Genomic DNA, 41,793 nt, shown 5'->3' with positions numbered 1-41,793 from the left:
CCGCCGCTCCACCCGCCCGCCCGCCGTCCGTGGCATGGCGCGACGCCGGGGCCCGGCGGCGGGGCCGGGCCGCCGCCGGCACCGCCTACGCGGATTCCCCCTCCGTCACACCTCGGGGACGTCACCCGTATCGGCGTCCAGGTCGTCGACGTCCACCCAGCCGAGGGCTCCGTCCGTCACCTGGGGGGCCAGCCAGCCCTCGATCGGCTGCCCGGTGACCAGCGCGTCGGCGACCGTCCTGAGCAGGGCATAGTACGAGGTCCAGTCCGGCCCGGTCGCGAACGTGCCGCCGTTCTCGGCGAACGTGCCCGCGACGTCCCTGCGTACGGAGTCGACCAGCAGGTACTCACCGTTCCCGTCGTCCCCGACGGGGATCATCCGCCCGCTCCACCACTCGACGCGCGGATCGGGGGTGTAGTCGACGCCCTCCTGGCGGCACAGCGCGCGCCAGGTGTCGCGGATCTCCTTCACGCCGTACATGCCGTACAGGTAGAGCCGCAGGCTTCCGACGTCGGGAATGACGCGGGAGCCGTTGTGGCGCAGGAGCGAGGCGCGCAGGTCGTCGGGGAACCGCACGCCCATCTGCGCCTCGGCGACGGCGATCGTCCCCCGTCTGGCGGGCGGGCGCAGTGTGCGGAACGTCTCGGGCGCGTTGGCCCTGAGCCACTTCTCGATGCGCCGCCACTGCCGGTTCACCGCGCGGGTCACCCCGGGCCGGACCGGCCGGATCACGGGCCTGCCCACCGTGGGCGCGCACGCCCGGTCCGGCACGGGTGTCGGCCCCGCGACCTCGGGCTCCGGCTCCCCGGTGGCGGATGTCACGGAGCCGGCGCCGCCGTCGCGGCAGGCGCCCTCGCAACCGGAGGGCGCCGGGCAGCCGTCCGCGAGGCAGGGGCCGCTGTCCGGGGTCCGCACGTCCGTTGAGGTCAACACGCCTTCGTCGAAGGTCGTGGCCTCGACGTAGCGGGCCCCCAGCGCGAGCAGGCAGACGGCCAGGGCGGCGGCCGACAGGCGGTGCAGCCGCCGACGGGTTCGCTCGTCGAGCCTGCGCACATCGGCGAGCGGCCCCTCCCCCGGCTGCCCGCCCGCTCGGGCGAACGCTTCGAGCCGCCCGGCCGCGCGTGAGCGGCGGCCGAGGAGACGCCCGACCTCCTCGGGCGTCGGCCGTCCCAAGATCGGCTCGGGAGGGAAGGGCGCGACAACTCCGGAGCCCTCGCCCCGGCGGCCCGTTTTCCGCCGGTCCCGGCCGGGGCCCGACGCACCACCCGGAGCACCGCCCGCGGCCTCGCCGGGGACGCCTCCGGGGATGCGGCCGGGGACGCCGCCCGCCGGGCGCTCGGAGAAGGCGCCGGAGGCACGGCCTGACGCATGGCGTGGGACACGGCCGGAGGCCCGGTCCTCGCGGCGCCGGAGCAGGACGATGACGCCGCCGACGACGCTCGCGGCCACCACGGCCGCGAGCGCGAGCCGTACCAGACGAGAAGGGATCAACCGCCGCACCGGGGCACACTACCGCCAATCCGCCGCACGCCTGGTCCGATCCCCGGCGGCGGGCCCGCGTCCCGCTCCCGGCTCCTGCGCGGCTTCCCGGGCTGTACGGGCCGGTCATGGCACTATGGCGACCGGCGTCGCGCCGGGAACGGCCGCGGGCGAGAGCCGTACCGGTCGCTGGGGGGCGGCGAGACGATGGCGAAGACGGGGCGGGGATGAGGACCAGCAGGCGGGGATTCTGGGGCGTGGCCGCGGGACTCGCGGCGGCGGCGGCGGGCGCGGGCGGAGGAGCGCAGGCCGCCACCCGGCGGGGCACGGCGCGTGCGCTCGGAGCGGGCGACGATCCGCACGCCGGCTCGGCGCACGGCGCCTCCGGACACATCCCCGCGCCGGATCACACGCCACACTCCCCGGGGCCCGGCGGCTCCCCTCCCGCGGCGCCGGTGAACACCGGCGGGGCCGGGGCGGCCGAGGGGATCACCGCGAAACTCACGCCGTTCGTGGACGCGCTGTGCGTCCCGCCGGTGATCCGGCCGGACGGCGAGCGGCTGACCATAGAGATGCGCTCGGTGGACCGGCGGCTGCACGCGCAGCTCCCGCCGACGCGGTTGTGGACCTACGGCGGCCACTTCCCCGGCCCGACGATCGAGGTGCGGCGCGGGCAGCGGCTCGAGGTGGCCTGGCGGAACGCCGTCGAGGACGAGCGGGTGCCGGTCACCGCGGTGGAGATCTACGCGCCCGTGGGGGTCCAGCCCAACCCGTACGTCGTGCCGGGGCTGAGCGGGGGGACGCCGCGGGCGGACGTGGCGGCGATCCCGCCGTGGCTGGTCGTGCACCTGCACGGCGCGGTCACCGGGGCGGGCCAGGACGGATGGTCGGAGAACGGGCAGTTCCCCGGCGAGACGCAGATCGTGGAGTATCTGAACGACCAGCCGGCGTCGACCCTGTGGTACCACGACCACTCGATGCACGTCTCGACGTGGACGCTGTTCGCGGGCCTGATCGGCATGTACCTCATCAGGGACGACGAGGAGGACCGCCTGGGGCTGCCGGGCGGCGACCGCGAGATCCCCCTGGTCATCACCGACCGCAACTTCGAGGTGGACGCCGACGGCCTGCTCACCGGCCGGCTGCTGCACAAGGTGACCTACGCGGAGGCCGGCCCGCCGTACATCACGGCCGGGTTCCGCGGGCCGTACACGCTGGTGAACGGCACGATCTGGCCCTACCTGGACGTGGAGCCGGCGTGGTACCGGTTCCGGCTGCTCAACGCCTGCAACACCCGCACCTACCACATGATGATCATCGACGAGGGGACCGGGCGACCGGTGAAGGGGGCGATGCGGCAGATCGGGTCGGACGCCGGGCTCCTGCCCGCGCCCGTGCCCGTGGACTCGCCGCTCATCCTGTCCCCCGGGGAGCGGGCCGACATCCTGGTCGACTTCTCCGGATGCGGCGGGCGGCGGCTGCGGCTGGTGAACGTTCTCGACGACAACCCGCCCGCCCCACCGATCTCGCGGGAGTCGGCTCCGGGGGTGCCCACGCCCGGCCTGCCGTACCCGGAGATGATGCAGTTCAGGGTGGCGGCCGAGGGGGTGGCCGATCCGTTCACCCCTCCCCCGGTGCTCTCGTCCACCTTCACCCGCCTGACGTACGGCGCGCTCCCCGCGGACCGCCACCACCGGATCGTCGCGACGAAGGTGCTCGGCGGGCGGCATTCCGAGATGTGGGAGATGGAGGAGGTGGACGCGGCGTCGGTGAAGGTCCCGTCGGACGGGGTGGTGCAGCTCCGGGGGCCGGACGGCGGGTTGCGGACCTTCCGCCGGATCTCCCGCAACCCGGACGACACCGTGAACTTCTACGGCGAGCTGGGCAAGTGCGAGCAGTGGACGTTCATCAACGTCGCCACGGCGCTGCACCCGATGCACATCCACCTGATGCGCTTCCAGATCCTGTCGCGGGACGTCTACGACGTCAGCGGGTTCGACATGAAGCTCTGCGGCACCACCCGTCCCATCGAGTTCAAGGAGGCGGGCGTGGTCGAGGAGGGCGAGAAGGGCTGGAAGGACGTGGTCCGGCTCGGCGACGCGGAGGTCGTGGAGATCGCCGGCACGTTCGAGGGCGGCACCGGGCGGTACGCCTACCACTGCCACCTCCTGGAGCACCAGGATGTGGGGATGATGCGGCCGATCATCGTCTTCCCGCCCGGGATCGCCGCGCTGCGGCTGGCGCACCAGCACCCCGCCTGATTCGACGAGTTGTCCTACTGTTCCCCGTATGGAATTCCGCCATCTCGGCCGCAGCGGTCTCATGGTCAGTGAGATCAGCTACGGCAACTGGATCACCCACGGTTCCCAGGTCGAGGAGGACGCCGCGCACGCGTGCGTGCGCGCGGCCCTCGACGAGGGGATCACGACCTTCGACACCGCGGACGTCTACGCGGGCACGAGAGCCGAGGAGGTGCTCGGCCGCGCCCTGAAGGGGGTGCGCCGGGAGTCGCTGGAGATCTTCACCAAGGTCTACTGGCCGACCGGGCCCGGCCGCAACGACCGCGGCCTGTCGCGCAAGCACATCATGGAGTCGGTCAACGGATCGCTGCGGCGGCTCGGCACCGACTACGTGGACCTCTACCAGGCGCACCGGTTCGACGTCGAGACGCCGCTGGAGGAGACCCTCCGGGCCTTCGACGACCTGGTACGGCAGGGCAAGGTGCTCTACGTCGGCGTCAGCGAGTGGAGCGCCGACCAGATCGCCCGCGCCCTGAAGATCGCCGACGAGATGGGCTTCGACCGCATCGTGTCCAACCAGCCGCAGTACTCGATGTTGTGGCGGGTGATCGAGGCCGAGGTGGTGCCGCTGAGCGAGCGCGAGGGGCTCGGCCAGATCGTGTGGTCGCCGATCGCGCAGGGCGTGCTGACCGGCAAGTACCTGCCCGGGCAGCCGCCGCCCGCCGGGTCGCGGGCCACCGACGAGGCGGGGTCGGGGTTCATCGACCGGATGCTGCGCGACGACGTGCTGCGCCGGGTGCAGGAGCTGCGGCCGGTCGCGGCCGACCACGGGCTGACGATGGCCCAGCTCGCCGTGGCGTGGGTGCTGCAGAACCCGAACGTGTCGTCGGCCATCGTGGGCGCCAGCCGTCCCGAGCAGATCCGCGACAACGTCAAGGCGTCGGGGGTCAAGCTCGACGGCGACACGATGCGCAGGATCGACGAGATCCTCGACCCGGTGGTCGAGCGCGACCCGGGCAAGACGGTGAGCCCGACGAGCCGGCCGTAGTCGGGGGCGCTGATCGGGCGGCGGCGCGGCGCGGGGTCCCCGCCGGTAGGGGATCCCGCGCCGTGCCGCCTGGTCAGAAGCGGTCCCGACCGGTGAGCCGTCCGGGAAACCGCCTGGTCAGAAGCGGTCCCGGCCGGAGAGCCGTCATGGAAACCGCCTGGTCAGAAGCGGTCCCAGTCGTTGTCGGCCGCGCGCCACACGTCGATGTTGCGCGGGTCGGCGACCATGCGGCGCGGCCGGTGCGTCTCGTGCTCCTCCGGGGTGAAGACCCGGTGGCCGTCGCACAGCTCGTACCTCGGACCGTGCTTGGGCTCGAACATGTAGAACGCGATCGACGTCGACGCGGAGTGGTTGACCAGGTCGGAGGCGATCGGCACCTTCTTGTACAGCGCCCGCGCCCGGCCCCGCATCACATGGTCGAAGCTCTTCATCATGAAGCACAGGTGGGCGACGAAGTACTCCTTGTTCCGCTGCAGCGCGAGGCTGTGGTGGAACCGGTCCTCCGAGCGGAGGAACGCCGAGATGTCGCCGACGTAGTCCGAGACCTGGAACCCGAGGACCTCGGTGTAGAACCGCAGGCACTCGTCGTACTTGTCGGTGGCGAGGAAGGGGTGCACCAGCTTGAGCGGGCGCAGCTCGATCGTCGGCGGCTCCGCGTACTCCTGGAACTCGGTGAACAGCTCGACGATCAGGCCGTTCGGGTCGCGTACGGCGAAGCCGTCCTGGCACAGGCCCTTCATCCGGTCCTGGAGCGGCAGCACCTCCAGGCCGGCGGCGCTCACCCGGTCGCGCAGGTCGGCGAGCAGCTCGGCGGACTCGACGCTGTAGCCGACGGCGACGGTGTGCGACGCCGGGAGGCTCGGGTCGGCGATCAGCTCGACGCAGTGGTGTTCGATGTCGGCGCGGAGGTACGCGTACTCGTCGGTGTGCCGCTCCAGCTGGAGGCCGACGTGGTAGCGCAGGAACTCGATGGTCTCGGCCATGTCCGGGACCAGGATCCTCGCGTACTCCATGCTGTGGGGCCCCCTGCGGCGGGCGCCGTCAGTCGTCATGGTGGTTCCTCATCGGTTCGTGGTCGTAGGGAGTGCGCACGTCAGTACGCGAAGGTGACGATCGCCTGCCGGTCGATCACCGGGCGCCAGCGCTCCCGCACGAACTCCTCGTGCGAGTCGCTGCCGAGGTAGTCGAGGAGGTCGCGCTCGGAGTCGAACTCGACGACGAACCCGTGCGTCATGGTGGTGTCGCGGGTGCTGATGTTGCGCCCGCTGGCCCAGTTGCGCATCGTGGGGTACTTCGCCGGGAAGGTGTCCAGCTCCGCGAGGACGGCGGCGACGGTCTCCTCCGGGACGTCGTCGCGGAACCGGAACACCAGCGTGTGCCTGATCACGGTCGCCGCCTCAGAGGATGAAGCTCAGCCGGGCGCCCGGGGCCATGGTCTCCATGGTCGGGATCGATCTGCGGAGCCGGAACCTGAGCCCCTCGTCGTCGACGAGCAGGACGTGCTCGTAGCGGCCGACGTACGTGAACTCCTGGTTGTCCCGGTAGCGGTGGATGATGAAGTTGGCGGCGACCCAGGCCGTCTCGTCCCCCTGCTCCAGGATGATCACGTTGGAGATCATCCGATGGGTGCGGGAGTGCGGGTTCTCGGCGTGCGCCTTCCGGCTCTTGAGCCGCTTCACCCTGGCCTTGAGCAGGCCGTAGTCGTCGCACATGAAGGCGCCGGCCGAGGAGCTGTCCCACCCGTTCCAGTCGGTGGTGGTGACCTCCATGCGGCCGCCCTCCTCGAAGAGGGTCAGCCACTCGTCCAGGCGCCACTCGTCGAGCAGCAGCGCCTCCCGGTAGAGGAAGTCCTCCGCTTCCGCCCTGGTCACTGTGCGGCGGCCCATGGTGCTCTCCTTACGCTGGTCCATGCTCTCCACCCGTTCCGGCCGCTCAGGCGCCCGGGGCCGTGTCGAGGGCGGTGTCGAGGGCCGTGTCGAGGGCCGGGGCGCCTTCGACGCGGCGCGACCACTGCCGCCAGAAGCTGCGCATCGCGCCCTCGTCGATGGAGCGGCCCTGGTTGCCCTGCTTCTCGTTGGCCATGCCGCGCGACATGTCGCTCCAGTCGTAGGCCGGGTCGGCCGAGCCCGCGGTGGCCTCGATGCCGCGCTGCACCGCCTCGTACGCCTCGATGTCGTCGGGCGTGGCGAGCCCTCCGGGCCCGACGAAGCTGACCATCGTCTTGATGCGCAGCGCCCGGACCTCGTCCGGCTCGCCGGTCTCGACGAACTGCCAGGCCCGCACGTCCGTACGGCCGGCCTCGACCGGCTCGATCTGCCGGATGGTCAGCGCCTCCAGGTCGAAGAGCAGCAGGTTGGGGAACACGAACAGGATCCGGCTGGCGTCGGCGACCTCGGTGGCGAGTTCCTTGCCGAGCCGCTCCTCCATCTCCTGCCGCTTGGCGGCCGTGCGCTCCTTCTCCGCCTCGCCGAAGCGCGGCTCCCACACCATGCCGATGCGGCCGTTGTGCCCGGTCAGGATGAGCAGGCCGTGGCCGTCGCCGAGGTCGTAGGCGTACTGGTCGTCGTCGGTGACGGCGAAGCCGGTCTCGCGCAGGTAGCCCACGAAGGTGTTGTGGGTGGGGGCGAAGTGGTAGCCGTCCATGGCGTTCTCGACGGCGAGCTTCCAGTTGCCCTTGACCGAGTAGAGCTGGACGCCGGGGACGGTCTGCATGCCCTGCGGGCCGATCTTGGCGGTGAGCGACATGTAGTGCGCGGCCTCGCCGAGGTGGGTCAGCAGGTCCGGCACTCTGGGGTCGAAGGAGATGAAGACGAAGCCCTCGTGGCTGTCCACGCGCGGGACGGAGCGCAGCCGGTGCCGCTCCTTGAAGCCGGGAACGTCGGCGTACGCCTCGTCGCCGGGCAGCGCGGCCAGCTCACCTGAGTTGCTGAACGCCCAGGCGTGGTAGAAGCACTGGAAGAACTTGGTGTTGCCCTCGCTGTGCCGGCACAGGATCGTGCCCCGGTGCGTGCAGGCGTTGAAGAACACCTGGACCTTCCCGGAGGAGTCGCGGCAGAAGATGAGCGGCCGGCCGCCGAGTGTCCTGGACTTGAAGTCGCCCGGGTTCGGGATCTCGGTCTCGTGCCCCAGGTACAGCCAGGTGTGGCCCCAGATCCGGGACATCTCCTTCTGGAACACGGCGGGCGACCGGTAGGCCGACCTGTGCACCTTGAACGTCAACGCGTCCCAGTCCTCGTGAACCAGGGAGCGGTTGGGCGTTCCACCGGGGTCTGTGTGTGTCAACTGCGTCATCGCCGCGGTCTGGCCCTTCTTGCGATTTGAGCGAGAATTCGAGATACCGTCTCGCAATGTGATGCTGGCCCGGTGCCTCCCGGAATGTCAAGGGGCTCCTGCTCATCCCGGTCCGCGCCTTACACGGCGTAAGCCGGGCAGCGGGCAGTTCGACGCAGATGCCCAGCTCCACATCGACCAGCGGCGTCCGTCCGGCGGGGCCCTCCGCGTCGGCGGGTCGGCGTCCGCGGACGCGCCGCGCCGGTCTCCGGGCACGCTCACGCCGCGGGCCGTGCCCGGGAGGGTGACCGGGGTTCGTCGTCGCGGGAGCGCGGGCACGCTCGCGCGGCCCGCCGTCCCGGCGCGCGGAAGCCGGTACGGCGGGGCCGCCTCCGGAGGTCAGGGGCCGTCCGGCAGCCAGACGGCGTCGCGGAAGTCCGCGCGCGGGGGCGCGAAGACGTCCACGTTGACGCACGGGCCCTCGATGGGCTCGATGTAGTGCTCGGCCCCCTTGGGCACCAGCAACATCGATCCCGGGCCGAGCTCGTGGCCGACGCCGTCCACGTAGTACGTGCAGCGCCCCTGGTGGATGAGCACGAGCTGGTCGAAGTCGTCGTGGCGGTGCGGGTTGAGCGTCATCCCGACCTCCAGCTCGTGCCAGGCGAGCATGACCTCGTCGGTGGAGTACACCTTGCGCCGCACGCCGGGACGGATCTCGGTCGCGGGGATGTCGTCCCAGTTCACGGCGACGCCGTGCAGGTGCTGGCTGAACATCGTCGTTCCTTTCTCGGCCTCCCTCACGAGGCCCCGGGGTCCGGACCGGGCAGTTCGCGCGCGAGGGCGGCCGTCGCGCGCAGCGCGGATCCGAGGAACTGCAGGTCGGATCCGGCGATGACGTACGCGGCCGAGCCGAGCCCGGCCGCGTCGACCAGGGCGGCCTCCGGCCGGGCCACCCAGCCTCCGAAGGACGTGCCCGCCGCGCGGGCCGCCTCGGCGATCTCGGCGACCCGCGCCCCGAGCGCCGCGTGCCCGGGGGTGCTCGCGAGGCCGAGGCTGACCGCGAGGTCGGTGGTGCCGACGAAGGCGACGTCGAGGCCGCGTACGACGTCCGCGAGCGGGTCGCGGGTCGCGGCGGTCTCGATCTGCCCGACGAGCAGCGGGGGGTCGCGCTCCTCCGCGGCCAGGTACGCGGCCAGGTCGGCCGCGCCGAAGCCCGCCGCCGGGTGCGCCAGGCTGACGCTGCGTTCCCCGGCCGGCGCGTAGCGGGTGGCCGCGACCAGGGCCGCGGTCTCGGCGGCGCGGGTCAGCATCGAGAGCTGCACGCCGGCGGCCCCGCTCTCCAACACGCGGTTGACCCACGCCGGGTCCACCGACGGCACCCGGACCAGGGCGGGCAGGCCCGTCGCGGCGGCGTGCCGTACCAGCGCGAGGACGGTCTCGTCCGGGAGCGCCGAGTGCTCGCCGTCCACGACGACGAAGTCGAACCCGGCCTGGCGGGCCAGGTCCACGCAGTCGGCCGTCGGCAGCTTGACGAACGTGCCGGTGACGCGGCGCCCGGCGGCGAGCGCGGCCCGCAGCCGCCGCCGGGCCTCCGTCACGGGGGTCTCCCAGGTCACCGGGAGCCGGCCGGGTCGGCGGCGAGTCCCCGCCACGGGGTCGGCTCGACCTTGCGGCCCTTGTGCAGGATGAGGACGGGTTCGAGCCGGGGCGCGACGATCGAGTTGCCGGCCGCGTCGGGCAGCACCGTCTCCTCGGTCTCGGCGAGCACCGTGACGTGGGCGGGACCGCCCTCGACGAGAGTGCCGTACCCCTCGGCGTCGAGGCCGAGGACGCGGGCCGGGGCGATCGTCATGCGCGGCGCGATCTCGTCCATCGGCATGCCGAGCGCGTGGAGCTTGGCCGCGCTCGTGACCAGGTCGAACACCGGTCCGCGCCAGTTGCGCCCGCTGGTGTCGGAGGTGAGCAGGTCCGGCAGGAAGCCCTCGGCGATCGCCCGCCTGGCCACCTCGAAGCTGAGGTTGCTCTTGCCGTGCGCACTGTCGAACAGCACGCCCCGCGCCCTGGCCTCCTGTACGGCGGGGATCACCGTGCCGTCGGCGAGGATGCCGTGCGGCTTGCCGGTGTAGCAGTGGGCGACGATGTCGCCGGGGCGGAGCATCGGCAGCACGTCGGGCAGCGGCTCCTCCGTCTCGCCGATGTGGACCATGAGGGGCAGGCCCGCCTCGTCGGCGAGTTCGAGCGACGCCTTGAGCAGGGACCGCCAGGCCGGGCCGACGACGTCCTCCGACAGCCGGATCTTGAAGCCGCGGACCACGCCCGGGTTGTCGCGGGCCACGGCCAGCGCGTCCTCGGGGACCAGCGTCGCGGGGTTCAGCAGCTCTCCGAACCGGAAGTCGATCAGGCCGAGCACCGAGACGTTGAGGAAGTTCACCAGCCGCATCTCGGCCCGGCCGACCACGTAGGCGTCGAAGGCCGCGAACGTGGACGCGCCGACCGTGCCCGCGTCGGCGGCGGCCACCACTCCCCTGCGCAGGTGGGCCTCGTCCGGCGGCGCCCCCACTTTCGACACGTTCTCGAAGATGTGGGTGTGCCCCTCGACCAGGCCGGGGAGCACCCAGCGGCCGGAGCAGTCCACGACCTCCCTGGCGCGTTCTCTCGCGCCCGGGTCGAGGGACGGGGTGATCCGCGCGACCCGGTCGCCCGAGATCGCCACGTCCGCGATCGCGGACGTCCCGGCCTCGGTGTCGAAGACGGTGCCGTTCGTCAGGACGAGATCGTAGGAAACATCTGTCTCGGTCATCGAATCTCCTTCAGCGGGGAGACCCCGGCCTCGGGGCGCGGGGGCGGGCGCGGCGGGGCGCCGCACGGTGGAAGCGGAGTGGACGCGGACGATTGGGCGACCCCGGCGGGTCTCCGGCGGTGCGGCCGGACGGCTGGACGGCCGGGCGGAACGTCGTGGGCCGGGGCCTGCTCCCCGGGGAGCCGCCTCCCCGGGGCAGGCTCTCCGGGGAGGCGGGCGGGCGGCCGGGGAGCGGTTCGGAAGCGGGCGCGGTCAGGAACGGCCGGCGAGCGCCCGGTACCGCGTGCGCAGCGGCAGCACCCCCGGCACGGTGATCTCCACCTCGTCGCCCGCGTCCAGGAAGACCCCGCGGTCCTGTCCCGTGCCGGCGGGGGTGCCGGTCAGCACCACGTCTCCGGGTTCGAGCGCGGCGAAGCGGGAGATCCGCGAGATCAGGTCGGGCACCGGGAAGATCAGCTCGGCGGTGCTGGAGTCCTGGTGGACGACGCCGTTGACCGTGGCGCGCACGGCGACGGCGTCGGGGTCGGGCACCCCGGCCAGTTCGAGGACCGAGGCCCCGAGCGCGCCGAATCCGGGGAAGCTCTTGGCCAGGGACGGGGTCCCGGTCGCGACCATGACGTCGCGGGCGGTCATGTCGTTCGCGGCGGTGACGGCGGCGAGGTGCTCCCACACCCGCTCCGGCCGTACGCGTGACATGCGGCGGCCGACCACGAAGGCGACCTCGGCCTCGTAGTCGATCTGGCCGGACCGGTCCTGGGGCAGCTCCACCTCCGCGCCGGGCGCGGAGACGGCGGACAGGGCGCGCAGGAAGAGGATCGGCTCGTCCGGCACCGGCCGGCCGGTCAGCTCGGCCTTGGAGTGGTAGTTCAGCCCGACGCCCCAGATCGCCCGTGTACGGGCCAGCGGCGCCAGGAGGTCGAGGTCGGCCAGGGGGACCCGGTCCAGCTCGCGCGCGCCCCGCGCCGGCGCGAAGCCCTCGCCCTCGGCGAGCAGCTCGGCGACGTCGCCGTACGGCAGGTCGAGGAGGACGGCGGCGTCGCCGTCGACGCGGGCGAGCCCGCCGGGGGTGGCCACCAGGTTGAGCGCGGTCATCGGGCGGCCGCCGCCGTCCGGGGGGCCGCCGTCCGGGGGGCGGCCGCGCCCTCGTCGCCGTACACCCCGGAGAGGGGGACGGTGATCAGGGCCGCGGGGGCGCCCACGCGTCGCGTTCGCATGCAGGCTCCTTGGTTCCCGTTCGCCGCCCGCGCCCGCCGCCGCCGGAGGGCTGAGCCGTCCGGCGGTACGGGCGTGGGCGGCCGGGAGGGGGGTTGGAGGGATACGCACGAACGTAAGAGGAAAATTCGGCCCATGTCAATATGCGAAACAATATCTCGTATTACGTCACATCATCGGCGTCCCCGTGCGGGCGGACGGACGCGGGGGACACCGCACGCTGGGCGACGCGGCGTACACGCGGGCACGCGGGAACCCGCCCGGCCCTCGATCCGAAGGCGCGCACCGGTCGCGGGCCCGCGATGGCGGGCGTTGTCGGCGCACAGGGGCCGGGGACGAGGGCCGGGTGCGGCGCGCCCGCGGCGGGGGGGAAGGCGCGGGAAGGACGCCGGGGGCGGGACGGCGGAAGACGCGGACGACGGCTGGAGGGCTGGGCGGCGGGGTCAGACGGTCGCGGCGTGACGGCGGCGGAGGCCCGTGGCGAGGTCAGGCGGTCACCGCGTGACGGCGGCGGAGGCCCGTGGCGGGGTCAGGCGGGGGTGGCGGCGGTGCCGCCGAGCTCGGCGGACAGCCGGCCCGAGGCGGCGCGCAGCGCGTCGGTCACCCGCCGCTCGGTCTCGCCGGCGAGCGCGGCGACCGTGCTCACCACGGCCATCGACGCCACGATCTGGTCGCCTTCGAAGATCGGCGCGGCGATCACCCGCACGCCGTGGTCGGCGGGCGAGTTGACCGCGATCCCGGACTCCCGCACCTGCTCGATCAGCCCGCGCAGCTCCGGTGTGGCGCGCAGCCTGCGCGCCAGCCCGGGGACCTCCCCCACCGGCAGGTACGCGCAGAAGACCCGGCCCTGCGCCGAGCGCAGCAGGTCGAGGGTGGAGCCGGTGCGCACGCTCAGCCGGATGTCGCCGTCGGTGTTGTCGACGCAGCGTACGACCACGGGGCTCTCGCCGTTCCAGACGCTGAGCACGGCGGTCTGGTTGGTCTCGCGGACCAGCAGGTCGAGGTGCGGCCCGGCCGCGGCGGCGATGGGCAGCCCGGCGCGGGCGGCCGCCTCCAGGGCGAGCACCTCGGGCCCCAGGGTGTAGGTCGCCTGCCTGGCGTCGTAACGGAGCAGGTTGGCCGCCCGCAGCGCCCGCGTGTAGCGGTGCGCGGTGGGCTTGCTGGTGCCGAGGCGGGCGGTGATCTCGCTCAGGCTGAGCCGGGGGCGCTCGACGGTGAACGCGCTCAGGATCAGCGCCGCGCGGCGCACCGTCTGGATCGCGGGGGTCTCGTCCGCGGAGGGAGCCGCACCGGACTGGTCCGCGTCGTCGCGCTGCCCCGGCATCCCGTCTCCTCCGTCGAGTACCCCTTATGTCGGTTGGGACTCTATCCAGGGACACGCCGGAGCGCATACGACTTGGCGTTCAAGCCGGGATTCAACGCGGCATTTCACGCCGCGTCCGACGAATGCCCGGGAACCGTGCCGAAAGCCGGGTTGACGAGGGGCGCCAGGTTGTTGACCGCCGCGGCGGCCTCCCCGAAGCCGACGGAGATCAGCCGGACCTTGCCGTCGTAGTCGCTGATGTCCCCGGCGGCGAACACCCGGTCCAGGTTCGTCCGCATCGAACGGTCGACGAGGACGTGCCGCCTGCGCAGGTCGAGGCCCCACTTCTGCATCGGGCCGAGATCGGCGATGAAGCCGAGGGCGGCCACCACGGTCTGGGCGGGCAGGGTGATCATGTCGCCGCCGCGGACCCGTTCGACGGTCACCTCGGCGATCCGGCCGTCACCGGCGACGCCGGCCACCTCGTACGGCGTCAGCACGCGTACGGACGACGAGCGGAGCCGGGCGACGCTCTGCTCGTGGGCGCGGAACGCGTCCCGGCGGTGCACCAGCGTGAGCGAGCGGGCGATCGGCTCCAGGGCGAGCGCCCAGTCGAGGGCGGAGTCGCCGCCGCCGACCACCACCACGTCCTGCCCGGCCAGCTCGTCCAGCCTGCGGACGAAGTAGCGCAGGCCGCGCCCGAGGTACTCGCCGCCCACGGGGAGCTCCCTGGGGGTGAACGTGCCGATGCCCCCGGTGAGGAGCAGGGCCTTGGCCCGCACCAGGGTGCCCGCGTCGGTGACCACCTCGACCGACTCGGGGTCGTGGCGCAGTTCCACGGCGCTCTCCCCGAGCAGGTAGAGCGGATCGGCCTGGCTCGCCTGGGCGACCAGGGCGTCGACCAGCGTCTGCCCCTTGACCGCCGGATATCCGGCGATGTCGAAGATGTCCTTCTCCGGGTACAGCGCGGCCACCTGCCCGCCGGGCTCGGGCAGCGAGTCGATCACCGCGACGGACATGCCGCGGAACCCGGCGTAGTAGGCGCCGTACAGCCCGGAGGGGCCGGCGCCGACGATGACCAGGTCCACCTCGTGGACCGGGCCCGGCGCTCCCGTCTCCTCCGGAGCCTCCGGCACACCGGCGGTCACGACCGGCCTCCGGAGACGGCCGGGTGGTCGGCCCCGGCCCGGCCGACCTTCCGCGCGCCACCGGGCGAGCCGAGGTCGGCGAAGAACTCGGTGTTGATCCGGGCGAACCCGGCCAGGTCCGGCGGCAGGTCCTCGCTGTGGTAGATCGACGTCACCGGGCAGACCGGCTCGCACCGGCCGCAGTCCACGCACTCGTCCGGATGGATGTACATCATCCGGTCTCCCTCGTAGATGCAGTCGACCGGGCACTCCTCGACGCACGATCTGTCCTGAACGTCCACGCACGCGTCGGTCACGACGTAGGCCATCAGTCCTCCTGGGATGGGCGCCCGCGCGGGAACGGGGGGACGCGCGAGCCGTTGGCCGGGGCCCGCCGCCAGAGGGGGCGGGCAGGGGGCGGCGGGAGCCGCGGGCATCCGGTCGGCCTGCGGGATCGACCTCACCGCCGACGTGAGGGAACAGTAGGTTCCGGCCGAGAGCATTGTCAAGATGCGAGATGCCATCTTGAATGGAGTTAACATCAGTGCGATGAGGGGCGCCGGCCCCGATCGCGGAGCCCGAGCGGAGATCTGGAGAGCCCGTGACGACCGACCCCCTGGAACGCCTGCGGATCGCCGCGTACGGCGCGATCGACGGCGACCGGATCGTGGAGGCGGTGCGGCTGCTCGCGGCGGGCCCGAGCCCGCGCGGAGCCGAGCGCGCCACCGCCGCCCGGCTCCTGGAGTGGGCCCGCCCGCTGTGGCCCACGATCTCCTGGCGCCGCGACGAGATCGGGGCCGCCGGGGCCAACCTCGTCGCCACCTCGCACATCCCGGCCCGGCACCCCCTCGACCAGCTCGACCAGCACGACCAGCACGGACAGGACGGCCGGGCGTCCGGCGCGTCCGGGCGACGCGACGCCCACGCGCGGCGCCTGAGCGCGGCGGACGCGGGGGAGCTGCTCCTGTACTCCCACCTGGACACCTCGCTGCCCGGCGACCCGGAGCGGGACCGGTGGGCGACGGGGATCGCGACTCCGCCCGCTCCTCTGACGGTGGACCGGGAGGCGGGCACGCTCGCCGGGTTCGGCCTCGGCGTCGCGCGCGGCCCCGCGGCCGCCGCGCTCGCCGGGTACACGGCGGCCGTGACGGCGCTCCGGGACGCGGGCCTCCCCCACCGGGTCACGCTGCTGCTGGCCGGCGGCGGCACGCACGCCTCCCCGTTCGCCGCGACGCCGGAGTCCGACGCGCCCGTGGGCGTCGAGGAGCACCTCCGCGCGGGCCCGCGCCCGCGTGCGGCCGTCGTCGCCAAGTGCGGCCCGCCCGGGATCCTGCACGAGGAGCCCGGGGCGGCGTTCGTCCGGGTCCGGCTCGGCACGGCGTACCGGCCGGTGCTCGCCAGGGACGCCGCGCCGCCGGCCGGGGGGCTCATCGCCCACCTCGGCGAGGTGTTCGGCCTCCTGGAGCGGTGGCGGGAGCGGCACGTCGCCGCCCGCGCCGGGACCGGGGGCCAGATCGCGGCCGAGGCCGGGATCGGCGCTGTGCGCGGCGGCATGGCGGCCAAGCCGGACCTGCTGCCCGGCGTCGTCGAGCTGCATCTTTACCTGGTCACCGTGCCGGGGGACGACGTCGCGGGCATCGCGGACGACATCCGGACGGCCCTCGAAACCGGGCTGCGCGGCGGCCCGCTGGAGGACTGCGCGCTGTCGGTCGAGGCGCGGGAGGCCCATCCCGCCGGCGTCACGCCGCCGGACGCGGCCGTGGTGCGGCACGCCGCCGCCGCCTGGACGCGCGAGCACGGGGCCGCGCCTCCGCCGGTGACCGGGTGGAAGGGGTCGACCGACGGCGTGGTGCTGCGCGGCCACGGCGTCCCCACGGTCCGGGTCGGCCCCGCCGTACGGGCGGACCCGGCCGACCCCCGGAGAGATGTCCTCGATCTGGACACTCTGCTGAGATTCGCCCGGATTTATAGCGTCATCGTCTTGCGCCATGCCCTTTACGGCGAATCAGCCATCGAAGCGTCTCACTCCTGAGAAGATCGTCATCGCCGGACAGCTCCGTCCATGCCCGGGAATGCGTTTCGTGCCCCACGACGACGTCTCGGCACTCGGAACGCGAGCGTGCCCCGGGCCACCGCCCCGACACGAAGGAAGAACAATGGGTGACGAGACCACGCCCGCCCCTCCCGGTGCGGGGGCCGAGCGGGCTGCCCCGGCGATCCAGACCGTCCAGCGCGCCGCGCTGATCCTCAGCGCGTTCACGGTCAGCCGTCCCCAGCTCAGCCTCAACGAGCTGACCGCCAGCCTGGGCACCAGCAAGGCGACCGCGCACCGGTACACGAAGGCGCTGCGCGAGAGCAACCTGCTGCGCTACGACGAGCGTGAGGCGCTGTACTCGCTGGGCCCGCAGATCCTGACGTTGTCGGCCGCGGCGCGGGCCGGGATGCCGGTCATCGGCATCGCCGGGCCGTACATGCAGCGCCTGGTGCGCGAGATCGACGAGACCGTGGTGCTGAGCGTCTGGGACGGCGACAGCGCGGTCGTGGTGCGGGTGGACGACAACACCGACCGCATCATCCGGGTCAGCGTCCGCACCGGCACCCGGCTGTCGCGCACCGAGTCGGCACAGGGGCGGGTCTTCTGCGCGTTCCTGCCGGAGGGCGAGGTGCCGGGGTTGGCCGCGGAACTGGAGGCGTCCCCCGAGCTGCGCCGCGAGCTGGAGCGGATCCGCGAGGAGATGATCTCCGCCAACACCCCGTCCGTGAACGGCGTGCGCACCATCGCCGCGCCGGTCTTCCGGGACCGGATCCCGATCGCGACGATGGCGGTCGTGGCGACCACGGACTCGGTGCCGCCGGGCAGCGGCTCCCCCGCCGCCGAGGCGCTCAAGCGCGTCACCGCCCAGATCACCGCCGAGCTGGGCAGGGAGGGCCACCTCCCGGACGGCGCGGCCTGACGGAGGCCCGCGCCGCCGGACGGGAGGCCGCGGCCTCCGCGCCCGGGCCCTCGCCTGTTCGACGCCGCTCCCCCGCCGTGCTTCGGCGGCGAGACGTCCGCCGCCTACCGGCGAGGACCCCGGCCTGGAAGGATCGTCCGGCCTCCGGCCGTCACAGGTCCAGCACGAGCTTCGGCGAGGCCGATCGGCCGACGCAGATCATCATGGTGCGGCCGGACTCCCGCTCCTCGGGCGTGAGCAGCGAGTCCCGGTGCTCGGGGGTTCCGGCGAGCACCCGCGTCTCGCAGGCGCCGCAGTACCCCTTCTCGCAGTCGTAGGAGAGGCCGGGGACGGCCTCGCGCACCGCCTCGATGAGGCGCTGGTCCTCCCTGACCCGCACCGTGCGGCCGCTGCGCGCGAGATGGACGTCGAAGGCGGTGTTGCCCGCCGGGTCGAACGCCACCTCCAGGTCGTCGCCCGCGGCGAACCGCTCGATGTGCAGCCGGTCGCCGAGGCCGCGGCGGGCGCAGGCCCGCTCGACCGCCTCGATCATCCCGGCCGGGCCGCAGCAGTAGATCGCGGTGCCCGGCCCGGCCGAGGCGAGGATCGCGTCGAGGTCGGGCAGCCCGCACTCGTCCTGGGGCAGCAGCGTGACGCGCTCCCCCGCGTGCTCGGCCAGCTCGTCCCCGAACGCCATCGACGCGCGGGACCTGCCGCCGTAGACCGCGCGCAGGGCCGCCCCGTCGCGGGCGGCGGCCCGGACCATGGCGAGGATCGGGGTGACCCCGATGCCCCCGGCGAGGAACAGGTAGTCCTCCGCCGGCACGAGCGGGAAGTGGTTGCGCGGCCACTTCACGGTGAGGGTCGCCCCGGCCCGGGCCAGGTCGTGCAGCTCGGCCGAGCCGCCGCGCCCGCCGTCCTCGCGGAGGACGGCCACCCGGTACGACGCGCGGTCGCCCGGGTCGCCGCACAGGGAGTACTGGCGGATGCGGCCCGAGGGGAGCCGGAACTCCAGGTGCGCGCCGGGCGCCCAGACGGGCAGCTCCGCGCCGTCCGCGGCGGCCATCGTCAACGCCAGCACGCCGTCGGCGACGGTGCGCGCCTCGGTGACGACGACGTCGAACGGCGCCGCCTGCTGGAAGGCCGCGGGGACGGCCCCTGAGGACGGCGCGCCCCGGCGGGCGCCGGGTGTGAAGACGGCGGGGATGGCGTCCCAGCCGGACTGGTTGCCCCTGGTGGGGTAGGCGACCAGGCCCTCCTCCAGCACCCGGAAGTCGGGCAGCCGGGTGAGGACCTGGGTGATCATCTCCCGGAACATCGCGCGGGCGAGGTGGGCCCCGGCGCAGCGGTGCGTGCCGATGCCGAAGCTGAGGTGCCGGGTGGCGTCCCGGTCGAGGCGGATCTCGTCCGGATCGGGGAAGACGGCCGGGTCGTGGTTGGCCGCCACCCACGGGATCAGCACACGCTCGCCCGCGCGCACCGGGCAGCCGCCGATCTCGGTGTCGCCCAGGGCCGTACGGGCCATCGACTGGGAGGGGGCGAACGCGCGCAGGAACTCCTCGGTGGCCGTCTCCAGCAGGTCGGGCGACTCGATGAGCCTGCGGCGCTGGTCGGGGTTCCTGCTCAGGTGCACGAGCACGGAGCCGGTCAGCGACGTGGTGGTGTCCACGCCTCCGGCGATGAGCAGGCCGATCACGGAGACCAGCTCGTCCTCGCCGAACGGCTCGCCGTCCGCGCGCCGCCGCCCGGCCAGGAAGCTCACCGCGTCGTCCGCGGGCTCCTCGCGGCGGAGCCGTACCAGCTCGCGGATGCGCCGCTCCATGTGGGCGAGGCCCTCGGCGCCGCGGCGGGCGCGGTCGCTGTCGGCGGGGGCGGCGAAGATGTCGTGGATGGGACCGGCCAGCGGGGCCCAGTCCTCCTCCGGGAAGCCGAGCCAGTCGAGGGTGACCGCGGCGGGCAGCGGGTTGGTCAGGTCGCGCACGAAGTCGGCCGAGCCCAGCTCGACGAACTCGTCCACGATCCGCGTCGCGTGCCGGGCGATCATGGGCCGGAGCCGTTCGACGGCGTCGGGGGTGAGCAGCGGGTTGATCAGGTCCCGGTACGCGGTGGACTCCGGGGGGTCCAGCTCGATCGGGAACTGCTCGAGGCCGGGTCCGCTCGGGATCACGATCGCGACGCGGTCCGGGCCCGCGGCGGCCCGCGAGGAGGAGAAGCTCCCGTCGTCGCGGGCGACGCGGACGACGTCGGCGTAGCGGGTCGTGTAGACGTAGCCGCCGTGGGCCTCCGTCCGCCCGACCGGGCAGGCGTCGCGGAAGGAGGCGTAGTAGGCGACCGGATCCTCCGTGCAGAGGGCGGAGTGGTGGTCGAAGTCAACGTGTCGGGTCATGGTGCACAGGCCCCACATACATGGACGACGCGCGGTGTTTCCCAGCCGCGCCACTGGGTGTCTGCGGTCCCGCGAGTCTAACGGCGCTCACAACGCGAGACAATGTCTCGTGAAACGCGACAAGTACGCGAGAAGTCGTACACGCGCGGGTTCACGAACGGGACGCCCGGCCGGGCGTCCCCCTGGCGGGGAGCCCGGCCGTGCGACGTCCCGGGACGGCGGGCACGGCCCGCCCCGGTCGCCGGGACGTCAGAATGTCAGGACGGCCTTGGCGACCTCGCCCGCGCGCACGGCGGCGACGGCCTCGTTGATCTTCTCGAACGGGAACGCTGTCATCATCCGGTCCACCGGGAACCGTCCGGCCGCGTGCAGGTCGAGCAGCTTCGGCAGGAAGACCTGCGGCACGCTGCTCCCGGCGATGATCCCGGTGACGGTCCGGCCGTTCAGCACGCTGCGCCAGTCGAAGCTCATCTCGGCGCTCGGCCCGACGCCGATCACGCCGCACGTGCCGAGAGGCCCGAGGGCCTCGACGGCCGTGCGCAGGACGTCCTGCCGCCCCGTGGTGTCGATGACGTGGTCGAACCCGTGCGGCGCGATCTCGCGGAGCGCGGCGGCCGGGTCGCCCGCGGCCGAGTGGACGACGTGCGTCGCGCCGTAGGAGCGGGCCGCCTCCAGCTTGGCCGCGTTCACGTCGACGGCCGCGACGACGCCGCAGCCGCTGACGGACGCGGCGATGATCGCGGCGACGCCGACCGCGCCCGCGCCGAAGACCGCGATCGAGGATCCGCCCCGCGGGCGCAGCACGTTGAACACGCCGCCCGCCCCGGTCTGGAAGCCGCAGCCGAAGGGGCCGGCGACGACCGGGTCCACGCCGTCGCCGATCGGGACGACGGCCCGTTCCGGCACCACCGCGTGGGTCGCGAAGGACGACTGGCCGAGGAAGTGCCCGTTGATCGGGACGCCGTCGAGGGACAGCGCCGACGAGCCGTCGGGACGCCGGCCGCTGAAGTTGACCGCGTCGAACCGGTGGCAGTAGGCGGGAGAGCCGGTACGGCACGTCGGGCAGGCCCCGCACGAGGTGAAGCTCATCGCCACCCGGTCTCCCGGTGCCACCGAGGCGACCTGCGCGCCCACCCGCTCGACCACGCCCGCCCCCTCGTGGCCGAGGACGGCCGGGGTGGGGAAGAACGTGGCGAACTCCAGGTCGGTGCCGCAGATGCCGGTGCCGCTCAGCCGTACGAGCACCTCGTCGGGGCGGGGCTCGCCGAGATCCACCTCTCGGAGGGCGAACGGGCCGCCCGCCGTCTCCAGAACCGCTGCGGTGACGCGCACGGAACCTCCTCAGGCTTTTTCATAAAACGAGATGGCATCTTGACATGCAGAATATTGGGGGTCAAGGATTCCGTGCATGGCCGAACTCCCGATCCCTCCCGCCCAGCAGTTGGTCGACGGCGAGTGGGCGCCCGCCCGCGACAGGGGCGAGCTTCCCGTCACGGATCCCGCGACCGGACAGACGATCCAGGCGGTGGCCCGCGCCGGACGCGCGGACGTCGACGACGCCGTGGCCGCCGCCCGCCGGGCGTTCCCCGCCTGGGCCGCCACCTCGCCGTCCGAGCGCGGCGCGCTGCTGCGCCGCTGGGCCGAGCTCATCGGGCGGCACGTCGAGGAACTGGCCGCCCACGAGGCCCGCGACGTCGGAAAGCCGCTGTCCGGCGGCCGGATGAACGTGTACATCGCACAGGGCATCGTCGACTACTTCGCCGGCGCGGCCGACAAGCTCACCGGGGTCACCCTGCCCACCCGCTCCCCCGGCTACCTCGGCTACACCGTCCAGGAGCCGTACGGCGTCTGCGCCGTGGTGATCCCGTGGAACGTTCCCTCCGTGCTCACGGCGGCCAACGTCGCGCCCGCGCTGGCGGCCGGCAACACCGTGGTGCTCAAGCCGTCCGAGGTGGCGCCGCTCGCGCCGCTCGCCCTGGCCGAGCTGGCCAGGCGCGCCGGGTTCCCGCCCGGCGTGCTGAACGTCCTGACCGGCGACGGAGCCGCCGGGGCCGCGCTCACCGCGCACCCGGAGGTGGACCACATCAGCTTCGTCGGCTCGACCGCCACCGGCCGCGCGATCATGCGGGCCGCGGCGGAGAACCTGGTGCCGGTCAAGCTGGAGCTGGGCGGCAAGTCGCCCAACGTGCTCTTCGCCGACGCCGACATGGACGTGGCGATCCCCGCGATCGTCGGATCCATCACCGAGAACGCCGGACAGAACTGCTACGCCGGGTCCCGGCTGCTGGTCGAGGCGTCGGTCAAGGACGAGGTCGTCGAGCGGATCGCCGCCGCGATGCGGGCCGTACGGCTCGGCCCCTGGGACGCGGACCCGGACATGGGACCGCTGGTCAGCGAGGCGCAGTACCGCAGGGTGCTGGGCTTCCTGGAGGAGGCACCGCGCGAGGGCGCCCGCCTGGTGACCGGCGGCGGCCCCGCCGGAGAGCGGTCAGGGGTGCGGCCGGACGGCTGGTTCGTCGAGCCCACGGTCTTCGACGACGTCGATCCCGGCTCCCGGCTGTACCGGGAGGAGGTCTTCGGCCCCGTACTGGCGGTGCAGGCGTTCTCGGGCACCCGGCAGGCCGTCGAGATGATGAACGACACCGACTTCGGGCTGCTGGCGTGCGTCTGGACGAACGACGTGTCCCGCGCGCTGCGGCTGGCCGGGGAGGTGCGCTCGGGCCAGGTGTCGGTGAACCAGTTCGCCGACGCCGGGGTCATCGGCTTCCCGTTCAACATGCAGAAGGACAGCGGCTTCAGCCGGGGCGGCGGCCACGGCGCCATGCGGGAGTACACGCAGGAGAAGGCGGTCGCGATCCGCCTGCTGGACCGCTGACGCGCAGGCGGGGCCACCGTCCGGTCGGGCGGTGCGCAACCCGCAGTGTGTAACCCGCGGGGACCGGCTCCGACATGCGTGTATCCGCGCCGCTCCGGCGCGGATAACAAGCGCGTGACGCGGGGCCCGAGATGCCGCCGAGGCATTGACACGCTACCGGAGCGGTAGCAGAGTACGTCGCATTGCGAGCCACCGAATCACAATGCGAGATGGCATCAACTTTCGCGATCCGTCGGAGGGTAAGCGTGCGAGCACTGGTCCAGACGGCCTTCGGAGGCCCCGAGGCGGTGGCCGTCCAGCGGATCCCCGACCCGGAACCCGGCCCGCGCGAGGTGGTGGTCGAGGTCGCCGCCTGCGCGCTCAACCGCCTGGACCTGCTCCAGCGGCGCGGCCCGGGAATGCTCCCCGGCTTCAGCCTCCCGCACATCGCCGGCATGGACATCGCCGGGCGGGTGGCGGCGACCGGCGCGGCCGTCACGTCGCGGTCCGTCGGCGACCGGGTGGTGATCGACCCGACCGTCGGCTGCGGCTCCTGCCCGTACTGCGCGGCCGGGGAGCGGGGACACTGCTCCTCGCTGCGGGTCATCGGGGGCAACTCCCCCGGAGGGTACGCCGAGTTCGTCGCCGTCCCGGCCGAGCTGGCCCATCCGGTGCCCGCCCACGTCACCCTCGACGAGGCGGCCGCGCTGCCCACCCCGTGGAGCACCGCCTGGCACGCGACGTACCGGGTGGGCGAGGTCGGCGCGGGCGACTGCGTGGTCGTGCAGGCGGCGGCCGGCTCGGTCAGCATCGCCGCGATCCAGCTCGCCAAGCGGGCCGGGGCCCGCGTCGTCGCGGTGGCCAGCACCGACGAGAAGCTCGCCGTCGCCGCCGGTCTCGGCGCCGACCTGCTGCTGCGCGGAGACGCGCCGATCGCCGGGCCGGTCCGCGAGTTCACCGGCGGGCGCGGCGCGGACGTGGTGCTCGACCACGTCGGCGCCGCCACCTGGCGCAGCTCGCTCGACTGCCTGCGCGTCGGGGGACGCATGGTGATGTTCGGCAACACCACCGGGGACGAGGTGTCGTTCTCGCTGGCGAACGTCTACCACCGCGGCCTGCGGCTGCTCGGCGCGGGCGCGTACGCGGCGGACGACTTCCCCCTGATGCTGGAGTCGTACTTCTCCGGCGGGCTGCGCACCGTCGTCGCCGCCGAATGCGGGCTGGAGGACCTGCGCGGCGGCTTCGGCCTCGACGACTCCCGGGCGCTCGTCGGCCGGGTCCTGGTGCGGCCGTGACGCCGCCCGCCGGCCCGCCCGCGGCGCCCGCCGACCTGCTCGTCGTCGGCGGCGACGTGGTGACGATGGCCCCGGGACGCGAGGTGGTCGCCGGCGCGGCCGTCGCCGTGACCGGCGGCCGGATCGCCGCGATCGGCGCGCCCGCCGAGCTGCGGGCCCGCTTCCCCGGCAGCCCCGAGCTGGACGCCCGGGAGTGCGTGGTCATCCCCGGGATGGTCAACGCGCACCAGCACACCACCGCCGACCCCCTGGTACGCAGCACGATCCCGGACGACATCTCCTCCCAGGAGGCGATCTTCGGGTGGATCGTCCCGCTCCACGATCAGGTCACCGGCGACGACGACGAGCTGTCGGCCGCGCTCACGGCCGCCGAGTCGCTGCTGCGCGGCGTCACCACGCTGCTCGACCCGGGCACCGTCGCCCACCCGCTGCGGGTCGCGGCCGGCCTCGCCTCGGCCGGCGTCCGTGCGAGGGTCGGCCGGTGGGGGTGGGACGTGCCGGGCGCCGCCCACGCGCTGCCCGCCGCCGAGACCCTCGCCCTGCAGGAGGAGACCGTACGCGCGCTGCCGGCCGGCGGCCCCGTCACCAGCTGGGTCACGCTCGTCGGGCACGACATGGCGAGCGACGAGCTGTTCACCGGCGCCGCCGAGCTGGCCGAGCGGCTCGACGTGGGCCTCACCTGGCACGTCTCCCCCAGCGCCGCCGACACCCGGGCGTACGCGGAGCGGGCGGGCACCTCGCCCGTGCTGCACTTCCGGCGGCTCGGCGTGCTCGGCCCCCGGCTGCTGCTCGGCCACGCCGTCTGGCTGGACGACGCGGAGCTCGACGCCGTCGTCGAGACGGGCACGGCCGTGGCCTCGTGTCCGGGGGCGTACCTGCGGCTCGGCCAGGGGTACGGCCGGGCCGGGCGGCACGCCGAGCTGGCCCGGCGGGGCGGCAGGCTCGCCCTCGGCTGCGACTCGCACAACGCGGGCGACGTGCCCGACGTGCTCGGCGCGGCGCGGCTGCTCGCCGCGCTGGAGCGCGACCGGGACGAGACGCCCGTCCTGCGCGCCGACCAGGCCTTCGCGCTGGCGACGATCGACGGCGCGCGGGCGGCCGGCCTCGGGAGCCTCGTCGGCTCGATCGAGGTGGGCAAGGCCGCCGACCTGGTGGTGATGGACACCCGAGACCTGTCGTGGACGCCCAGGGGCGACCTGGCCACGCACCTGGTGTGGGGCGCTCCGACCCACACGGTCCGCGACGTGCTGGTGGACGGCAGGGTCGTCGTCCGCGACGGCCGGCTCACCACGATCGACACGGACGCGCTGCGCCGGGAGGCCGCCGAGCGGTCGGCCGCGCTGCTGCGCCGTGCGGGTCTCGACGTACCGAGCCGCTGGCCTGTGGTCCCGGCCGACGCGTACGGCCGAAGACCGTCCTGACCCTCCCCCCGGAACCCCGAACCCCCACCCCCGACCACTCCGAATCCCCCTGGACTCCCCGCAGGTCACTGCCCGGAACCCACGACCCCGACAACCCCTTCAGCGAACTCCAGAAGATCGAGCCCCCAGAAGATCGAGAGGATCGTTATGGCCGGAAACTACCGAGCGGGCAAGGCCGCCGGTGCGATGATCGCCTGCTTCGGCGCGATCGCCCTGGCCGGCTGCGCGAGCAACGACGCGACCGCGGTCAAGGCTCCGGCCGCGGCCGGAGACAGTACGGCGGGCGGCGGCGCGCAGGCCGGCCAGCCGGACGTCAACGGCGACGGCAAGGTCGTCATCGGGGTGCTCAGCCCCGGAGACATCAACGACGGCGGCTACTACCAGAGCTTCGTGGACACGGCGGAGAAGTTCGCCACCTCCCAGGGCTGGACCCTGATCAAGCGCGGCAACGTCAACACCAGCGACGCGCTCAACGCCGCGCGGGCGCTCTGCCAGCAGAAGGTGGACATGATCGCGCTGGGCGCCTCGGAGCTGAGGGACGCGATCCCCGCCTCCGAGGAGCCGGTCTGCGGCAAGACCGCCTGGTACGTGCCGTCCTCCGACAACATCCCGCAGACGCCCAAGATCATGCTCTCGGTGGACGACGCCAACCAGAGCCTGCTGGCCGCCGGGTACGCCGCCGGTCTGCTGCTGCAGGAGCGCGGCGACAAGAAGGCCGGGTTCATCACCGGCCCCGAGGTGGACTTCACCCAGTCCGCCGTCCGGGCGTACCGGGCGGGCATCCGCCTCGTGATCCCCGACGCGACCGTGGTGACCACCTTCACCGGCGACCTGAACGACTCGGCCAAGGCCAAGGAGGCGATGCAGGCGCAGATCAGCCAGGGCGTCAAGGTGGTGTACCCGTACCTCGGGGGCGCCACGAACGCCGCCACCGAGCTGGCCAACTCCGCGGACGTGTACACCCTCACGCCCGGCACCGACCAGTGCGCCTCCACCAAGCCGAAGTTCGACGTGTCGGTGATGTTCAGCCCCGGCGACTACTTCGCCTCGGCGCTGGAGGGCTTCGCCGCCGGCAAGCTGGAGATGGGCGTCAAGAAGGTCTGGCAGCTCGGCGTCGACCCCTACCCCACGGTGAAGCTGTGCGGCGACAAGCCGGAGATCACCAAGAAGCTCGACGCGTTCATGGCGGACGTCGGCGCCAAGAAGTTCGACCCGGCGGCCGAGGTCAAGAGGCTCGGATCCTGACATGAGGACCGTTGACGAGCGGGCGAGGGAGCTGACCCCGCCATCGACACCCGCTCTGCGGCTGCGGGGCATCAGCAAGCGCTACGGCCCGGTCGTCGCCTCCGACGACGTGGATCTCGACGTCGAGCACGGCGAGATCCACGGGCTGCTCGGAGAGAACGGCGCGGGCAAGTCGACGCTGATGAAGATCCTCCTCGGGCTGGTCCAGCGCGACTCCGGGACGATCATGCGTGGAGACACGCCCGTGGACGTGCACAACCCGCAGGCCGCCGTGGCGCTGGGCATCGGCATGGTGCACCAGCACTTCAGCCTGATCGACGCGCTGACCGTCTGGGAGAACGTGATCCTCGGCGACACCGGGCGGATCGACCGCGCGGCGGCGTGCCGACAGGTGGAGGAGGTGTCCCGCCGGTACGGCCTGCCGATCGACCCGGCGGCCCGCGTGGACCGGCTCTCCGCCGGGGAGCGGCAGCGGGTCGAGCTGATCAAGTGCCTGCGCCGGGACCCGTCGGTGCTCATCCTCGACGAGCCGACCTCGGTGCTCACCCAGGCCGAGTCCGCGGAGCTGTTCACCGTCCTGCGCCACGTCGTACGCGCCGAGAACCGCGCGGTGATCCTGATCAGCCACAAGCTGGCGGAGATCACCGCGGCCACCGACCGGGTGACCGTGCTGCGCAAGGGGAGGGTGGTCTTCCACAGCGCGACCCGCGACACCACGCCGCCCGAGCTGGCCCGCTGGATGGTCGGCCGGGACGTGTCGCTGCGCGCCGAGGGGGCCGCGCTCGGGATGTTGCCCGTGGACGGCGCGCCCCCGGCCGGAACCGCTCCCGCGGAGACCGCGTCCCCCGGAACCCCGCCCTCGGAGGACACGCCCCCGACCGAACCTCCCGCCGAGCCTCCCGCCGAGCCGGCGGCCGCACCCGCGCCCCCGGCCGTAGCCGCGGCACCCGGCGTCCCGTCCGGCGGCGCCGCGACCGAGATCGTGCCGGCCCTGCGGCTGAGCGGGCTGACCGTGACGACCGACGGCGTGACCGTCCTGTCCGACCTCAGCCTGGACGTCGCCCCCGGCGAGATCGTCGGCCTGTACGGCGTCGAGGGCAACGGCCAGTCCACCCTCGGCGACCTGCTCTCCGGCCTCCTCCTCCCTGCCTCCGGCACGGTCGAGCTGGCGGGGCGTCCCGTCGAGCTGGAGCGCCCGGGGGCGCTGCACCGGGCCGGGCTCGGCATCATCCCCGAGGACCGGCACAGCTCCGGCGTCGTGCTCGACATGAGCGTCGCCGAGAACCTGGTGATGAAGTCCGTCGGCGACGTCAGCGGGCGCGGCTTCGTCAGCCGCAGGAAGATGCACGCCGTCGCCCGGCGCCTGGCCGCCGAGTTCAACATCGTCGCCCCGTCCCTGGACGCCCCGGTGCGCAGCCTGTCCGGGGGCAACCAGCAGCGGGTCGTCCTCGCCCGCGAGTTGTCGGCCGGGCCGTGCGTGCTCGTCGCCGCGCAGCCCACCCACGGGCTCGACGTCGGCGCCATCGAGGACATGTACCGGCGGCTGCGCGAGGCGGCGTCGGGAGGCGTCGCGGTGTTGCTGATATCCACGGAACTGGAGGAGGTCATGGCTCTGGCGTCCCGGATCGCGGTCATCTCCTCGGGCCGGATCACCGGCGTCCTGCCCACCGCCGAGGCCACCGCCGAGCGGCTCGGCATGCTGGTGGGAGGGGTGGCCGCGTGACCGCCACCTCGCCCGGCGCCCCGTCGGGGACCGGCCGCCGCCTGCTCGGCCTGCTGGCCCCCCGCACGTACGGCTGGCAGACCCCGGCGGCGACCGCGGTCGCCGTGCTGGCGGCGCTCGCCCTGTCGTCCGCCCTCATCGCGGTCACCGGGGGCTCGCCGTCGGCGTCGGTCCAGGCCCTGTACCAGGGCAGCATGGCCGACTGGACGGCGTGGACCTCGACGCTGCTCTACACGGCGCCGCTGCTGCTCGTCGCGGTCGGCGCGTGCGTCAGCGCCCGCTCCGGCCTGTTCAACATCGGCCAGGAAGGCCAGGTGCTCATCGGCGCGCTCGCCGCCGCCTGGGTCGGCCTGCGCCTGGCGATCACCGGTCCCGCGCTGCTCGTGCTCATGCTGCTGGCCGCCGCGCTGGCGGCGGGCGCGTGGGCCGGTCTCAGCTCGCTGATGCACCGGCTGCGCGGGGTCAACGTCGTGGTCAGCACCATGCTGATGACCTTCGTCGCCCAGCAGGTCGTCGCGTACGCGGTGAACATGCCGTGGCTGCTGCAGGAGTCGCGGGTCGGCAACGCGCCGGTCTCCCCGCAGTCGAACCCGATGCCCCCCTCCGGGCTGCTCGGCTCGTTCGGCGAGTATCCCGGCCTGCAGGTCAACGGCGGCCTGATCCTCGCGGTGGGCGCCGCCGTGCTCGTCGCGGTGGCGATCACGCGCACCCCCTGGGGGTTCAGGCTGACGATGCTCGGCCGCAACCCCCTCGCCGCCAAGCACGCCGGCGTACGCGTCAACGCGCTGGGCGGGGCCGCCCTGGCGATCTCCGGCGCGCTGGCCGGTCTGGCCGGGGCGGTGCTGCTGGCCAGCCCGGTCGGCGTGAACCGGCTGCAGCCGGGCATGGCGATGAACATCGGCTGGGACGGCCTGCTGGTCGCCCTCGTCGCGCGGAACCGGCCGCTGGCCGCCGTTCCGGTGGCGCTGCTGTTCGGCGTGCTGCGCTCCGGCGGCGGCTTCCTGGCCGCTACCGGGGTGCCGTCGTTCCTGGTGGACGTGGTCAAGGCGCTGCTGGTGCTCGCCTTCGTCGCGCCGCCCGTGGTCGTCGCCCTGGCCAGGCGGCGCCGTTCCGGAGGCCGTACGGCGGGACCCCGCCAGGAGGCCGCGCCCGTCGCAGAGGAGGCCATCGCGTGAGCGCCGCCGACGACATCTCGACGATCCTGTCCAGCGGGATCAGGCTCGCCGTGCCGCTGGCCCTCGCCGCCTGCGGCGAGTACCTCGCCGAACGGGCCGGGACGATGAACATCTCCCTCGAGGCCATGATGCTGGGCGCGGCGTTCGGCTCGGTCGCCACCGCCTCGGCCACCGGCAGCGCGACCGCCGGCCTCGTGGCGGGCGTGCTGATCGGGCTGGTGATCGGGTTCGTGCACGGCAACCTGGCCCATCGCCTGGAGATCAACACGTTCGTGGTCGGCCTGGTGCTCAACGCCCTCATGCTGGGCCTGACCAGCTACCTGATCACGATCAGCTCCTTCGACTCCCACCAGGTGGCGCAGGTGAGCGTCCCCTGGCTGCGGGACATCCCCCTGATCGGCCATCCGCTGTTCGTCGAACGGTGGCCGGTCTACCTGCTGATCCTCGTCATCCCGCTGACCTGGTGGCTGGTGGAGCGCAGCAGGTGGGGGCTCGAACTGCGGGCCGTCGGCGAGCAGCCGCAGGCGGCGGACGTCACCGGCATCCGCGTCAACCTGCGCCGCCGCCAGGCGCTGCTGTGGTGCGGCGCGCTCGCCGGCCTGGGCGGCGCCTACCTGGCCGTCGGCGAGGTCGGATCGTTCAACCAGAACATGACGGCCGGGCGCGGCTACATCGTCATCGCCGCGGTGATCTTCGGCGCGTGGCGGCTGGGCCGCACCCTGCTCGGCTGCGCGCTGTTCGGGCTCGCCGACGCCATGCGCCTCGCGCTGCCCGCGCTGGGCCTGACGCTGAACTCGCAGCTCCTGGTGGTCGCGCCGTACCTGCTCGCGCTGCTCGCGATGCTGGTCTTCGCGACCGGGAACCGAGAACCGAAGGCGCTCGGGCAGCCCTTCGAACGGGGCTCCACATAGCCCCCGAGGCCACACCTTCCATCCCTTTGTTGATCACACGAAAGAGGAGAAACATGAGCGGTCTGACCCAGGCGCGCTGGACGCACGTCGCGCTGCCCACCGGGGACCTCGACAAGGCCATCGACTTCTACACGTCGCTGACGCCGCTGGTGGTCGTGGAGCGCTTCCGGGACGCCGACGGCGAGAGCGCGTGGTTGTCCAACGACAAGCAGGTCGAGACGCCGATGGTGCTGGTGCTCGTCTCGTTCAACAAGGACAAGGGCGGGCAGCTCGGCCTGCTCACGCCGTTCGCGCACATCGGCATCGAGGTGCCCGAGCGCGGCGACGTGGACGCCGTCGCCGAGCGGGCGCGCGAGCTGGGCTGCCTGCACTGGGAGCCCCGGGACATGCCCGACCCGGTCGGCTATATCTGCGCCCTGAAGGACCCCGACGGCAACGTCATCGAGATCTCGCACAACCAGCAGGTGTTCGACACGGTGCGCAAGCTGTGGGCGAACCCCTCCTGAGCTCCGAGCTCACCCGGGCCGCGGTCACGAGGTACGTCGACGCGCTCAACGCGCACGACGCCGACGCGATCGCGGCCTGCGTGAGCCCGGACTTCGTCAACGAGCACACCTCCGCGCTCGGCCGGAGCGTCACCGGCCGGGACGGCTACCGCGCCAACCTCACCGGTTTCCTGGCCGACTTCGCCGACCTCCGCTACACGATCGAGGACCTGATCGTGGAGGACGGCCGGGCGGCGCTCGCGTACCGGATGTCGTTCCGGCTGGTCTCGGCCGGCGGCAGGCCGGTCGAGGTGCGCGGCGTGTTCCGCTTCCGGGTCGGCGCGCACGGCCTGATCACCCACCGTACGGACTACTGGGACAGCGGCGAGGTCAACCGCCAGCTCGCGGACCCGTCCGGGTCCTGACCGCGCCGCGACCTCCGCACACCACCTCCGGCGGAGCCCCCTGTGCGGGACGGACGCCCACGGAAAGTGAGCGGATCGGCGGCGGACGGCGGCACATACGGGAGATGCCCTGGGGAACCGGTTCCCCAGGGCATCTCCCGTTCCGGCGTCAGGCCGTCAGTTGCCCCAGTCCTGGTTGGGGACCACGGCCTCGGCGATGCGGAAGGCCCCGCCCTCGATCGGCTTCTTCTCCTCGGCGCCGCGCTCCTTGACGACGTTCTTGCCGAAGCCGTCCACGAGCGGGCGGCCCACGTCGCGCTTGAGCCACAGGCGGAGCAGGTGGCGGCGGCGCTCGGGCTCCGGCCAGTCCACGTACCCGGTGCGCGAGTGCAGGGCGGCGTAGTTCAGCAGCCACTGCACGTCGCCCGGCTGGAAGTCCATGTCGAGCGCGAGCCCCGGCTCCTGGGTGATCTCGTCGTAGAGGTGCAGCAGCTCGACCTGGGCCTCGGTCAGCGGGGGCACGCCGTCGTACTTCTGCGCCGAGAAGATCATCGAGCTGCCCGCGTACGTGCTGAAGATGCCGTCCACGTAGCTGCAGATCGGCGACACGTAGGTGTCGGCGGGCGCGTCCGGGTCCTGGCCGCGCCAGTCCCAGTGCCAGGGCTCGAACAGCAGCGGGGCGAGTTCGGGCCGCCGGCGCAGGATCTCGTTGTAGATCGCCGTGCCGCTCACCAGGCTGCTGGCGCCGCCCTCCTTCGACGCGCGCAGGCACATCAGGGCCACGACGTCGGAGCTGTCGGAGTGGAACGGCAGCCGGTCGCGCACCCGCGACGGCAGCGCCCCCGGGTCGTCCAGCGTCTTGTTGGACGTGGCGATGACGTGGTCGAGCACGTCGCCGAGCTGGTTCTGCTCCATCGGCGTGCCGAGGTGCAGGCCCATCACGAAGAAGATCGCCCCGGCCAGCGTGTCGCCGTACTCGTCGGTGCGCAGGCCGCGGACGAGCACGAAGCCGCGCCCGGCGTCCATCTGGCGGGCGCACTCGTCGATCAGGCCGCGGGCGGCGGAGAGCGGGTAGTCGTCGGCGACCACGGTGCGCAGGTCGGGGTCGTCGGCGACGAACCTGCGGCCGACCTCCTCCAGCTCCTCGCGCTCGGCGTCGCCGAGGACGTAGATCCATTCGGTGGAGCCGGCCAGCTCGTCGCCGCGCCACGCTGAGGGGCCGCTGATCGGGGACAGGGAGACTTCTGTGGTCATGGTGATGCACTCCGAGTGCTCGGGGGTCGTCTCAGAAGGCGGTGACAGCTCGGAAGGGCCGTTACAGCCGGGATTACTGCCGGGATCGCGGTCGGCATTACAGCCGGGACGCGAAGGTCCGGGCGGGCGAGGACGGCGGACGACGCCGCGGGACCGCTCGTGCGGCGCCGCTCGCCTCCGATGGCGGGATCAGAAAGGGGTCTGCGGATCTCCCGCGGCGGTGCCCGGGCGCATGCCCTTCCGCGGCGGGCTGACGCGCATCGGTTCCTCCCAGCCGGACAGGATCGCCGCGAAGCCGGGTACGGCTGCGTGGATCATGGCGCTCTCCTGCGGTGGTCGTCTTTCCGCCACGCTAGACCGGCACAGAAGGTTCCGTCAATAGAGACGTTATCTCGCGATCCGTTACAAGGACGGGATCCCCGCGAGATCCCGCCACAGGGCGGGGGCGACGTCGACGCGGCCCGGCGAACCCGGCGTACCGCACCGGGCGCCGCACTGATCATCGCACCGGGACCCGCTCCCGGCCGCCCCACCGAACCCGGCGTGCCACACCGGGCGGGGGGGGGGACGCGGGCCCCGGCGACGGGCGGCCGGTGCCGTCATCGTCCGAAGCGCACCGGACGATCCGCCCGTCCCCCCCCACACCCCGCAGCGCGGCTTCATGACACCGCCGCGCCGTTCACCACACCACCGCACGGTTCGTCACAATGCCGCGCGGCTAATCACAGCGCCGCGCCGTTCATCACTCCGAGCGCAGCGACATCGCGCCGTACTCGACGCGGTCGTCGTCGAGCAGGGACACCTGCTCCACACCGGAGTCCAGCAACTCGCGCCAGTTCTCCCCGAGCCAGGACTCCGCGTCGGCCTGGCTGCTGAAGATCTCCCTCGGCAGTTCCCGGCCGGTCACCTCGCCACCGTTCGCGTCCTCGTAACGCCACCGCCACGTCATCACTCACGCTCCTTTTCCCGGGTGCGGCCGACGCCCGCCCCGGCCGCGATCCGGTGGTTCACGGCCTCCGAGCAGGTCCCGCCGACCATACAACCGCTCAGGACGGCGATCTTTCCAGTACGCCCGGCGACATCCATGAGAGGCGGCCATGAAACGACCTTCCGACGCCCCGGCATCTCACGGGGGGCGGGCGGCACGGGAAGATGGCGTCGCGCGGACCCGGCGTACAGGACCGGGAGGAGCGAGCGACGGCCTCAGGAGGGCCCGGCACCGGGCGGCCCTCGCGGCACAGAGGGGACGAAATGAGGATCTTCCTGGAGGGAACGGCCGGCCCCGAGGGATGGCCCTCCCCCGGTTGCCGCTGCGCCTCCTGCGGACGGACGAGCGCCCGGCCCCGCCGCCCCCTGTCGGTCGTCGTCGACGACGTGATACGCCTCTCCCCCGGTCCGCCCCACACCCCCTCCCGCACAGGTCTCCGGCCGGGGCCGGACGGCCACGTCATGGAGCACACTCCGGACGGTCTCGCGGTGACCGGCCCGGACGGAGGGCGGCTGCTCCACGCGGGCATCCGGCCGCCCGCGGACGCCTCAGGACCGCACACCGGCGACCGCGCCCCCGCCTCGCACAGCCCCACGCCGTACGACGTGGTGCTCCTCGACCCGCTCGACCGGCCCGAGCGGCTCGGCGACCTGCGCCGGAGGGGTCTGGCGACGCCGCGAACCCGCGTCGTCGCCGTCGGCCTCGACCATCGCGTCCCGTCCGAGGCGGAGCTGGCCCGCCGCCTCACGTTCTGGGGGATGGAGGCCGTGCCCGACGGCACCGCGCTGGAAACGCGGGACCTGCCCTCTTCCGGCCGATCCGCGCCACGGCGGACACTGCTGCTCGGCGGCGCCCGCTCCGGCAAGTCGGAGGAGGCCGAGTTGCGCCTCGCGGCGGAACCGCGCGTTACCTATGTCGCCACCGGCCCCTCCGGCGACGACCCGTCCTGGCTCGCCCGGGTGAAGGCGCATCGCGACCGCAGGCCCGCGCACTGGGAGACGGTGGAGACGACCGATCTCGCCGGACTGCTCCGCGTCTCCTCCGGAACCCTGCTCATCGACGGGCTCGGCACCTGGATCGCCGCCGTCTTCGACGAGTGCGGAGCCTGGCCTGGGTACGAGGACGACTCCGCGCATGAACGGGACGACGCGGAGGTACCGCTCGACCGGGTCGCACTGCGATGCGACGAGCTGGTCGAGGCGTGGCGGCGGACCGAGGCCCGGGTGGTGGCCGTGAGCGACGAGGTGGGGTTCGGCGTCATCCCGGCCACCGCGAGCGGCCGTCTCTTCCGTGACGCGCTCGGCCGGCTGAACCAGCGCCTCGCCCGCGAGTCCGAGGACGTCGCCCTCGTCGTGGCCGGACGCGTCCTCCCCCTCCCGATCTGACCGCCGCCCCCACCGGACATTCCCGGCTCGGGGCACACGGCTACGATCACGGGTTGTGCCCGGAACGCCAGAGCGAGAGACCGCCTCGACGACGGAGGCGTGGCGGTTCGCGCTGGGGACGCTGACCGTCTTCCCCGTACGCGCGATCGAGGTGAACCGCCGGATCGCCGGGCGCGGCATGACCCTCGCGCCGGCGGCCGGGCTGCTGCTCGGGGTGGCCGCCGCCGCCGTGTACGCCGTCGCGACCTGGCTGACCGGCTCCGGGCTGCTCGCCTCGGTGCTCGCGGTCGGGACGCTCGCCTGGCTCACCCGGTGCCTGCATCTCGACGGGCTCGCCGACCTGGCCGACGGCCTCGGCAGCGGCAAACCCGCGGGCCAGGCGCTCGACATCATGAAGCGCTCCGACATCGGGCCGTTCGGCGTGGTCACGCTCGTGTTCACGCTGCTCGTCCAGGTGACCGCGCTGGCCCGGTTGGAGGGATACGGACCGCCCGCGCTGATCGCCGCCTGCGTCGCCGGGCGGCTCGCGATCACCTGGGCGTGCCGCGACGGCGTCCCCGCCGCCCGCCCCGGCGGCCTGGGCGCCTTCGTCGCGGGCACCGTACGGCGCGGCCCCGCCCTGGCCGCGACGGCGGCCGTCCTCATCGGCTCGGCCGTCCTCCTGCCCCCGCTCGGCACGGCGCTCCAGCCGCACCTCGCCGCCGCGTCCCGAACCGGCGTCACCGGGGCGAGCGCCGATCCGCCGGAGCCCTCGTCCGGGAGCTCGTACGCGTACTCGTACGACGGCGACGACCTGTATCCCCCGATCACGGATGCCTTCGCCGTACAGGTCGTCGATACGGCGGAAACTTCGCGGCCGTCGACCTTGTGGCCTCCACTGGTGTTCCCGCTGGCGGTGCCGGCCGGGATCGCCGCCGCGGCGCTGCTGCGGCGGCGGGCGGTACGCAGACTCGGCGGGATCACGGGGGACGTCCTCGGCGCGCTGGTCGAGTGCGCCACGACCGCGACGCTCCTGTTCTGCGCCCTCTTCCTTTGACAGCCTCCCCGCAAGGGGTGCCCGCCGCACCGGCTCGACGACCCCCGCGTGCCGAGCTCACCGGCCGGGAACGCCGCCGGCCGTCCGGCGGCCCGCTCAGCCCTCGGCCCGCGTCGGGGCGCCGACGGCGACCCGTCCACGGTACGGCGAGCCGAGCAGGACCACGACGACGGCGAGGACGGCCCAGCCGACGAGGCCGGTGACGCCCGCGAGCGCCAGGTCCGGCGGGGCCGCGGCGTCGCCGAGGAGCAGCATCAGCCCGGCCGAGGCGTTGAACGCGCCGTGCCCCACCACGGCGGGCCACACGCTGCCGGTGCGCAGGCGAAGCCAGCCGAGGATCGCGCCCAGCAGGACGCAGACGCCGACGAACATCGGCGCGGCCCACGGGCCGAGATCCGGGTAGTTGTACCCGAGCAGGGTCAGCGGCGCGTGCCAGACCCCCCAGATCACGCCGGAGACGAGCATGGCGCGCCACACCTGCCGGGCGGGCCGGGGCGCGGCGTCGAGGGCGGAGCCGCCGAGGAGCCGCGGCAGGAGGTACCCGCGCCAGCCCCACTCCTCGCCCAGTGACGGGATCGCGTTCAGCAGCGGCGCGACGACGACCGCCATGACGAGCTGGACGACGACCAGCGTGTGCGGGTCCACCGGGACGCCGCCCGCGGCCACCAGTTGCTGCCGGAAGAGGCTGAGCCCGTCGATGTCGAGGCGGACCACCCCCGTCAGCGCGCTCACGGCGAGCGCGGCGATCACGATCAGCGGCACGCCCAGCCAGGTCGCGGCGACCAGCCCGAGCGTCCTCCCGCGCGCCGGCCCCCATGTCAGACCGGTACGGCGGGCCCACTCACGGAACGGCGTCCCGCGATGGCAGAAGATCCAGACGGCGAGCACGCCGAGCGTCGGGGTGAACATCATGCCCGCGGCGACGGGTCTCAGCAGCGGCGAGGCCTGGCCGGAGCCGCCCAGCCACACGGGGAGCGCCACCAGCCAGGCGCCGCCGAAGGCGACGGCGAGGAAGACGGCGAGATCGTTGAAACGGCGCATCGGGGTTCCTCGGTTCCTCAGTTCTCGACGGCGACGAGGGCGTTGAGCAGGGCGGCGCCGCGCGCGGCGTCGTCGACGCTGATGCCGAGCTCGCCGCCGGAGGCGTAGCGGACGACGAGGCACTCGCCGCCCCGGATCATGATCGTGCTCTGGCCGGGACGCCCACGATAGCCCCAGCCGCCCACGTCGGACGGGTGCCGCCGCTCCGTCCATGCGCGGTCGATCCCGGCGAGCGGCACGGACCTGGACGGCCACCGCAGCGGGCCGTACGACACCGCGAGGCCTTCCGGGCCCACCTTCACCCTGACGGAGGACAGGCAGAGGCCGAGCAGCCCGACGAGGGCGAACACGCCCACCCCGATCCACAGCTCGGCGGCGAGGCCGATGAGGGCGCACGCGGCGAGCGACACGGCGGCGGCGAGGAAGGCGAGGGCGAGGCCCGCGGCCACGGGCGAGGACACGGTGGAGACCCACACGGACCGCTCGCCCGGGTCGAGCACGAGGGCCTCCGCGGCGGGTTCGGCGGAGACCGGCCGCCGGTCGGGCCCCGGCCGCCCCGCCAGCCAGCCGAGCGCGCCGGCCGCGAACGCCGCGGCGATCACGATGATCGTCTCCCAGCCGGGCGACGCCGCGTCCTCCCAGCGCGGCCGGTCGAGGTTGGCGGCGACGGTGAGGGACTGCAGGCCGAGCAGGAAGACGCCGCTCCAGGCGAGCGCGGCGGTGGACCAGCGGCGCGCGTGCCGCCGCACCGCGAGTTCTCCGCGGGCCGCCACGGCCAGGCCGGCACCCGCGACGAGCGCCCACACCAGGGCGACGATGACGAGCGCGGCGAACGGCATCGAGCCGTCGGGCCCTCCGGACGGGCCCCAGTGCGTGGCCAGCGGGTCGGGCAGCCGCTCCTTGAACGCGAGCGGCACGGCGACGAGCGCGGCGGCGACGATGACGGCCCAGGCTCCGGTCGCCAGGAGGAAACGCACGCGGAAGGCGGCGTCCCGGGCTGACGTGTCGTTCATGACAGTTCCTTGATCAGTTCGATGACGTCGTGGGGGCGGTAGCCGTACCGGACGGCCTCGTCGAGCAGGTCGCGCGCCATGGACCTCAGCGCCTCCCGGGGGTCGGGCCGGCGCAGGACCGAGACGCCCCGGCCGCGGCGGAACTCCAGCAGGCCCTCGTCCCTCAGGTCGCGCAGCGACCGCAGGACCGTGTTGGCGTTGACGCCCAGCGCGTCGGCGAGATCGCGGGCGGGCGGCAGCCGGTCTCCGGGCGCCACGTCGCCCTGGACGATCGCCCGGCGGATGGCGTCGGCGACCTGCTCGTGCAGGGGCCGCGGATCGTTGAGATCGAGCTTCAACAACATGATGCTAGTGACATTAGCACCACAAACGGGATGGTGCTAAATCCAACAGCACCATTCGCCGGGGCGATTCGTAGGACGAACCCTCGTTTATGCGTACGCCCGAAGCAGAGCTAGCATCGGCTCACGTGACCACAGTGCGCGTTATCGCATCTGACACGGTCTCCATCGAGACCGGTGCTCTCGTAGTCGGCATCCACGCCTCGCCCGACGGCCTACAGGTCGCCCGAGGCGCCGACGACCTCGACAAAGCCCTGGGAGGTATTCTCGCCACGGCCCTGAACGCGATCGGATTCAGCGGGAAAGCCGAGGAGATCGCCAAGATCCCCAGCCTCGGCGCCGTTCCCGCGCCGCTCGTGCTCGCCGTCGGCCTCGGGGACCGCCCCGAAGACGGCTACGACCCCGAAGCGCTCCGCCGCGCCGCCGGCGCCGCCGCCCGCGCCCTCGCCGGCACGGCCTCGGCCGTCCTGGCCCTGCCCGCCTCGACCGCGGAGCAGACCGAGGCGGTCGCGCTGGGCGCGCTGCTCGGCGCGTACGACTTCACCCGCTACCGCACGGGCGAGCGCAAGGACCCCGTCGGAGAGATCTCCGTTCTCTCCCGGGCCGAGGGCGCGGAGGCCGCCGTCGAGCGCGCCTCCACCCTCGCCGAGGCCGTCGCGCTCGTGCGCGACCTGGTCAACATGCCGCCGTCGGACCTGTGGCCGGCGAAGTTCGCCGACATCGCCGAGGACGTCGCGACCAAGGCGGGCCTGTCCGTCGAGGTGCTCGACGAGACCGCGCTCAAGGAGGGCGGATACGGCGGCATCAGCGGCGTCGGCCAGGGCTCGGTCAACCCGCCCCGGCTGGTACGGCTCGCCCACACCCACCCCGACGCCACGCGCACCGTCGCCTTCGTGGGCAAGGGCATCACCTTCGACTCCGGTGGCCTCTCGCTCAAGCCCGCCAACTCGATGGACTGGATGAAGTCCGACATGGGCGGCGCGGGCGCCGTCCTGGGCGCGCTGCTCGCCGTCGCCAGGCTCGGCCTCCCGGTCAACGCCGTCGGCTACCTGTGCCTCGCCGAGAACATGCCGTCCGGCGCGGCCATGCGCCCCTCCGACGTGCTGCACACCTTCAGCGGCAAGACCGTCGAGGTGCTCAACACCGACGCCGAGGGCCGGCTGGTGCTGGTCGACGGCATCGCGCGCGCCGCGCAGGACGGTCCCGACCTGATCGTGGACGTCGCCACCCTCACCGGCGCGCAGATCGTCGCGCTCGGCTGGCGGACCAGCGGCGTCATGGCCAACGACGACGCGATCCGCGCGGAGGTCGTCGAGACGGCCGTCGCCCAGGGCGAGGCCGCCTGGGGCATGCCCCTCCCCGAGGAGCTGCGCAAGGGCCTCGACTCGCCCGTCGCCGACATCGCCAACCTCAACCCCGACCGGTGGGGCTCGATGCTCGCGGCCGGCATCTTCCTGCGCGAGTTCGTCCCGGACGGCGTCCGCTGGGCGCACATCGACATGGCCGGCCCCGCGTTCAACAAGGCCGAGCCGTACGGCTACACGCCGAAGGGCGGCACCGGCGCGATCACCCGCACGCTCGTCGCCCTCGCCGAGCGCTATGCCGCCGGGCGCAGCGCCGACTGAACCACGAAGCACCCGGACAAGTGAAAAGATGCTGTCGGTCCATCCGGCGGCGTGGCAATCAACTGTGGCAATCCAACGAGGAGCATTCCTGTGGCAGATGGCAGCGGCCCCTATGACATCGTCGTCCTAGGCGGCGGCAGCGGCGGATACGCCTGTGCCCTGCGGGCGGCCGAGCTCGGCTTGAACGTCGTCCTCATCGAGAAGGACAAGGTCGGCGGCACCTGCCTGCACCGCGGCTGTATCCCCACCAAGGCCCTTCTGCACGCGGCCGAGCTGGCGGACCAGACCCGCGAGAGCGAGGCGTTCGGCGTCCGCGCCCGGCTCGACGGCATCGACGTCCCCGGTGTCCATGCGTACAAGGACAAGGTGATCAGCGGGCTCTACAAGGGGCTCGCCGGGCTCATCAAGAGCAAGAAGATCACCGTCGTGGAGGGCGAGGGCCGGCTGGCCGGTCCGGGCCGCGTCGTGGTGGGCGACCAGGTCTTCGAGGGCCGCAACGTCGTCCTGGCCACCGGCTCGGTGCCCAAGTCGCTGCCCGGCCTGGAGATCGACGGCGACAAGGTCGTCTCCAGCGACCACGCCCTGGTCCTCGACCGCGTGCCCAGCTCGGTGGTCATCCTGGGCGGCGGCGTGATCGGCGTCGAGTTCGCCAGCGTGTGGCGGTCGTTCGGCGCCGAGGTCACGATCGTCGAGGCGCTCCCCCACCTGCTGCCCCTCGAGGACGAGTCCAACTCCAAGCTGCTCGAGCGCGCCTTCCGCCGCCGCGGCATCAAGTACGAGCTCGGCGTCCGGTTCGAGAGCGTCAAGACCACCGACACCGGTGTCGTCGTCACCCTGGAGAACGGCAAGACCCTCGACGCCGAGCTGATGCTCGTCGCCGTGGGCCGCGGCCCGGTCTCCGCCGGGCTGGGCTTCGAGGAGGCGGGCGTCACCGTCGACCGCGGCTACGTCAAGGTCGACGAGTACTGCCAGACCGGCGTCCCGGGCGTGTACGCGGTGGGCGACCTGATCCCGACCCTCCAGCTCGCGCACGTCGGCTTCGCCGAGGGCATCCTCGTCGCCGAGCACATCGCCGGGCTGAACCCGGTCCCGATCGACTACGACGGTGTGCCGCGCATCACGTACTCCGAGCCCGAGGTGGCGTCGGTGGGCATCAGCACCGCCGTGGCCCGCGAGCGCGGCCACGACGTGGTCGAGCTGAGCTACAACCTCGCCGGAAACGGCAAGAGCAAGATCCTGCAGACCCAGGGCGAGGTCAAGGTCGTCGCCGAGCGCGACGGCCGGGTCCTGGGCGTGCACATGGTGGGCAGCCGCGTCGGCGAGCTCGTCGCCGAGGCCCAGCTGATCTACAACTGGGAGGCCACGCCCGGCGACGTCGCCCAGCTCATCCACCCGCACCCGACCCAGTCCGAGGCCCTCGGCGAGGCGATGCTGGCCCTGGCCGGCAAGCCGCTTCACGTACACAACTAAGGCCCTCACAGGAAACGCGAGAGAAGAGAACCATGCCGGTCTCCGTAACCATGCCCCAGCTCGGAGAGAGCGTTACCGAGGGCACCGTGACCCGTTGGCTGAAGAAGGAGGGCGAGCGCGTCGAAGCCGACGAGCCGCTGCTCGAGGTGTCGACCGACAAGGTCGACACCGAGATCCCCTCTCCGTCCGCGGGTTACCTGACCAAGATCCTCGTCGCTGAGGACGAGACGGTCGAGGTCGGCGCCGAGCTCGCCGTCATCGACGAGAGCGCCGCCGCGGCCCCGGCCGTTCCCGCCGCCGAGGCGCCCGCCCCGGCCCCCGCGCCCGAG

Annotated in this window: 39 protein-coding genes; 18 read left to right on the top strand and 21 right to left on the bottom strand. The window is 73.4% G+C overall.

Features of this window, described 5'->3' with window-relative positions; genetic code table 11:
* Window positions 1–105 precede the first annotated feature (105 nt).
* Complete coding sequence (locus AWQ70_RS15135) at window positions 106–1,500, bottom strand: SMI1/KNR4 family protein (RefSeq protein WP_157530086.1); 1,395 nt, start codon at window positions 1,498–1,500, stop codon at window positions 106–108.
* 206 nt (window positions 1,501–1,706) lie between these two features.
* Here AWQ70_RS15135 and AWQ70_RS15130 point away from each other — a divergent pair, with 206 nt between their 5' ends.
* The gene (locus AWQ70_RS15130) at window positions 1,707–3,740 is read left to right on the top strand and encodes a multicopper oxidase family protein (RefSeq protein WP_218004536.1); all 2,034 of its coding nucleotides are present in this window, start codon (window positions 1,707–1,709) and stop codon (window positions 3,738–3,740) included.
* 28 nt (window positions 3,741–3,768) lie between these two features.
* The gene (locus tag AWQ70_RS15125) at window positions 3,769–4,767 is read left to right on the top strand and encodes an aldo/keto reductase family protein (RefSeq protein WP_067176048.1); all 999 of its coding nucleotides are present in this window, start codon (window positions 3,769–3,771) and stop codon (window positions 4,765–4,767) included.
* A gap of 161 nt (window positions 4,768–4,928) precedes the next feature.
* Here the strand turns inward: AWQ70_RS15125 and AWQ70_RS15120 are convergent, their stop codons facing one another.
* The 12 genes from AWQ70_RS15120 to fdxA form a co-directional block, all read right to left on the bottom strand.
* A complete protein-coding gene (locus tag AWQ70_RS15120; RefSeq protein ID WP_084517103.1) occupies window positions 4,929–5,819 on the bottom strand; it encodes a VOC family protein in 891 nt (296 codons plus the stop codon).
* 41 nt (window positions 5,820–5,860) lie between these two features.
* Window positions 5,861–6,154 (bottom strand): Dabb family protein, encoded by a 294-nt coding sequence (locus AWQ70_RS15115; RefSeq protein ID WP_067176041.1) that lies wholly within the window; start codon window positions 6,152–6,154, stop codon window positions 5,861–5,863.
* 10 nt (window positions 6,155–6,164) lie between these two features.
* Window positions 6,165–6,653: an aromatic-ring-hydroxylating dioxygenase subunit beta gene (locus tag AWQ70_RS15110; protein WP_157530085.1), complete on the bottom strand. Its 489-nt coding sequence runs from the start codon at window positions 6,651–6,653 to the stop codon at window positions 6,165–6,167.
* A 46-nt stretch (window positions 6,654–6,699) separates the two neighbouring features.
* Entirely contained in the window at window positions 6,700–8,058 is a 1,359-nt protein-coding gene (locus tag AWQ70_RS15105; protein ID WP_067176035.1) for an aromatic ring-hydroxylating oxygenase subunit alpha, read from the bottom strand.
* Between the two features lie 378 nt (window positions 8,059–8,436).
* A complete protein-coding gene (locus AWQ70_RS15100) occupies window positions 8,437–8,811 on the bottom strand; it encodes an AraC family ligand binding domain-containing protein (RefSeq protein ID WP_067176032.1) in 375 nt (124 codons plus the stop codon).
* A gap of 23 nt (window positions 8,812–8,834) precedes the next feature.
* Window positions 8,835–9,635, bottom strand: a complete 801-nt coding sequence (locus tag AWQ70_RS38870) for an aldolase/citrate lyase family protein (protein WP_169808670.1) — start codon at window positions 9,633–9,635, stop codon at window positions 8,835–8,837.
* Window positions 9,636–9,649: 14 nt separating this feature from the next.
* Entirely contained in the window at window positions 9,650–10,837 is a 1,188-nt protein-coding gene (locus tag AWQ70_RS38865; protein ID WP_067176025.1) for an amidohydrolase family protein, read from the bottom strand.
* A gap of 252 nt (window positions 10,838–11,089) precedes the next feature.
* Complete coding sequence (locus tag AWQ70_RS15085; protein WP_067176022.1) at window positions 11,090–11,929, bottom strand: fumarylacetoacetate hydrolase family protein; 840 nt, start codon at window positions 11,927–11,929, stop codon at window positions 11,090–11,092.
* Window positions 11,926–12,051 carry a hypothetical protein gene (locus tag AWQ70_RS42010; RefSeq protein ID WP_281196943.1) on the bottom strand — a complete coding sequence of 42 codons (126 nt, stop codon included), beginning with the start codon at window positions 12,049–12,051 and terminating at the stop codon, window positions 11,926–11,928. The genes AWQ70_RS15085 and AWQ70_RS42010 overlap by 4 nt, the downstream gene beginning before the upstream one ends.
* Before the next feature lie 527 nt (window positions 12,052–12,578).
* Entirely contained in the window at window positions 12,579–13,373 is a 795-nt protein-coding gene (locus AWQ70_RS15080; RefSeq protein WP_067176019.1) for an IclR family transcriptional regulator, read from the bottom strand.
* Window positions 13,374–13,477: 104 nt separating this feature from the next.
* Complete coding sequence (locus AWQ70_RS15075; protein WP_218004535.1) at window positions 13,478–14,500, bottom strand: NAD(P)/FAD-dependent oxidoreductase; 1,023 nt, start codon at window positions 14,498–14,500, stop codon at window positions 13,478–13,480.
* On the bottom strand, window positions 14,497–14,808 hold the full coding sequence (gene fdxA, locus AWQ70_RS15070) for a ferredoxin (protein ID WP_067176016.1): 312 nt from the start codon (window positions 14,806–14,808) through the stop codon (window positions 14,497–14,499). The genes AWQ70_RS15075 and fdxA overlap by 4 nt, the downstream gene beginning before the upstream one ends.
* Before the next feature lie 272 nt (window positions 14,809–15,080).
* Here fdxA and AWQ70_RS15065 point away from each other — a divergent pair, with 272 nt between their 5' ends.
* Together AWQ70_RS15065 and AWQ70_RS15060 are read left to right on the top strand one after the other, a co-directional pair.
* Window positions 15,081–16,511, top strand: a complete 1,431-nt coding sequence (locus tag AWQ70_RS15065) for a M20/M25/M40 family metallo-hydrolase (RefSeq protein WP_067176013.1) — start codon at window positions 15,081–15,083, stop codon at window positions 16,509–16,511.
* A gap of 124 nt (window positions 16,512–16,635) precedes the next feature.
* On the top strand, window positions 16,636–17,433 hold the full coding sequence (locus AWQ70_RS15060; RefSeq protein WP_067176010.1) for an IclR family transcriptional regulator: 798 nt from the start codon (window positions 16,636–16,638) through the stop codon (window positions 17,431–17,433).
* 151 nt (window positions 17,434–17,584) lie between these two features.
* On the opposite strand, the gene AWQ70_RS15055 is transcribed toward AWQ70_RS15060, so the two are convergent.
* Together AWQ70_RS15055 and AWQ70_RS15050 are read right to left on the bottom strand one after the other, a co-directional pair.
* A complete protein-coding gene (locus AWQ70_RS15055) occupies window positions 17,585–19,798 on the bottom strand; it encodes a cytochrome P450/oxidoreductase (RefSeq protein ID WP_157530084.1) in 2,214 nt (737 codons plus the stop codon).
* A 249-nt stretch (window positions 19,799–20,047) separates the two neighbouring features.
* Complete coding sequence (locus tag AWQ70_RS15050; protein ID WP_067176003.1) at window positions 20,048–21,130, bottom strand: NAD(P)-dependent alcohol dehydrogenase; 1,083 nt, start codon at window positions 21,128–21,130, stop codon at window positions 20,048–20,050.
* A 76-nt stretch (window positions 21,131–21,206) separates the two neighbouring features.
* Here AWQ70_RS15050 and AWQ70_RS15045 point away from each other — a divergent pair, with 76 nt between their 5' ends.
* The 9 genes from AWQ70_RS15045 (at window position 21,207) to AWQ70_RS15005 (ending at window position 31,332) form a co-directional block, all read left to right on the top strand.
* Window positions 21,207–22,673: an aldehyde dehydrogenase family protein gene (locus AWQ70_RS15045; protein ID WP_067176001.1), complete on the top strand. Its 1,467-nt coding sequence runs from the start codon at window positions 21,207–21,209 to the stop codon at window positions 22,671–22,673.
* Window positions 22,674–22,918: 245 nt separating this feature from the next.
* Window positions 22,919–23,947, top strand: a complete 1,029-nt coding sequence (locus AWQ70_RS15040) for a zinc-binding dehydrogenase (RefSeq protein ID WP_067175998.1) — start codon at window positions 22,919–22,921, stop codon at window positions 23,945–23,947.
* Entirely contained in the window at window positions 23,944–25,368 is a 1,425-nt protein-coding gene (locus AWQ70_RS15035; protein WP_218004534.1) for an amidohydrolase family protein, read from the top strand. The genes AWQ70_RS15040 and AWQ70_RS15035 overlap by 4 nt, the downstream gene beginning before the upstream one ends.
* A gap of 147 nt (window positions 25,369–25,515) precedes the next feature.
* Window positions 25,516–26,613, top strand: a complete 1,098-nt coding sequence (locus AWQ70_RS15030) for a BMP family ABC transporter substrate-binding protein (protein WP_067175996.1) — start codon at window positions 25,516–25,518, stop codon at window positions 26,611–26,613.
* A 1-nt stretch (window position 26,614) separates the two neighbouring features.
* Window positions 26,615–28,336, top strand: coding sequence for an ABC transporter ATP-binding protein (locus AWQ70_RS15025; protein WP_067175994.1), 1,722 nt, complete (start codon window positions 26,615–26,617; stop codon window positions 28,334–28,336).
* Window positions 28,333–29,511 carry an ABC transporter permease gene (locus AWQ70_RS15020; protein ID WP_218004533.1) on the top strand — a complete coding sequence of 393 codons (1,179 nt, stop codon included), beginning with the start codon at window positions 28,333–28,335 and terminating at the stop codon, window positions 29,509–29,511. Before AWQ70_RS15025 ends, AWQ70_RS15020 begins: the two co-directional genes overlap by 4 nt.
* Window positions 29,508–30,422 carry an ABC transporter permease gene (locus AWQ70_RS15015; protein ID WP_067175991.1) on the top strand — a complete coding sequence of 305 codons (915 nt, stop codon included), beginning with the start codon at window positions 29,508–29,510 and terminating at the stop codon, window positions 30,420–30,422. The genes AWQ70_RS15020 and AWQ70_RS15015 overlap by 4 nt, the downstream gene beginning before the upstream one ends.
* 53 nt (window positions 30,423–30,475) lie before the next feature.
* On the top strand, window positions 30,476–30,928 hold the full coding sequence (locus AWQ70_RS15010; protein ID WP_067175989.1) for a VOC family protein: 453 nt from the start codon (window positions 30,476–30,478) through the stop codon (window positions 30,926–30,928).
* Entirely contained in the window at window positions 30,910–31,332 is a 423-nt protein-coding gene (locus AWQ70_RS15005; protein ID WP_245646970.1) for a nuclear transport factor 2 family protein, read from the top strand. Before AWQ70_RS15010 ends, AWQ70_RS15005 begins: the two co-directional genes overlap by 19 nt.
* A gap of 156 nt (window positions 31,333–31,488) precedes the next feature.
* On the opposite strand, the gene AWQ70_RS15000 is transcribed toward AWQ70_RS15005, so the two are convergent.
* The 3 genes from AWQ70_RS15000 to AWQ70_RS14995 all read right to left on the bottom strand — a co-directional run bounded on the left by AWQ70_RS15000 (window position 31,489) and on the right by AWQ70_RS14995 (window position 33,514).
* Window positions 31,489–32,565, bottom strand: a complete 1,077-nt coding sequence (locus tag AWQ70_RS15000; protein WP_067175986.1) for a TauD/TfdA family dioxygenase — start codon at window positions 32,563–32,565, stop codon at window positions 31,489–31,491.
* Between the two features lie 189 nt (window positions 32,566–32,754).
* On the bottom strand, window positions 32,755–32,883 hold the full coding sequence (locus AWQ70_RS42005) for a hypothetical protein (RefSeq protein ID WP_281196940.1): 129 nt from the start codon (window positions 32,881–32,883) through the stop codon (window positions 32,755–32,757).
* Window positions 32,884–33,307: 424 nt separating this feature from the next.
* Entirely contained in the window at window positions 33,308–33,514 is a 207-nt protein-coding gene (locus AWQ70_RS14995; RefSeq protein WP_067175983.1) for a hypothetical protein, read from the bottom strand.
* Window positions 33,515–33,816: 302 nt separating this feature from the next.
* Here AWQ70_RS14995 and AWQ70_RS14990 point away from each other — a divergent pair, with 302 nt between their 5' ends.
* Together AWQ70_RS14990 and AWQ70_RS37610 are read left to right on the top strand one after the other, a co-directional pair.
* Entirely contained in the window at window positions 33,817–34,938 is a 1,122-nt protein-coding gene (locus AWQ70_RS14990) for a bifunctional adenosylcobinamide kinase/adenosylcobinamide-phosphate guanylyltransferase (RefSeq protein ID WP_084517094.1), read from the top strand.
* 55 nt (window positions 34,939–34,993) lie between these two features.
* Window positions 34,994–35,974, top strand: coding sequence for an adenosylcobinamide-GDP ribazoletransferase (locus tag AWQ70_RS37610; RefSeq protein WP_084517092.1), 981 nt, complete (start codon window positions 34,994–34,996; stop codon window positions 35,972–35,974).
* A gap of 96 nt (window positions 35,975–36,070) precedes the next feature.
* On the opposite strand, the gene AWQ70_RS14980 is transcribed toward AWQ70_RS37610, so the two are convergent.
* The 3 genes from AWQ70_RS14980 to AWQ70_RS14970 are packed head-to-tail and all read right to left on the bottom strand — an operon-like array spanning window position 36,071 to window position 38,372.
* A complete protein-coding gene (locus tag AWQ70_RS14980; protein ID WP_067175980.1) occupies window positions 36,071–37,015 on the bottom strand; it encodes a CPBP family intramembrane glutamic endopeptidase in 945 nt (314 codons plus the stop codon).
* A 17-nt stretch (window positions 37,016–37,032) separates the two neighbouring features.
* The gene (locus AWQ70_RS14975) at window positions 37,033–38,028 is read right to left on the bottom strand and encodes a DUF1648 domain-containing protein (RefSeq protein WP_084517090.1); all 996 of its coding nucleotides are present in this window, start codon (window positions 38,026–38,028) and stop codon (window positions 37,033–37,035) included.
* Complete coding sequence (locus tag AWQ70_RS14970) at window positions 38,025–38,372, bottom strand: GntR family transcriptional regulator (protein WP_067175977.1); 348 nt, start codon at window positions 38,370–38,372, stop codon at window positions 38,025–38,027. Before AWQ70_RS14970 ends, AWQ70_RS14975 begins: the two co-directional genes overlap by 4 nt.
* An 89-nt stretch (window positions 38,373–38,461) precedes the next feature.
* Here AWQ70_RS14970 and AWQ70_RS14965 point away from each other — a divergent pair, with 89 nt between their 5' ends.
* From AWQ70_RS14965 to AWQ70_RS14955, 3 genes are all read left to right on the top strand, one after another.
* Window positions 38,462–39,994: a leucyl aminopeptidase gene (locus AWQ70_RS14965; RefSeq protein ID WP_067175974.1), complete on the top strand. Its 1,533-nt coding sequence runs from the start codon at window positions 38,462–38,464 to the stop codon at window positions 39,992–39,994.
* A gap of 90 nt (window positions 39,995–40,084) precedes the next feature.
* Window positions 40,085–41,464 carry a dihydrolipoyl dehydrogenase gene (gene lpdA / locus AWQ70_RS14960; RefSeq protein ID WP_067175972.1) on the top strand — a complete coding sequence of 460 codons (1,380 nt, stop codon included), beginning with the start codon at window positions 40,085–40,087 and terminating at the stop codon, window positions 41,462–41,464.
* A 32-nt stretch (window positions 41,465–41,496) separates the two neighbouring features.
* Window positions 41,497–41,793 (top strand): biotin/lipoyl-containing protein (locus AWQ70_RS14955; RefSeq protein ID WP_305071774.1); only part of this gene is annotated, 297 nt, incomplete at its 3' end.

It is taken from the genome of Microtetraspora niveoalba (assembly GCF_001570405.1).
Taxonomy (GTDB): Bacteria; Actinomycetota; Actinomycetes; order Streptosporangiales; family Streptosporangiaceae; genus Microtetraspora; species Microtetraspora niveoalba.
Note: the sequence above shows the minus strand (reverse complement) of the source record. Positions and strands in the feature narration are given on the sequence as shown.

What these genes read in the sequence shown, in the direction of transcription:
- AWQ70_RS15045 (WP_067176001.1), top strand. Translation starts at nt 21,207, where the DNA reads ATGGCCGAACTCCCGATCCCTCCCGCCCAGCAGTTGGTCGACGGCGAG.
- AWQ70_RS15085 (WP_067176022.1), bottom strand. Translation starts at nt 11,929, where the DNA reads ATGACCGCGCTCAACCTGGTGGCCACCCCCGGCGGGCTCGCCCGCGTC.
- AWQ70_RS15120 (WP_084517103.1), bottom strand. Translation starts at nt 5,819, where the DNA reads ATGACGACTGACGGCGCCCGCCGCAGGGGGCCCCACAGCATGGAGTAC.
- AWQ70_RS15030 (WP_067175996.1), top strand. Translation starts at nt 25,516, where the DNA reads ATGGCCGGAAACTACCGAGCGGGCAAGGCCGCCGGTGCGATGATCGCC.
- AWQ70_RS15125 (WP_067176048.1), top strand. Translation starts at nt 3,769, where the DNA reads ATGGAATTCCGCCATCTCGGCCGCAGCGGTCTCATGGTCAGTGAGATC.
- AWQ70_RS14995 (WP_067175983.1), bottom strand. Translation starts at nt 33,514, where the DNA reads ATGACGTGGCGGTGGCGTTACGAGGACGCGAACGGTGGCGAGGTGACC.
- AWQ70_RS15010 (WP_067175989.1), top strand. Translation starts at nt 30,476, where the DNA reads ATGAGCGGTCTGACCCAGGCGCGCTGGACGCACGTCGCGCTGCCCACC.
- AWQ70_RS15055 (WP_157530084.1), bottom strand. Translation starts at nt 19,798, where the DNA reads ATGACCCGACACGTTGACTTCGACCACCACTCCGCCCTCTGCACGGAG.
- AWQ70_RS38865 (WP_067176025.1), bottom strand. Translation starts at nt 10,837, where the DNA reads ATGACCGAGACAGATGTTTCCTACGATCTCGTCCTGACGAACGGCACC.
- AWQ70_RS15130 (WP_218004536.1), top strand. Translation starts at nt 1,707, where the DNA reads ATGAGGACCAGCAGGCGGGGATTCTGGGGCGTGGCCGCGGGACTCGCG.
- AWQ70_RS14965 (WP_067175974.1), top strand. Translation starts at nt 38,462, where the DNA reads ATGCGTACGCCCGAAGCAGAGCTAGCATCGGCTCACGTGACCACAGTG.
- AWQ70_RS42005 (WP_281196940.1), bottom strand. Translation starts at nt 32,883, where the DNA reads ATGATCCACGCAGCCGTACCCGGCTTCGCGGCGATCCTGTCCGGCTGG.
- AWQ70_RS15025 (WP_067175994.1), top strand. Translation starts at nt 26,615, where the DNA reads ATGAGGACCGTTGACGAGCGGGCGAGGGAGCTGACCCCGCCATCGACA.
- fdxA (WP_067176016.1), bottom strand. Translation starts at nt 14,808, where the DNA reads ATGGCCTACGTCGTGACCGACGCGTGCGTGGACGTTCAGGACAGATCG.
- AWQ70_RS15080 (WP_067176019.1), bottom strand. Translation starts at nt 13,373, where the DNA reads ATGCCGGGGCAGCGCGACGACGCGGACCAGTCCGGTGCGGCTCCCTCC.
- AWQ70_RS15110 (WP_157530085.1), bottom strand. Translation starts at nt 6,653, where the DNA reads ATGGGCCGCCGCACAGTGACCAGGGCGGAAGCGGAGGACTTCCTCTAC.
- AWQ70_RS15060 (WP_067176010.1), top strand. Translation starts at nt 16,636, where the DNA reads ATGGGTGACGAGACCACGCCCGCCCCTCCCGGTGCGGGGGCCGAGCGG.
- AWQ70_RS14990 (WP_084517094.1), top strand. Translation starts at nt 33,817, where the DNA reads ATGAGGATCTTCCTGGAGGGAACGGCCGGCCCCGAGGGATGGCCCTCC.
- AWQ70_RS42010 (WP_281196943.1), bottom strand. Translation starts at nt 12,051, where the DNA reads ATGCGAACGCGACGCGTGGGCGCCCCCGCGGCCCTGATCACCGTCCCC.
- AWQ70_RS14975 (WP_084517090.1), bottom strand. Translation starts at nt 38,028, where the DNA reads ATGAACGACACGTCAGCCCGGGACGCCGCCTTCCGCGTGCGTTTCCTC.
- AWQ70_RS14980 (WP_067175980.1), bottom strand. Translation starts at nt 37,015, where the DNA reads ATGCGCCGTTTCAACGATCTCGCCGTCTTCCTCGCCGTCGCCTTCGGC.
- AWQ70_RS15105 (WP_067176035.1), bottom strand. Translation starts at nt 8,058, where the DNA reads ATGACGCAGTTGACACACACAGACCCCGGTGGAACGCCCAACCGCTCC.
- AWQ70_RS15100 (WP_067176032.1), bottom strand. Translation starts at nt 8,811, where the DNA reads ATGTTCAGCCAGCACCTGCACGGCGTCGCCGTGAACTGGGACGACATC.
- AWQ70_RS14970 (WP_067175977.1), bottom strand. Translation starts at nt 38,372, where the DNA reads ATGTTGTTGAAGCTCGATCTCAACGATCCGCGGCCCCTGCACGAGCAG.
- AWQ70_RS15000 (WP_067175986.1), bottom strand. Translation starts at nt 32,565, where the DNA reads ATGACCACAGAAGTCTCCCTGTCCCCGATCAGCGGCCCCTCAGCGTGG.